Source organism: Salinicola socius (assembly GCF_001937195.1).
In the GTDB taxonomy this organism is placed as follows: domain Bacteria; phylum Pseudomonadota; class Gammaproteobacteria; order Pseudomonadales; family Halomonadaceae; genus Salinicola; species Salinicola socius.
Genome location: NZ_MSDO01000002.1, coordinates 1 through 55297 on the forward strand (window position 1 = coordinate 1; position 55297 = coordinate 55297).

The 55297-nt window shown below is 62.2% G+C and carries 57 protein-coding genes and 2 pseudogenes (1 of these 59 cut by a window edge); 40 read left to right on the forward strand and 19 right to left on the reverse strand.

The genetic code is table 11. The features are described 5' to 3' along the window. From BTW07_RS20125 to BTW07_RS01700, 4 genes are all read left to right on the forward strand, one after another. On the forward strand, nucleotides 1-1270 hold a 1270-nt coding region (locus BTW07_RS20125), incomplete at its 5' end, for a DUF2345 domain-containing protein (protein ID WP_244158290.1). Nucleotide 1271: 1 nt separating this feature from the next. Then, nucleotides 1272-1991, forward strand: a complete 720-nt coding sequence (locus BTW07_RS01690) for an ankyrin repeat domain-containing protein (protein ID WP_075568434.1) — start codon at nucleotides 1272-1274, stop codon at nucleotides 1989-1991. Between the two features lie 215 nt (nucleotides 1992-2206). Continuing rightward, the gene (locus tag BTW07_RS01695; protein ID WP_075568435.1) at nucleotides 2207-2836 is read left to right on the forward strand and encodes a Tox-REase-5 domain-containing protein; all 630 of its coding nucleotides are present in this window, start codon (nucleotides 2207-2209) and stop codon (nucleotides 2834-2836) included. Nucleotides 2837-2860: 24 nt separating this feature from the next. Beyond that, nucleotides 2861-3577 carry an Imm52 family immunity protein gene (locus BTW07_RS01700; protein WP_075568436.1) on the forward strand — a complete coding sequence of 239 codons (717 nt, stop codon included), beginning with the start codon at nucleotides 2861-2863 and terminating at the stop codon, nucleotides 3575-3577. A 127-nt stretch (nucleotides 3578-3704) separates the two neighbouring features. Here the strand turns inward: BTW07_RS01700 and BTW07_RS01705 are convergent, their stop codons facing one another. The 4 genes from BTW07_RS01705 to BTW07_RS01720 all read right to left on the reverse strand — a co-directional run bounded on the left by BTW07_RS01705 (nucleotide 3705) and on the right by BTW07_RS01720 (nucleotide 8193). Continuing rightward, nucleotides 3705-5195, reverse strand: coding sequence for a sodium:solute symporter family protein (locus BTW07_RS01705; protein ID WP_075568437.1), 1491 nt, complete (start codon nucleotides 5193-5195; stop codon nucleotides 3705-3707). 203 nt (nucleotides 5196-5398) lie between these two features. Beyond that, on the reverse strand, nucleotides 5399-5791 hold the full coding sequence (locus BTW07_RS01710; protein ID WP_075568438.1) for a RidA family protein: 393 nt from the start codon (nucleotides 5789-5791) through the stop codon (nucleotides 5399-5401). Between the two features lie 52 nt (nucleotides 5792-5843). Further along, the gene (locus BTW07_RS01715; protein WP_075568439.1) at nucleotides 5844-7313 is read right to left on the reverse strand and encodes an N-acyl-D-amino-acid deacylase family protein; all 1470 of its coding nucleotides are present in this window, start codon (nucleotides 7311-7313) and stop codon (nucleotides 5844-5846) included. A 16-nt stretch (nucleotides 7314-7329) separates the two neighbouring features. Further along, nucleotides 7330-8193, reverse strand: a complete 864-nt coding sequence (locus BTW07_RS01720) for a MurR/RpiR family transcriptional regulator (RefSeq protein WP_075568440.1) — start codon at nucleotides 8191-8193, stop codon at nucleotides 7330-7332. A 172-nt stretch (nucleotides 8194-8365) separates the two neighbouring features. On the opposite strand from BTW07_RS01720, the gene BTW07_RS01725 reads away from it, so the two are divergent. From BTW07_RS01725 to BTW07_RS01750, 8 genes and pseudogenes are all read left to right on the forward strand, one after another. Further along, nucleotides 8366-9610 (forward strand): amino acid deaminase, encoded by a 1245-nt coding sequence (locus tag BTW07_RS01725; protein WP_244158291.1) that lies wholly within the window; start codon nucleotides 8366-8368, stop codon nucleotides 9608-9610. Between the two features lie 485 nt (nucleotides 9611-10095). Then, nucleotides 10096-10248 (forward strand): annotated as a pseudogene (locus BTW07_RS20130) (group II intron maturase-specific domain-containing protein); the annotation flags it as partial. 130 nt (nucleotides 10249-10378) lie between these two features. Continuing rightward, a pseudogene (locus BTW07_RS20135) lies at nucleotides 10379-10726 on the forward strand (hypothetical protein); the annotation flags it as partial. Nucleotides 10727-10986: 260 nt separating this feature from the next. Next, on the forward strand, nucleotides 10987-11118 hold the full coding sequence (locus BTW07_RS20140; protein WP_244158300.1) for a hypothetical protein: 132 nt from the start codon (nucleotides 10987-10989) through the stop codon (nucleotides 11116-11118). Between the two features lie 355 nt (nucleotides 11119-11473). Continuing rightward, nucleotides 11474-12823, forward strand: a complete 1350-nt coding sequence (locus BTW07_RS01740) for an ammonium transporter (RefSeq protein WP_075568442.1) — start codon at nucleotides 11474-11476, stop codon at nucleotides 12821-12823. A gap of 86 nt (nucleotides 12824-12909) precedes the next feature. Next, nucleotides 12910-13083 (forward strand): hypothetical protein, encoded by a 174-nt coding sequence (locus BTW07_RS19965; protein ID WP_167369270.1) that lies wholly within the window; start codon nucleotides 12910-12912, stop codon nucleotides 13081-13083. A gap of 375 nt (nucleotides 13084-13458) precedes the next feature. Next, nucleotides 13459-13749 carry a cupin domain-containing protein gene (locus tag BTW07_RS20145; protein WP_244158292.1) on the forward strand — a complete coding sequence of 97 codons (291 nt, stop codon included), beginning with the start codon at nucleotides 13459-13461 and terminating at the stop codon, nucleotides 13747-13749. A 225-nt stretch (nucleotides 13750-13974) separates the two neighbouring features. Next, nucleotides 13975-14772, forward strand: a complete 798-nt coding sequence (locus tag BTW07_RS01750) for a DUF481 domain-containing protein (RefSeq protein ID WP_158025847.1) — start codon at nucleotides 13975-13977, stop codon at nucleotides 14770-14772. 134 nt (nucleotides 14773-14906) lie between these two features. Here the strand turns inward: BTW07_RS01750 and BTW07_RS01755 are convergent, their stop codons facing one another. Then, complete coding sequence (locus BTW07_RS01755; protein WP_075568443.1) at nucleotides 14907-15704, reverse strand: SDR family NAD(P)-dependent oxidoreductase; 798 nt, start codon at nucleotides 15702-15704, stop codon at nucleotides 14907-14909. 241 nt (nucleotides 15705-15945) lie between these two features. On the opposite strand from BTW07_RS01755, the gene BTW07_RS01760 reads away from it, so the two are divergent. Beyond that, entirely contained in the window at nucleotides 15946-18030 is a 2085-nt protein-coding gene (locus BTW07_RS01760; protein WP_075568444.1) for a TonB-dependent receptor family protein, read from the forward strand. 86 nt (nucleotides 18031-18116) lie between these two features. Next, nucleotides 18117-18296 (forward strand): hypothetical protein, encoded by a 180-nt coding sequence (locus BTW07_RS01765; protein WP_075568445.1) that lies wholly within the window; start codon nucleotides 18117-18119, stop codon nucleotides 18294-18296. Between the two features lie 79 nt (nucleotides 18297-18375). On the opposite strand, the gene serA is transcribed toward BTW07_RS01765, so the two are convergent. Next, nucleotides 18376-19626: a phosphoglycerate dehydrogenase gene (gene serA, locus BTW07_RS01770; RefSeq protein ID WP_075568446.1), complete on the reverse strand. Its 1251-nt coding sequence runs from the start codon at nucleotides 19624-19626 to the stop codon at nucleotides 18376-18378. A 426-nt stretch (nucleotides 19627-20052) separates the two neighbouring features. Here serA and BTW07_RS01775 point away from each other — a divergent pair, with 426 nt between their 5' ends. The 5 genes from BTW07_RS01775 (at nucleotide 20053) to BTW07_RS01795 (ending at nucleotide 24767) form a co-directional block, all read left to right on the forward strand. Next, nucleotides 20053-20361: an exodeoxyribonuclease VII small subunit gene (locus BTW07_RS01775; protein WP_075568644.1), complete on the forward strand. Its 309-nt coding sequence runs from the start codon at nucleotides 20053-20055 to the stop codon at nucleotides 20359-20361. Continuing rightward, nucleotides 20351-21241 (forward strand): (2E,6E)-farnesyl diphosphate synthase, encoded by an 891-nt coding sequence (gene ispA, locus BTW07_RS01780; RefSeq protein ID WP_075568447.1) that lies wholly within the window; start codon nucleotides 20351-20353, stop codon nucleotides 21239-21241. Before BTW07_RS01775 ends, ispA begins: the two co-directional genes overlap by 11 nt. A 17-nt stretch (nucleotides 21242-21258) precedes the next feature. After that, nucleotides 21259-23283, forward strand: a complete 2025-nt coding sequence (locus BTW07_RS01785) for a 1-deoxy-D-xylulose-5-phosphate synthase (RefSeq protein ID WP_208605358.1) — start codon at nucleotides 21259-21261, stop codon at nucleotides 23281-23283. Nucleotides 23284-23293: 10 nt separating this feature from the next. Beyond that, nucleotides 23294-24067 carry a co-chaperone DjlA gene (gene djlA, locus BTW07_RS01790; protein ID WP_075568449.1) on the forward strand — a complete coding sequence of 258 codons (774 nt, stop codon included), beginning with the start codon at nucleotides 23294-23296 and terminating at the stop codon, nucleotides 24065-24067. Nucleotides 24068-24167: 100 nt separating this feature from the next. Next, complete coding sequence (locus BTW07_RS01795; RefSeq protein ID WP_075568450.1) at nucleotides 24168-24767, forward strand: class I SAM-dependent methyltransferase; 600 nt, start codon at nucleotides 24168-24170, stop codon at nucleotides 24765-24767. Here BTW07_RS01795 and BTW07_RS01800 read toward each other — a convergent pair whose 3' ends face one another. Then, a complete protein-coding gene (locus BTW07_RS01800) occupies nucleotides 24768-25352 on the reverse strand; it encodes a TetR/AcrR family transcriptional regulator (protein WP_075568451.1) in 585 nt (194 codons plus the stop codon). It lies immediately after the preceding gene. 104 nt (nucleotides 25353-25456) lie between these two features. Between BTW07_RS01800 and BTW07_RS01805 the strand changes: the two genes are divergently transcribed. The 3 genes from BTW07_RS01805 (at nucleotide 25457) to BTW07_RS01815 (ending at nucleotide 26740) form a co-directional block, all read left to right on the forward strand. After that, nucleotides 25457-25774: a DMT family transporter gene (locus BTW07_RS01805; protein ID WP_083941408.1), complete on the forward strand. Its 318-nt coding sequence runs from the start codon at nucleotides 25457-25459 to the stop codon at nucleotides 25772-25774. After that, nucleotides 25774-26103: a DMT family transporter gene (locus tag BTW07_RS01810; protein ID WP_075568452.1), complete on the forward strand. Its 330-nt coding sequence runs from the start codon at nucleotides 25774-25776 to the stop codon at nucleotides 26101-26103. The genes BTW07_RS01805 and BTW07_RS01810 overlap by 1 nt, the downstream gene beginning before the upstream one ends. Nucleotides 26104-26233: 130 nt before the next feature. Beyond that, entirely contained in the window at nucleotides 26234-26740 is a 507-nt protein-coding gene (locus BTW07_RS01815) for a DUF421 domain-containing protein (protein ID WP_075568453.1), read from the forward strand. A 37-nt stretch (nucleotides 26741-26777) separates the two neighbouring features. Here the strand turns inward: BTW07_RS01815 and BTW07_RS01820 are convergent, their stop codons facing one another. The 3 genes from BTW07_RS01820 to ribA form a co-directional block, all read right to left on the reverse strand. Continuing rightward, a complete protein-coding gene (locus BTW07_RS01820) occupies nucleotides 26778-28637 on the reverse strand; it encodes an ABC transporter ATP-binding protein (protein WP_110661478.1) in 1860 nt (619 codons plus the stop codon). Nucleotides 28638-28786: 149 nt separating this feature from the next. Continuing rightward, the gene (gene trhA, locus BTW07_RS01825; RefSeq protein WP_075568455.1) at nucleotides 28787-29500 is read right to left on the reverse strand and encodes a PAQR family membrane homeostasis protein TrhA; all 714 of its coding nucleotides are present in this window, start codon (nucleotides 29498-29500) and stop codon (nucleotides 28787-28789) included. Nucleotides 29501-29646: 146 nt separating this feature from the next. Next, on the reverse strand, nucleotides 29647-30282 hold the full coding sequence (gene ribA / locus BTW07_RS01830) for a GTP cyclohydrolase II (protein ID WP_075568456.1): 636 nt from the start codon (nucleotides 30280-30282) through the stop codon (nucleotides 29647-29649). Between the two features lie 145 nt (nucleotides 30283-30427). Here ribA and hemE point away from each other — a divergent pair, with 145 nt between their 5' ends. The 9 genes from hemE (at nucleotide 30428) to BTW07_RS01875 (ending at nucleotide 38018) form a co-directional block, all read left to right on the forward strand. After that, a complete protein-coding gene (gene hemE, locus BTW07_RS01835) occupies nucleotides 30428-31543 on the forward strand; it encodes a uroporphyrinogen decarboxylase (protein WP_075568457.1) in 1116 nt (371 codons plus the stop codon). Continuing rightward, on the forward strand, nucleotides 31515-32039 hold the full coding sequence (locus BTW07_RS01840; RefSeq protein ID WP_075568458.1) for a thiol-disulfide oxidoreductase DCC family protein: 525 nt from the start codon (nucleotides 31515-31517) through the stop codon (nucleotides 32037-32039). The genes hemE and BTW07_RS01840 overlap by 29 nt, the downstream gene beginning before the upstream one ends. Before the next feature lie 94 nt (nucleotides 32040-32133). Then, the gene (locus BTW07_RS01845; protein WP_232823758.1) at nucleotides 32134-32469 is read left to right on the forward strand and encodes a VanZ family protein; all 336 of its coding nucleotides are present in this window, start codon (nucleotides 32134-32136) and stop codon (nucleotides 32467-32469) included. Between the two features lie 289 nt (nucleotides 32470-32758). Then, nucleotides 32759-33787, forward strand: a complete 1029-nt coding sequence (locus BTW07_RS01850) for an amino acid ABC transporter substrate-binding protein (RefSeq protein ID WP_075568460.1) — start codon at nucleotides 32759-32761, stop codon at nucleotides 33785-33787. A gap of 85 nt (nucleotides 33788-33872) precedes the next feature. Then, entirely contained in the window at nucleotides 33873-35063 is a 1191-nt protein-coding gene (locus tag BTW07_RS01855) for an amino acid ABC transporter permease (RefSeq protein WP_075568461.1), read from the forward strand. Between the two features lies 1 nt (nucleotide 35064). Next, nucleotides 35065-36177: an amino acid ABC transporter permease gene (locus tag BTW07_RS01860; RefSeq protein WP_083941410.1), complete on the forward strand. Its 1113-nt coding sequence runs from the start codon at nucleotides 35065-35067 to the stop codon at nucleotides 36175-36177. A 115-nt stretch (nucleotides 36178-36292) separates the two neighbouring features. Further along, on the forward strand, nucleotides 36293-37021 hold the full coding sequence (locus tag BTW07_RS01865; RefSeq protein WP_075568647.1) for an amino acid ABC transporter ATP-binding protein: 729 nt from the start codon (nucleotides 36293-36295) through the stop codon (nucleotides 37019-37021). A 25-nt stretch (nucleotides 37022-37046) separates the two neighbouring features. Next, nucleotides 37047-37436, forward strand: a complete 390-nt coding sequence (locus BTW07_RS01870; RefSeq protein WP_075568462.1) for a RidA family protein — start codon at nucleotides 37047-37049, stop codon at nucleotides 37434-37436. Nucleotides 37437-37601: 165 nt separating this feature from the next. Then, complete coding sequence (locus tag BTW07_RS01875) at nucleotides 37602-38018, forward strand: host attachment protein (RefSeq protein ID WP_075568463.1); 417 nt, start codon at nucleotides 37602-37604, stop codon at nucleotides 38016-38018. Nucleotides 38019-38046: 28 nt separating this feature from the next. Here the strand turns inward: BTW07_RS01875 and BTW07_RS01880 are convergent, their stop codons facing one another. Continuing rightward, nucleotides 38047-38973: a LysR family transcriptional regulator gene (locus BTW07_RS01880; protein ID WP_075568464.1), complete on the reverse strand. Its 927-nt coding sequence runs from the start codon at nucleotides 38971-38973 to the stop codon at nucleotides 38047-38049. A gap of 152 nt (nucleotides 38974-39125) precedes the next feature. Here BTW07_RS01880 and BTW07_RS01885 point away from each other — a divergent pair, with 152 nt between their 5' ends. Beyond that, the gene (locus BTW07_RS01885; RefSeq protein ID WP_075568465.1) at nucleotides 39126-39902 is read left to right on the forward strand and encodes a ferredoxin--NADP reductase; all 777 of its coding nucleotides are present in this window, start codon (nucleotides 39126-39128) and stop codon (nucleotides 39900-39902) included. A 249-nt stretch (nucleotides 39903-40151) separates the two neighbouring features. Here BTW07_RS01885 and glnK read toward each other — a convergent pair whose 3' ends face one another. From glnK to BTW07_RS01900, 3 genes are all read right to left on the reverse strand, one after another. Then, entirely contained in the window at nucleotides 40152-40490 is a 339-nt protein-coding gene (gene glnK / locus BTW07_RS01890; protein WP_075568466.1) for a P-II family nitrogen regulator, read from the reverse strand. Nucleotides 40491-40659: 169 nt separating this feature from the next. After that, nucleotides 40660-41910 (reverse strand): ammonium transporter, encoded by a 1251-nt coding sequence (locus BTW07_RS01895; protein WP_075568467.1) that lies wholly within the window; start codon nucleotides 41908-41910, stop codon nucleotides 40660-40662. 25 nt (nucleotides 41911-41935) lie between these two features. After that, complete coding sequence (locus BTW07_RS01900; protein ID WP_071231037.1) at nucleotides 41936-42274, reverse strand: P-II family nitrogen regulator; 339 nt, start codon at nucleotides 42272-42274, stop codon at nucleotides 41936-41938. A gap of 280 nt (nucleotides 42275-42554) precedes the next feature. Between BTW07_RS01900 and BTW07_RS01905 the strand changes: the two genes are divergently transcribed. Both BTW07_RS01905 and BTW07_RS01910 read left to right on the forward strand, forming a co-directional pair. Continuing rightward, nucleotides 42555-42881, forward strand: coding sequence for an accessory factor UbiK family protein (locus tag BTW07_RS01905; RefSeq protein ID WP_075568468.1), 327 nt, complete (start codon nucleotides 42555-42557; stop codon nucleotides 42879-42881). A 139-nt stretch (nucleotides 42882-43020) separates the two neighbouring features. Beyond that, entirely contained in the window at nucleotides 43021-44541 is a 1521-nt protein-coding gene (locus BTW07_RS01910; protein WP_075568469.1) for a YifB family Mg chelatase-like AAA ATPase, read from the forward strand. 16 nt (nucleotides 44542-44557) lie between these two features. On the opposite strand, the gene BTW07_RS01915 is transcribed toward BTW07_RS01910, so the two are convergent. The 3 genes from BTW07_RS01915 to BTW07_RS01925 form a co-directional block, all read right to left on the reverse strand. Further along, nucleotides 44558-45670, reverse strand: coding sequence for an aminotransferase class I/II-fold pyridoxal phosphate-dependent enzyme (locus tag BTW07_RS01915; RefSeq protein WP_075568470.1), 1113 nt, complete (start codon nucleotides 45668-45670; stop codon nucleotides 44558-44560). Between the two features lie 76 nt (nucleotides 45671-45746). Continuing rightward, nucleotides 45747-46256 (reverse strand): hypothetical protein, encoded by a 510-nt coding sequence (locus BTW07_RS01920; protein WP_075568471.1) that lies wholly within the window; start codon nucleotides 46254-46256, stop codon nucleotides 45747-45749. Beyond that, on the reverse strand, nucleotides 46253-47254 hold the full coding sequence (locus BTW07_RS01925; protein WP_075568472.1) for an alpha/beta hydrolase: 1002 nt from the start codon (nucleotides 47252-47254) through the stop codon (nucleotides 46253-46255). Before BTW07_RS01925 ends, BTW07_RS01920 begins: the two co-directional genes overlap by 4 nt. 253 nt (nucleotides 47255-47507) lie before the next feature. Between BTW07_RS01925 and BTW07_RS01930 the strand changes: the two genes are divergently transcribed. Next, complete coding sequence (locus BTW07_RS01930; protein ID WP_075568648.1) at nucleotides 47508-49700, forward strand: malate synthase G; 2193 nt, start codon at nucleotides 47508-47510, stop codon at nucleotides 49698-49700. A gap of 201 nt (nucleotides 49701-49901) precedes the next feature. Next, a complete protein-coding gene (locus BTW07_RS01935; protein WP_075568473.1) occupies nucleotides 49902-50318 on the forward strand; it encodes a PaaI family thioesterase in 417 nt (138 codons plus the stop codon). Between the two features lie 166 nt (nucleotides 50319-50484). Here BTW07_RS01935 and BTW07_RS01940 read toward each other — a convergent pair whose 3' ends face one another. Next, nucleotides 50485-50877, reverse strand: coding sequence for a DUF423 domain-containing protein (locus BTW07_RS01940; RefSeq protein ID WP_075568474.1), 393 nt, complete (start codon nucleotides 50875-50877; stop codon nucleotides 50485-50487). A 162-nt stretch (nucleotides 50878-51039) separates the two neighbouring features. On the opposite strand from BTW07_RS01940, the gene BTW07_RS01945 reads away from it, so the two are divergent. The 4 genes from BTW07_RS01945 (at nucleotide 51040) to trmB (ending at nucleotide 54499) form a co-directional block, all read left to right on the forward strand. Then, nucleotides 51040-52518 carry an alanine/glycine:cation symporter family protein gene (locus tag BTW07_RS01945; protein ID WP_075568475.1) on the forward strand — a complete coding sequence of 493 codons (1479 nt, stop codon included), beginning with the start codon at nucleotides 51040-51042 and terminating at the stop codon, nucleotides 52516-52518. An 85-nt stretch (nucleotides 52519-52603) separates the two neighbouring features. After that, nucleotides 52604-52804 (forward strand): sulfur carrier protein ThiS, encoded by a 201-nt coding sequence (thiS, locus tag BTW07_RS01950; protein WP_075568476.1) that lies wholly within the window; start codon nucleotides 52604-52606, stop codon nucleotides 52802-52804. 31 nt (nucleotides 52805-52835) lie between these two features. Further along, nucleotides 52836-53633 carry a thiazole synthase gene (locus BTW07_RS01955; RefSeq protein ID WP_075568477.1) on the forward strand — a complete coding sequence of 266 codons (798 nt, stop codon included), beginning with the start codon at nucleotides 52836-52838 and terminating at the stop codon, nucleotides 53631-53633. Between the two features lie 140 nt (nucleotides 53634-53773). Beyond that, entirely contained in the window at nucleotides 53774-54499 is a 726-nt protein-coding gene (gene trmB, locus BTW07_RS01960; protein ID WP_075568478.1) for a tRNA (guanosine(46)-N7)-methyltransferase TrmB, read from the forward strand. 38 nt (nucleotides 54500-54537) lie between these two features. Here trmB and BTW07_RS01965 read toward each other — a convergent pair whose 3' ends face one another. Beyond that, nucleotides 54538-55297: the 3' portion of a DMT family transporter gene (locus tag BTW07_RS01965; protein ID WP_075568479.1), read on the reverse strand. 149 nt of this gene lie beyond the right edge of the window; the window shows 760 of its 909 coding nt (coding positions 150-909); its start codon lies off the right edge, out of view — the gene reads right to left on this strand; its stop codon occupies nucleotides 54538-54540.

Consider the following 55297-nt stretch of genomic DNA (forward strand, 5'->3'; position numbering starts at 1 on the left):
CTCCGACAGCGGCGGCCGGGGCGAAGCGGCGCGGATGAAAGCCCCCTGGCTGCACATGGCCTCGCCCGCCGGCATCACCCTGAGCACCCCGGAATCGACCCACCTGGCCCAGGGCCGCTCGCTGAGTATCTCCAGCGGCGAAGACGTCAACATCGCCACCGGCAAGCGCCTGGTCGCCTCGATCTCCGAGAAGCTCTCGCTGTTCGTGCAGAAGGCGGGCATCAAGCTGTTCGCGGCGCGGGGCAAGGTGGAGATGCAAGCGCAGGATGGCGAGATGGCCTTTACCGCGGAGAAAGGCGTCAAGGTGACTTCGACCGAGGGCCGCATCGAAATTCAGGCCGAGAACGGCATCCTGCTGCAGAGCGGCGGCGGCTATATCTTCATCGAAGGCGGCAACATCGAAGTCCACTGCCCGGGTGCCGCGGATATCAAGGGGGCGCAGCACAACTTCGGCGGACCGAAAAGCATGCCCATGGCAGCATCCAAAATGGCGTCTCCAAAAGATTTGGCTACATTTTCAGAACAGGTAAGAGGAATCGATCCTAAACCAATAGACCAAGTCTTGGCACAAATTGCGGATGTGGTCTATCGGCATGAGCCTGTATCTCAGTGGCGTCCTCTCTCGGAAGATGATCTTTTGGCCGATGGCATACGTCCAGACTTACTGGAAGATGAGAGCACTGGGTTCCAGTCGTCAATATATACGGATGGAGATGGAAATTACGTTCTTGCGTTTGCCGGAACGGACTTCAGTGACTGGGGAGGCGACTGGAGACAGGGAAACCTTCCTCAGGGCGCTGGCATGGCAGCTCCTCAATACGTACAAGCCAGGCAGTTATCAGAAATAGCCAAGACAGCTTATGGGGAAAACTTGGTTATCACGGGCCACTCCTTAGGCGGTGGGCTTGCTTCAGCATCTGCCATCACTACGGACACTCCCGCGGTTACCTTCAACGCTGCAGGAATCCATAAGAACACAATCTCTAACCTACCCATCAGTTTCGACGAGGCAAGCCGCATTGCCAACGATGGCTTAATCCGAAGATATAATACGTCTGGCGAAATATTGACATGGGAGCAAGAAGAAGCCTTAGTCGACAGATGGCTACTGCCAGATGCATTAGGCAGAAAAATAACGCTGCCTGACCCTACTCCACTTTCAGGCTGGGAAAAGCATGACCCCATATCAGTAATGGGCAATAGAATATCGGACCATTCCATGAACTCCGCCTTGGAATCATTTTCAAGAACACCCCCTTGGAGCGAGTAAAATGCGTCAGCTCTATTTCAAATATGCCATACTGGCACTTTTCATGGCCTCGGGTTGCACACCTTCGGATAGCGCGGAGAAAGGCGAAATGTTCACTGGAAAAATGGCCAAAGAGTTGGCGCAATCAATCAGCTCCGGCGATGAGAAAAGAACGAAAAAACTCATATCGGAAGGTGCCGAAGTTAACGCAATCGATCAAAAAGGAAGGACGCTTCTTTGGCTCGCCATGGCATCAAATAATCTAGACGATTTCAAAATACTTATTAAAAACGGCGCTGATCCAACGATTCCAAGCTCAAGCGGTGAAACTGTCATTCACACCGCAGCGCGACTGGATACGACCAATTATCTCAAGGAGCTCATTGAGCATGGCGCTCCTGTCGACATCGAAAACAAAGGTGGAGCAACACCGCTTTTCAACGCGGTGGGAAATCCAGCAAAAAACTTTGAACTGCTAATCGATAATGGTGCCAATATAAACCACCAGGACATCGTTGGAGACACCCCTCTTTTCTTCGCCGCCGCCGCAGACGATTATGATCGAATCATGAAGCTTCTACAGCTCGGCGCCAATCCAAAGCAAAAAAATAAAAGAGGTACGACTTTCCAAGCCCCTCTTGCAACAGGACCAAAAGAGGACTCGTACACCGAGGAGAGCCAAGAAAAGCGAGAGAAAATAAGGCAATGGCTCAAAAGCCAAGACATTCAGGTAGAGTTCTAGGGTGTAGAAACTATCTATTTAGTGGCAAGCAGATTGAGAAAGCACAAGTACGACATCGTCTTGGCGTGCTGCCTTGACGATGTGTCATCACGGATGGGCTAGCTCAATCCCCTTTGAGCCCCCGTTATTCCGGGGAGTTAGCAGTCGCCCGACCTGCTCGTCCAGGATCTGCTAGCGTTGATCGAGAAGCCGGCAAGGAAGTCCTGACCACGGCGATGGACTACAATCTTGCGATCACGCGAGAGGCGCTCACCGCGGTCGGTGTACTGAACGACACGGCCTCAAAAAGCGACAGCGACACTCGTTCGCGACCGGTCGCGGGTGAGGTCAGCGATACCGACACCAACGAAGACTGCAACGACTGCGAGCCCCGAAAAAGGGGAAGCACGTTCGTCGCAGGCCGGCGATTCGAGACGGGGGACGGGCGTTGGCCCGAATACCAGCTGAAGATCGCCAATATGGGCGGCGGACCGACCTTTGCTATCGTGGGGCCCAACCGGATCGAGGAGTGGCGATTCAGCGGCGTCGATTTCGATGGATTCTGGTCAGCCAGTTGCACGTTGGTCGAGGCCAAGTATGGCTATCGGCAGTTTCTGGAGCAGGATCTGGATGGGGGGTGGGGGCCGCGAGAAATTGTCAATAGCCGTGGACAGCGGTTGGATTTCATGTCGAAGACGTTTGACAAATTTACAAGCCAGGCTGATCGACAGCACAAAACAATAGAAAGCAATATGCCTCCTGCCAGCCTGATTTGGTATTTTTCGGATGAAGTGGTTCGAAACTATGTCAGGCGAGCTTTTGAACTGAGAGGGGTTCCGGCCCCCTGCATTCACGAGCCTTTTTAAACAGGAATGAGCGAGTAGAGCATTATGAGCTACAAGGGAATGACGCTGCGCTTTTTCATAGAACCACCAGAGAAAGTGATGGCGGCGGAAGATGTCTATGATCAATGGATCAGCATGCTTGATGCGATCAGCCAGGAAGACCCGGTGTTCAGCCATTGGCGCTATGCCTATGGTGAGCAAGGTATATCTATTGACGTCCATGAAAAAACTCGGGTCGTCAAGGATGCCATCAAGTCGGTGAGAGAGTTTGAACGCGGTTATAACGGAATGGGCTTGATGTCATTTGCATGTCGAGGCAACTTTAGCGTCGAGGAAAGGAAATATCACTACACTGAGAATGGCTTTTCTTGGGGCGGAAATCGTCGAGGAATTTTTTCGCTGCGAAATACTCGACTCAAACAGACCGCCTGGCCGAATTACTGGCAGGTCTTTGCCAATTGCCTGCGACAATTGGCCAACGTAATTCCGCCCCGCTGGGCTAATGCTGCTCCATTCGCCTATTACGACTTGGCAGCATTCCCACATCGCGAGTGGGTCGGCTGGATGGCACTGGTGCCGGACGTCGACTTGAGCAACGAGATGCCCTTCGTCGCCCTGGCCGAGTATCTACCCGATATCGGCACCCTGATCGTGACCACCAAAGAGCCGTTCGACCCCGAGAATGAAGAGCATATAAAACTAGCCCGGGCGACCGAGGTGTTTCTGGCCGATAGAGGGCTGTTGCCAGAACGAGGAATTTGATCGGTTTTTAGGCGAGCAACCCCCTCTGCCCTGTCCGAGGGCGTCCAAACCCCTTGGTTTCGTAGACATCTTCAGGCCTTATGCTGAAGGCGCCATGCAGTTGGCGTGGCGCCTCTACCGACTCCTTTCAGACGGATTTGCTTCCGAGCGCGCTGGCCGGATCTTCATCCAGCTCCATGCGCTCGCGTTCGTCGTCGATGATCTTGAGCGCCTGCTCCGGAGTCACTTTGGAGGCCGGCGTGACCAGGCTGACGACGACGCCAACGACCAGCGCGACCAGTACCGCCGGAATGCTGGGGTTGCCCCAGAAGGCCGTCCAGCTGTCCACGTTGATCACTGCCAGCGACGTCGCTGACGCGGCGATCAGGGTGGCGATGGCGCCCTGCCAGTTGTAGCGCGGCCAGAAACGCCCCAGTACGCCACACACGAACATGCCGGCCATGACGGTCGCGATCATGCTGGTGATATAGCTGATCACGTTGTTGGAGGTCAGCGCGAACAGCAGCGCCAGGCCGATGGTAGCGACCAGCGCCAGCCGCGACAGCCCGACGACCTTGCGGGCCGACGGGGTGTGACCGGTGAACAGCACGTAGACATCGCGCAGCAGAATGGAAACGCCAGCGATGGCATCCGAACTCGCGCTGGACATGGTCGCCGACAGCCCCGCGACCAGCAGCAGCAGGCCGAGCCACAGCGGCAGGATCTCGGTGGCCAGGAACGGGAAGGCGAAGTTGCTGTTGTCGAGACCGGGATTCAGCGCATGGGTCGCCATGCCGATGATCGCCGGAATGATCGAGAAGAACAGATAGAGAACGCCGGTGATGATGAACGACTTGCGCACCGAGCCGACCGAATTGCCGGAGTAGATCCGCTGGCGGTAGGAGGGCGTTGCCAGCACGCCGACGGCGATGACGGCGGCAAGGGAGATGGCCGGTACTACCCCGATCTTGTCGACACCCAGGAAGCTGGTGGAGGCGATGTCCATGTTGGTGCCGAGACCGGAGAAGCCGCCGACCTCGACCAGCGCGATGATCGCCATCGCAATGAAGCCGACGAACAGGATCACTGCCTGCACGGTATCGGTCCAGATCACCGCCATGTAGCCGCCGATCACGCAGTAGATGCCGAAGCCCAGCGCCACCAGAATGCGAGCGGTGGTCAGATCGATACCCGCCATCCACGACAGATAGAGCCCGCCGCCGAGGATATGCGCGCCCAGCCAGCCGATACAGGCGATATAGATCAGCACGGCGACGATATTGCGCACCCAACGGTTGGCGCCGACGTAGTAGGAAAGCTCTTCGCTCATGGTCATGAAGCGGAAGCGGCGTACCGGCGCGAACCACAACGCCAGCAGGATCACGCCGATGGAACCGCCGATACCGTAGAGCGCGCCGGCCCAGCCGTTGGCGTAGCCAAAACCGACGGCGCCCATGCTGGAACCGGTACCGACCATGGTTGCCACCGTGGTGCCGATGGTCAGAAAGATCGGGACGCTACGCCCGCCGAGCAGGAAATCGTCGCCGCTGCCGCGGCTGTTGCGAGAGACCCACCACCCGAACGCGATCATGATGATCACGTAGGCGATGAAGGTCCCGAGGAAAACGTGACTGTTCATAACGACCTCTTATAATTGTCGTTCCGGTCGTTGCCGCGACCGGAGCAGTGTGGAATGTCATGGTCCATGGGGTTTTTCACTGCGGTCGCGCCCTTGCCGGGGGCGCGGCCACCTTTCTTTCTCACGCCTTTTCCGGCGTCTGCTTCTTTTCTGCGAGAGTGTCAGTGAATCGGCGCTACATCGAAGCGCTGCAAGCTTCGAAACTAGGCGCGATCGGCTCGATAGCACTTGATGTCCACTTCCACCTTGCAGTCGACGACGAGATCCTGAACGCTGCAGATCCGCGCTGGCGGGTGATCGCCGAACACTTCCTTGAACACCTTGTTGAACGAGCTGAAATAGCGCGCGTCGGTGAGCACGGCAGTGACATGGACCACGTCTTCCACGCCGTAGCCGGCTTCGTCGGCGATCTTCAGGCAGTTGGCGAAGGCCAGCCGCGACTGCTCGACGATGCTGCCTTCGACGACTTCGCCGTCGGTCATCGGGGTCTGGCCGGAGACGAACAGCCAGCCGGCCGCTTCGGTGGCGCGGGCGAAGGGCAGTTTCTGGCCACCGGTGCCGACGCCGCCTTCGACGCCATAACGTTTGATGCTCATACGATTGTCTCCTGGGTTGTCTCGATGATCGGATGGGTAACGCGAGTGAAAATCATGAGGTCGTACGGGAAGGCCGGGCCGACAGCCGGACCTGACGCCGCAGCAGTCGTCCGGCCCGGCGTTCGCTGGCCTCGCCCTGGCGATAGCTGACCACGCCGTTGACGACGACCAGCTCGATGCCGCCGGCCCTGGCGATCGGCGCGGTATAGGTCGCGGTGTCTTCGAGCGTGTCGAGATCGAACAGCACCAGATCGGCGAAGGCGCCGACGCGGATCTCGCCACGGTCGGTGAGACCAAAGTTGGCGGCGGACAGGCCGGTCATCTTGCGCACCGCCTCGGTCAGCGGCAGCAGTTTCAGGTCGCGGCTGTAGTGGGCGAGTACCCGCGGGAACGCGCCCCACAGCCGCGGGTGCGGATGCGGATCGTTGGGCAGGCCGTCGGAGCCGACCATCGACAACGGATGCGACAGCACCTGGCGCATGTCCGCCTCGCTCATGTTGTGATAGACCGCGCCGGCAGGCTGCAGACGCCGGGCCGCGTCCATCAGCGACAGCTCCCACTGTTCGGCGATCGCCTTCAGCGGCTGGCGAGCCATCTCCGGATGCGGGTCGGACCAGGTGATGAAAATGTCGATCTCGTCGGTGACCTGACCCAGATCCAGCGTCGAGGAGCCGGCGGTGTAGGGGTAACAGTCGCAGTGCACGCCGTGGGAAAGCGCGGCGTCGTCGAGCTTGGCCAGCGCCTTGGGCGCGTTGCCCCAGTTGCCGGCACCGGCGCACTTGAGATGCGAGATCACCAGCGGTGCCTGACCGTGCCTGGCGGTGGCGAAGGCCTCGTCCATCGCCTCGGGGAGGCCCGCGAACTCATCGCGCAGATGCGTAGTATAGACGCCGCCGGCGCGGCCGACAGCCTCGACCAGCGTATTCATCTCGGCCGTGGGCGCGTAATAGGCGTTGCGGTAGGCGAGTCCGGAACTCATCCCCACGGCGCCCTCGGCCAGCGCAATTTCCAGCTGTTCGCGCATGGCGGCAATTTCATCGTCGCTGGCGGCCCGGTCGAAGCGATCCATGACCTGGCTACGCAGGCTGGTATGACCGATCAGCGCCGCCACGTTGACGCTGGGTCGCGCCTGCTCGATCGCCTCGGCGTAGGCGGCGAAAGTCGGGTAGCGGAAATCCTCCGCGCGGCCGAGCAGGTTCATCGGGTCCGGCACCTCGTCGGCCAGCTTCACCGGGCTGGCGCTGATGCCGCAGTTGCCGACCACCACGGTGGTGACGCCCTGGGACAGCTTGGGCAGCATTTGGGGAGTGCGGATGACGTTGGTGTCGTCATGGGTGTGCACGTCGATGAAGCCGGGGGTGAGAATCAGTCCCTCGGCATCGATGACTTTTTCCGCCTCCTCGTCGTCCAGATCACCGATGGCGACGATCCGGTCGCCGTCGATCGCGATGTCGGCGGTGAAAGGCTCGCGTCCGCTGCCGTCGATGATGCTGGCGCGGCGAATCAACAAATCGTGAGGCATGGAGGCTCCCGGGTTCTCAATCCCCCAGCGGCTGGCGATTGTCGCCGCCGCGGTGGGCATCGAGGGTGATCTTGAGTCGTCGCAGCTTGTCGCGAGTGCGCGCGCGATGGCGTAGCGCCAGTCCAAGCGCCAGCATGTCGATGGCGGCCATCATGGCGTAGCGCGACGACGACGGAAAATAGATGTAGTCGGTCTCTCGAGCCGCCAACGGCAACGTGATAGTGGCGACCTTGGCCAGCGGCGAACCGGCCGCGGTGATGGCCAGTACCCGAGCACCGTACTGGCGTGCCAGCTCGGCGGCATCATTGATCTCCGGCGTGTAGCCGGTGACCGAAAGCGCCACCACGACGTCGTCGGGCTCCAGGGTCGAGGCGACCATGCGCGGCAAGAGCGCTTGCGGATAGGCGCTGATTGCATAACCGAGACGAACCAGCCGGAACTGCATCTCCTGCGCCATCACCGTCGAGCCGCCGCCAGCGCCGAACACCAGAATCTGGCGGGCGTCGTCGAGCATCGCCACCGCGCCCTCGACGTCCGCCTGCTCCATCAGCGTGCGATTGAGCGCCAGGGTCTGGGCGGCAGTGTCGTAGATCACCCCCAGGCCGTCGTCCTCGCTGGCTTCCTGGATGAAACGGCGACCGGCAGCCAGCGCCCGGGTCAGGCGCGTCTTCAGATCGCGCACGTTGCGGCACTCCACCGCGCGGGCGAAGCGGGTCACCGTGGCATCGCTGACCTCGGCGCGCCTGGCAATCTCGCCGATGCTCGCCTCGGCGACGAAGTCGATATCGTCGAAGATCAGATTGGCGACCTTCTTCTCCGCCTCCCGCAGACTGGGCAGGCAAGCGGTGATATGCGACAGGATGTCGATTTCCTGGGTCACGGAGGGCTCGATATTCGATGAATGGTTTGGCAATGTTAATAACTAACATATTTTTATTTTATGTGTTAGTAAATACCTAATTTGTCCGGTCCGATGACGAACTCGGCCAATGTCCTTATCCCCATGTATCGATACCGACATCACAATGACAATTTTCGATAGGAGAACACCCATGAAACCCTCCATGTCCTCTACTGCCAATGTCCCGGAAAAAGGCACGCCGCTTTCGACCCCCGCCAATCTGCTGACGGACGTCCCGTTGCCGGCGGCGGCGATCTTCGAGGCGCCGCTGGCGCACAATCTGGCCTGGATGCAACGGTTCGCGGACGACCATGGCGCCAAGCTCGCGCCTCACGGCAAGACCACCATGGCACCCAAGCTGTTCAAACGTCAGATCGAAGCGGGGGCCTGGGGTATCACCCTGGCGACGGCGGTGCAGACGGTGGCGGCGCATGCTCACGGCGTCGACCGGGTGCTGATGGTCAATCAGTTGGTCGGACGGCCGAACATGGCGCTGATCGCCGATGCCATCGCCGCCGGGCTGGAGTACTACTGCGTGATCGACGGGATCGAGAACGTTCGCGACCTGGGGGCATTCTTTGCCGCACGAGGTCTCACGCTCCATGTGCTGATCGAGTTGGGTATCGACGGCGGCCGCTGCGGCTGCCGTACTGCCTCGCAGGTCGACGCCCTGGTAGCCGCCATCGCCGAGCAGCCGGCACTGGCGCTGGTGGGTATCGAAGGGTACGAAGGCATGATTGGCGGCGGTGACGAGGTCGCGGCCGTACGCGCCTACGGTGAGCGGCTGGTCGACACCGTTCGCACGTTGCAGGCCAGCGGTTTGCTCAAACGTCAGGCGCCGATCGTTACCGCTTCCGGTTCCAAATGGTTCGACCTGATCGCCGAGGCGTTTGACCTAGCAGAACTGCGCGAACACTACACGCCGGTGCTGCGACCGGGCTGCTACGTGGTGCACGATCACAAGCTCTATGCCGGCGCGATGGACCAGATCAAGGCCCGCGACCCGAACCTCGAGGGCGCGTTGCAGCCTGCACTCGAGGTGTTCGCTCACGTGCAGTCGCTGCCGGAGCCGGGGCTGGCGATCATCGCCCTGGGCAAGCGCGATATCGGCCACGAGCCGGACCTGCCGTTGCCGCTAAGGCTTTATCCCGCAAGCGCCACCTCCGGTGCGGCTTCGAGCGCGCCTGTCGCGGCCGTGGATGTCAGTGCCTGGCGAACGACACACATCATGGATCAGCACGTCTTTCTGCAGATTCCCGAGAACGCCGAGATCGCCGTTGGCGACGTGATTGCCTTTGGCACATCGCACCCCTGCCTGACGTTCGACAAGTGGCGGCGGATGCTGCTTGTGGACGACACGCTGGACGTTCGAGACGTCCTCGAAACCCACTTCTGATGGCGTAGACGTGCGGGTTGTTAAAAAAGTGGAAATGGTTTCCATAAATATTGACGTTCGGCCGCTGCTCGCTTAACTTGGCGATCTCGAGCAGGCGGCAACGGACAGGTTCCGTTGTCGCCTGCCGACAGTTTCCAGGATGAGGCGCGCGACGAATCTCGCGGTTCATCCCCCGAGCGCTCTTCCGTCGGGATGAGACCTAACGAATCATTGACGGAAGTTGTTGTGGCGAGCCATTTGGCTCGCCTTTTTTTTGTGCGCGCCAGGCATGGCGCGCAGCGCCTTGATTGGCGCTGTTCCAGGGGGTGGTGCCTCAGGATGACTTGGGGGTGAAAGTCCCCTGCACGCCTGGCGAGGGGAAGTGCTGGTCAATCGCGCCAAGAGCGCGGTGGACCGGCCGTGGCGCCGTGGGTATCTGGATTATCCCGCTGACCCGACACAAACTGCCGAAGCTGACGCAGGCCAAGGCCAGCTTGCAGCGCCTGATGCAGCGTGCCCGTGAAGTCCTGAAACGCGGAAGAGGGCGCCGCATACGGCGAGTCATCGAAGAACTGACGCCGATCCTGCGGGGCTGGGCCAGCTACTTCAGCCACGTCGATGTGAGGCGCCCCTTGGAAGCCCTGGATCAATGTATACGCCGCCGATTGCGCAGCGTGATGTGGCGGCAGTGGAAACGTCCAAGCACTCGGCGGCGTCAGCTTCTGGCGCTGGGTCGGGACGATCAACGCGCCTGGAAATCAGCGGGGAATGGACGAGGGGCCTGGTGGAATGCGGGTGCCCTGCATCTGCGCCACGCTTTACCTAACCGCTGGTTCGCACAGCCGCGAACTGCTCGCCCAGTTGGTGTGGAACGCAGAGACTCAGACCGCCGTGAAGCAATGGAACTGGTTCCATTTCATGGTCGGGCGCCTCGGTGGGCCGGACGGCATGCCGCTAATGGTGTCGCGCACGGGCTATACCGGCGAACTGGGCTTCGAGGTCTGGTGTCATCCGGATCATGCCGAGCGCTTCTGGGACGCCATCTGGGAGGCCGGTCAGCAATACGGTCTGGCACCTATCGGCCTGGACGCGCTCGATATGCTACGCATCGAAGCGGGCCTGATCTTCGCCGGCCACGAGTTCTGTCCCGAGACCAACCCTTTCGAGGCGGGCATCGGCTTCACCGTACCGCTGAAGTCTAAGGAAGAAGACTTCGTCGGCCGCGAGGCCTTGGCCCGGCAGACACCTGAAAGTCGCCATAAGCTGATGGGGCTGGTGATCGACAGCACGGAGCGGGTGGAACATGGCGATCAGGTCCTTCAGGGGCGCTTTCCGGCCGGGGTGGTGACGAGCGCTACCCAATCCCGCTGCTCAAGCAATCGATCGCGCTGTGCCGACTGGCTCCCGATTTCGCTACCCCGGGACACCGGCTGGAGGTCGGCAAACTCGACGGGCACCAGCAACGTCTGGTGGCAGAAGTGGTGAGCCTGCCTTTTTACGATAAGGAGCGCAGACGTGTGCGCAGTTGAACCTGCGATAAAGAGGGGGCTCCATGATAGTGCAATTGGCAAGCAGGACGCATCACCATTACGCGCTGGGCTCGAAGGCATCGAGCTCTCTTCAGATTCATATATAAAAATCTTATTTAGATATAATGGTTTTATCTCTAAAAACAAAAAGTTGTATCTTTATCACTCAAAGGCTTAGGAGGGGGCGACTTGGCACATAAGTTGCTTTTGTTTTGAAGAGAGAATTTTTCTCAACAGGCAACACAATAATGACATCGAGGCTTTATCGGAGTCGTGGATAAATCGGCAGTCACTAATGCAGTGATTCCCGAAAGCCGGGAACACATCTGAGAAGCTTGAAAACAAGGACAACAACATGAAGGCAGATGATCTTCAAGGCATTTTCGAGATGCACCAGGCCATGAACATAGAAGTCTTTTACTGGTGGTGCACGGCCATTATGTTCATGATTCATGCTGGATTCTTGGCCTATGAAATGGGCGCGTCACGTACGAAGAATGCCTTGAGTTCTGGTATGAAAAATATCCTTACCCTAGCCGCAATCATCCCCGCCTTCTATTTCGTCGGTTGGTGGATTTACAACGCCTTCCCCAACGGCCTGATACCCATCGATGCCGCGGCTGCTCTGCCTTGGAGCCCGAGCATGCGCCCTGATGTGGACGACATGGGCACCGGCGTCTTCTTCGCAGCGTTCGCGCTGTTCGGCGCCACTACCGGGTCGATCCTCTCCGGTGCGGTTATCGAGCGTATTCGCCTGAGCGCCTTCCTGATCCTTGCGGTGGTACTGGGCGCCGGCGTGTGGATTCTGGCCGGGGCCTGGGGCTGGCATCCGGACGGCTGGATGCTGGCCAAGCTCGGCTATCATGATGTTGGCGCAGCGGGCGTCGTGCATGCGGTAGCCGGCTTCTTCGCCCTCGGCGTGCTCCTCAACCTGGGCGCGCGGATTGGCAAGTACAAGGATGGCAAGCCCCAGGACATTCCACCGCACAACTTGCCGATGACCCTGATCGGCCTGATGATGATCATCGTTGGCTTTTTCGGCTTCATCGGTGGCTGTATCATCTTCAACACCGGAGAAACCGGCTGGACCACCATCTACGGCACCCGCACCAACCTCTCTGCCTTCGCTTTCAATACCCTAATGGGCTTCGGTGGCGGCGTGATTGGCGCCTACCTGTCGTCTCGCGATCCCTTCTGGACTATATCCGGCGCCTTGGGCGGCATTATCACGGTCGGGGCCGGCCTGGACCTTTACTATCCTGGCCTTGCCTTCGCCCTGGCGGCCAGTGGAGGCGCCCTGATGCCGAAGATCGGCGGCTTCCTCGAAAAACGTGGTCTGGACGATGCCGTCGGTGCGTTCGCGGTACACGGCTTCTGCGGTTTCTACAGCGTAGTTCTGGTCGGCATCTTCGCTGCCGGCTTCCCGAACGTAGGCGAAGGCGTACCTGACGTCTCCTTTAGTGGCCAATTGCTAGGTGCCGTCGTCATGGCGCTGACTGGCTTCATTCCGGGTTGGGGTATTTCCTACGTTCTCAAGAAGTGCAACTCGCTGCGCGTGCCGGCACATGTCGAAGTGCTGGGGCTCGATCTGGTCGAGATTCCGGCCAAGCCCTATCCGGAAACCGCCCCCTCCAGCACGTCGGCCTCCTCGCTGGCGAGCACCAGCAAGCCAGAGGGAACGACCGCACAAGCAACCCTGCGCTAGAGCCAGGAAATGAGTTGATACCGCGTACTATCTCGAACCATCCAAGAAACCACCGGTGCCCGCCAGGGCATCATAGGAGAGCGAAAATGAACCCGAGCATCGATTTGCAAAGCGCCATGAACTACCTGCTTTTCTCCAGCAACCCGATCGCCATCGACGCCAGCCTGATAGTAGAGCTAGGGCTTTGTTTACTGTTGAGTGCTAGCATTATGAAGCATGAAAATGCTTCTTTTAAAAAGCACGAATCCATACAGCGCTAATTCTTGGATTCAGCCAATAAACGTAATACCTCCGGTTTTTAGTGCATCTGAATATTCGCCAGAAACCCCTGGGCGAGTATTCGATAATCCAAATTTTCTGGGACGACTATCGAGCTGTTCTATCGCTCGCCAAAGCTTGGTATCGATAACTCTTCGAAAATCGATGCCGTATCACCTACTCGGCATGCCATTTCCAGTGTGCTCAGGCATTTAGCCATCGAATTCAGGAGCGTGTCGTTGGCCAGTGCGCTGCGCATTACGTTCAGGTAAGTCGAGAACGCCCAAATATCCACCAGCCTGGACACGCTCAGCCGCCTCTGGCCGATCTCCAAGCTGTTCAGCGATTTCGACCTCGTGGGCCGTGGTGCCCAGCACGTGAAGGCCGGTAAAGGCATGGAGGTGGTGCGTACCGGCACCGTGGTTGGTCATACGTACCATCTCCTCAGCTATCGCCAGGGTCCCAAGAAGCGCTACGAACCCTTCCTGATCACGATGGATGATGCCAGCGAGGTCTTCCCGAACTTCAGCCATGCCGGGCATGAGTTCATCTACCTCCTCGAGGGGCAGCTGCTCTATCGCCATGGCGAACGCTTCTACGAGATGGGCCCGGGGGGACAGCCTGGCATTCGACGCGGCCGTGCCGCACGGGCCGGAACAGCTGATTGAAGTGCCCATCAAGCTACTCTCCATCATGCACTACGATGGTGACGAGGAAGCCTGACGCCGCAACCTTCTCCTTCTTACACGCTAACTGCGATGAACTATTTTTTATGTTGCCGTGGCAAGCCTGGCCTCACATCGGTTGTGTCCCGTAGCGGGGGTAGGTTAAATAAAAAGGCTGACGTCGATTCGACATTCGGCGCGTTTCGACTGCCACAAGAGGCCTACAGTGTGAATCATCAAGGACGGAAACCCGCCCAGGGAAAGTCAGGGCGTCTGAAAGCGATCATGGCCGTTGGCCTGGGCGCGGCGAGTCTCATCTGTGCCGGCATGGCCCAGGCCCAGCTCGAGGAGCTGGATGTCATGAAGAATCCGGCCACGGCGGAAAAGCCCTTCGAGGGCACGGCCGAGCTTGGCTATCACAAGATCAGCGGCAACAGTAATAGCGAGAGCCTGCTGGCGGGGGCGGACATGACCTGGTTCAACGCGCCCTGGTCCTACAATCTGCAGCTGAACGCGAGGAGCGCCAGCGACGATGACGAGACCTCTGCGGAGGAGTATCTGGTTGCCGGGCGCACGCGTTACAACCTCTCCACCTACAACTATCTGTTCGGACTGGCACGCTGGGACAAGGATCGGTTCTCGGGTTACGACTCCCAGTCGACCCTGGTGGGCGGCTACGGGCGCCAGCTGCTCATCGGCCCGCCGCAGTCGCTGACCGTGGAAGTGGGCCCGGGTGTACGCCACGACGAGTATGAAGATGGCGGCCATGACAACGTCGGCCTGGTCTACGCTGGCCTGGACTACGACTGGCAGTTCTCCGATACCTCGAATTTCTCTCAATCGTTGGCGACCGAAGCCTCGGAGAAGAACCTCATCGGCCGCTCGGAAACGGCCTTGACGGTAGCGATGAATGACACGCTGTCGCTCAAGCTCGCCTACGAGGTCGAGTTCAACGACAACCCACCGCCTGGCGCCTCCAGCCAGACGGATACCACCACCGGGGTGTCGCTGGTCTACAACCTGTGATTCGTCGCAGCGTATGAGCCAGGCACTCTCGTCAGACGAGTGATCAACCAGGCGAGTGATCAACCAGATACGTGAAACGGAAACGGGGCCTTGGCCCCGTTTTTGTTCGATTCATCGCGACGGTACGATTCGGCTCAATTCTGGACCGAGATGACGGAGCCACCGTCGACACGAACATTGCTGCCGTTGACGAACGAGGCGTGCTGCGACACCAGCATGGCGATGACGAAAGCCACTTCCCTGGCCTCCCCGCGGCGTTTGGCGACGATCCCGGGGCGCTCCTCCTCCAGAAAACTCTCGATCGCTTCCTCCAAGGAACAGCCGAGCTGCTCGGCGCGCTGTTTCATCATGCCATCCGTCATCGGCGAGGCGATGAAAGCCGGCGCGACGGTGTTGCAGAGCACGCCATGGGCGGCTTCCTTGTAGGAGAGGTTCTTGATGAACGTGCTGAGCGAGGCCTTGGCGGTGTTGTAGACCGCTTCTTCCCAGTAGGGCTGAACGGTGTTCTCCGACGTGAGGCAGATGAAGCGACCCCAGCCACGATCGCGCATCGCGGGAATGGTCGCTCTTGCCACTCGCACCGCCGAGAAAAAGTCGATCTGCCAGGCGTGTTCGTAATCGTCGTCGCTCAGCTCCAGCGGGTCACCCTTGGCGCCAGTGACGCCTGCGGTATGAACGACGATATCGATCACGCCGAAGCGCTCGATCCCCTGTCGAACCAGCGCATCGACATCCGCCTGATCGGTGACATCGGCGGCAATGCAGAGCGGATCGCCATCGATCTCGACGGCCGCGCGGGAGAGGGCGTCCGCGTCGAGATCGCTGAGAATCAGATTGACGCCTTCGGCGGACAGGCACTGGGCGGTGGCCAGACCGATGCCACCCTGGGCGCCGGTGATCAGTGCGGTTTTACCGCGAATTGCCAAATCCATGGCCAAGCTCCTTGCTTGATGGGAGATTGCTGCGAAGGTATCAAGTGACAATGCCTCCAGCATGGTCAAGGTCGCGGTTTATCGCCAATCGTCGCCATCGATGGTTTGTCTTGCGGCGGGGCTATCGAGCGGCAAGAATGGCGCCCGATCGTGGCTGCCGCACGCGCCGAAGCCAGCCACGAGCCTCACCGAGTCAGAAACCGCTGGCAAAGCGGTGACACCATCATTTGCAGGGAACGCCATGAAATTCCGCCATCTTCCAACGGTGTTGTGCCTGGGCGTCGCCGCGCCGGGTGCCGTGCTGGCACAATCGGCCTCGACGCCGTCATCTCCGACGCCCCTGCCCTCGAGTTCATCGGCACAAGCGCAGCCGGTCATCGAAGTCACGGCGCCGCGGCTCGCTCGCGAGCTTTATGCCACCCCGGCCGCCGTCTCGGTGATCGAGCGCGACGAGATCCAGCAGGGCCAGCAGCGGGTTCGGCTGGACGAGTCGCTGGTCACGGTTCCCGGCGTGTTCATCCAGAACCGCGATAACTTCGCTCAAGGACAGCGGGTTTCCATCCGCGGGTTCGGGGCGCGGGCGCCGTTCGGTGTGCGCGGGATCACGGTGATCGTCGATGGTATCCCCTACACCTTGCCGGATGGTCAGGCCCAGCTCGACGCCATCGATCTCGACGGCGCCGAGCGCATCGAGGTGATCCGCGGGCCGGCGGCGGTGCAGTACGGCAACGCCGCCGGTGGCGTGATCAGCGTGACCACCGCCGATGGCAGCGATGATCCCGGCAGCCATATTCGTGTGGAAGGCGGCAGTGACGGCTACCAGAAGTACGCGGTCAGCAACGGTGGCGTGAACGGCCCGTGGTCGCATCACGTCAGCGTGTCGGCGCTCAACGTCGATGGTTATCGAGACCACAGTTCGACCGAGAAATATCTGCTCAACGCCAAGCTGCGGCGTGAACTCGGCAGTGATCGCGCGCTGACGGCGATCGTCAATCTGCTCGACAACCCGCGTTCGGAAGATCCGGGTGGCCTGACCCGCGCACAGGTCCACGAAGATCGCGATCAGGCGGGTGCGTTTACCGAGGAGTACGACACCGGCCAGAGCGTCGATCAGCAGGTGCTGGGGTTGCAGTACCAGGATCTGTCGGCAGGGCCGGGCGAGTTCTACCTCAAGGGGTTCTACCTCCAGCGCGATTTCGAACAGCAGTTGCCTTATCCCGGTGACAGCCTGATCGATTACGACCGCGACTATTACGGCGCCAGCGCCGAATATCATCAGACGCTGAGCCTGGGCGACATGCCGTTGCGTTACGTGGCCGGGCTCGATCTGGCGCGGCAGGAAGACGACCGGGGTCGCCAGAACGTCGAATTCGATGGCACGGTGACCGGCAAGGTCGCCGACGAAACCCAGACGGCCACCTCGGTCGGCACTTTCCTGCAGGGGGACCTCGATCTCACCGAGCGCTGGACGTTGTCGCTGGGCGGGCGCTACGACCGGGTCGATCTCGATATCGACGACGACTATCTCAGTGACGGCGACAACAGCGGCGACCGCGTGTTCCACGAGTGGAGCGGCTCGGCCGGGTTGAGCTATCGCTATCGTCGCGACCACCAGGTCTACGTCAATACCGGAACCGCCTACGAGACGCCGACCTTCTCCGAGTTCGCCAATCCGGCGGGTATCGGCGGCTTCAATCCGGATATCGAACCGCAGAAGTCCTGGAATCGCGAGATCGGCCTGCGCGGCAACTTCGACAATGGTCTCGATTACGACGTGGCGCTGTTCTCGGTGCGGGTGCGCGACGAACTGGTGCCCTACGAGGGAGAGGATGGACGCACCTTCTACGAGAATGCCGGTGACAGCGACCGTGACGGGCTCGAAGTCGCGCTGGGCTGGCAGTTCGATCCGAGCTGGCGAATCGACAGCGCGCTGACCCTGGCCAAGTACGAGTTCGATAGCTACGACGGTGAAGCGGGCGACTACAGCGGCAATCGCATCCCCGGCCTGCCGGAACAGACCTGGGTCAATCGTCTGATCTGGCAGGGGCTGGATCAGCGCTTTGCCGCGCTCGAAACGCAATACGTCGGCGACATGGTGGCCGACAACGCGGGCGACGTCGAAGTCGGCGACTACTGGCTGATCAACCTGCGCGGGGGAGACGGCTGGCGTCTGGGTGGCGATACCGTACTCAAGCTCTACGGCGGTATTCGCAACCTGTTCGATATCGAGCACTACGCCAACGTGCGGATCAATGCCAACAACGACCGCTATTTCGAGCCGGCACCGGGCAGAACGGTCTATGCTGGTATCGGTATCGACTTCTGAGGCGCGGGCATTCGACGCGTCGACAGGGCAAACATGAGAGCGGCGACCGAGTATCGCCGCCATCAACGATGATTCAAGGAACCGCCATGCGTATTCTCATTCCATTCGTCGGGGCCCTGGTCCTGCTCTCCCTGATCGGTGGCTGCACGTTCAACCGCTACAACGATGGGCAGCGCGAGGTAAAGCCGGGCGTGCCTCAGGAAGGGCCGACCAGCAACCCGGCGGATGCATCGCGCGGACAGAATGGTTCCGGCGAGCTGCCGTAACGGTCGCCATCCGTTCTGACTGGATGCAAAAAGCCGCCCGTGGGCGGCTTTTGGGTTGACGGTGCATCGAGGCATCCTGTCAGGCCTGATAGTCGCTCTCGGAGTAGAGCACGCGCAGACGCAGCGTGTGGTCGACCTGCTTGAGCGCTTCCAGCGCCTGCTTGCCGTAGGCCTTGTCGACGTCGATGACGACGTAACCGACCTTGTCGTTGGTCTGCAGGAACTGGCCGGCGATGTTGATGCCATTTTCGGACAACACCCGGTTGATCTCGAACAGCACGCCGGGCACGTTTTCGTGGATGTGCAGCAGGCGGTGCTTGTCCGGATGAGACGGCAGCGCCACTTCGGGGAAGTTGACCGAGGTGATGGTGGTGCCGTTGTCGGAGTAGGTCACCAGCTTCTCGGCGACTTCGATACCGATGTTCTGCTGCGCTTCCAGCGTGGAGCCGCCGATGTGCGGGGTCAGGATCACGTTCTCGAGCCCGCGCAGCGGCGAGGTGAACTCTTCGTCGGCGCCCTTGGGTTCGACCGGGAAGACGTCGATCGCCGCGCCCAGCAGCTTGCCGCTCTTGAGCGACTCGGCCAGGGCCTCGATATCGACGACCGAACCGCGAGAAGCGTTGATCAGAATGCCGCCCTGCTTCATCAGCAAGATCTGCTCGGCGCCGATCATCCAGCGCGTCGAGGGGAGGTCCGGCACGTGGAGGCTGACCACGTCGGCGCGCGCCAGCAGTTCCTCAAGGCTGCCCACCTGACGCGCATTCCCCATCGCCAGCTTGGTCACCACGTCGTAGTAGAGCACGTCGAGGCCGAGCGATTCGGCGAGTACCGAGAGCTGGGCGCCGATGCTGCCGTAGCCGACGATCCCCAGCGTCTTGCCGCGGGTCTCGTGAGAATTCCTGGCGGATTTCAGCCAGCCGCCCTGGTGCGCGCGGGCGTTCTTCTCGGGAATGCCGCGCAGTAGCATGACCGTCTCGGCGAGCACCAGCTCCGCGACCGAACGGGTATTGGAGTAGGGCGCGTTGAACACCGGAATGGCACGCTTCAGTGCCGCATCGAGGTCGACCTGATTGGTGCCGATACAGAAACAGCCGACCGCGGTCAGTTTTTCGGCCGCGTCGAAGACCCGCTCGGTAAGCTGGGTTCGGGAGCGAATGCCGATGAAGTGCACGTCGCGGATCTTGTCGATCAGATCCTCTTCGGTCAGCGACGTGGAGAGCGTCTCGATGCTGGTGTAACCCGCGTTCAGCAGCGTGTCCACGGCGGACTGGTGGATACCCTCGAGCAGGAGGATCTTGATCTTGCTCTTGTCCAGAGACGTCTTGGCCATTGGTGGATCAACCCTTCTTCATCGGCTTGTGGCGACGGTGGCATCAAAGCGGCGTCGCGGTCATGGGGAAGACCTGGCGGGGCTGTAGCAGGAGCCTCCGCTTCAGCGGCGCCAGCGGGCGCACAGCTTAACACAGGCGCTGTGTGGCGGGATGAAAATGACGCGTCTTCAACCTGAAGCGAATGCATCCGCCTTGCGCCTCTCCTCGCGCATGCAGCTATCCAGAACCGGGTTCGTACGGTCCCACAGCAGAACAGGGGCTCGGATTTGCCGCCAAGGGCAGACGACCCCCGGGGGCAGCGGTGTATACTGAGGAGCCGTTTCCGAACTGGCGCGGCGGCGTTTCGGCGCTCGCGCCTCGAAGAACGCGCTCGGCGCCATTGCGGCGTTTGCGAGCGATGACATGAGAGTCCCATGCCCGACAAGATGGCTGACAAGGAAGTTCCCCAGGACGTCTCGACGGACGTTTCCCAGAACGTTGCTCAGGATTTTGCCGCCACGCTGGACCAGCTCGAGACGCTGGTAGCCCAGCTCGAGTCCGGTGAATTGTCGCTGGAAGCCTCGTTGACGGCGTTCGAGCGCGGCATTCGGCTGACGCGGGATGCCCAGCATCGGCTCGATAGCGCAGAACTCAAGGTGCAGGCGTTGCTCGAACAGGGCGACGGATCGCTGCAGGCCGCGCCGTTCGAGGCCCGCGAACCGTTCGACGGCCGGGAGCCGAACGATGGGCGTTGAGATGCCTCTTGCCGAGGGACGGATCGATGCCGCGCGCGCGCGAAGCGAGCAGGTGCTGGCCGAGTGGCTCGATCGTCGGGATGGAGTCTGCGCGCCCCTCGACGATGCCATTCGCTACAGCGTGCTGGGTACCGGCAAGCGGCTGCGTCCGGTGCTGGTCTATCTGGCCGGACGGGCGCTCGGCGCCGAAGAGCGCGCGCTGGATGCGCCTGCGGCGGCCATCGAGATGATCCACGCCTATTCGCTGGTCCATGATGATCTGCCGGCAATGGATGATGACGACCTGCGCCGCGGCCGGCCGACGGTGCATCGCGCCTTCGACGAGCCGCTGGCGATTCTGGCCGGCGATGCGCTGCAGACGCTGGCGTTCGAGGTGCTGGCGTCCCGCCCCCATCCACGTCTGGGTGCGCTGATCGCCACGCTCGCTCAGGCGGCGGGCCGGGATGGCATGGCGGCGGGGCAGGCGATCGATCTGGGTGCCGTCGGCGCGTCGATGGATCTCGCGATGTTGCAGGCGATGCATCAGCACAAGACCGGGGCATTGATTCGCGCCGCGGTGCGGATGGGCGCGCTGGTGGCGGTCGACGAGACCGACCCGCGGGTCGCGGCACTGGATCGTTACGCCGCCGCGATGGGTCTGGCGTTCCAGATCCACGACGACGTACTCGACGTCACCGGCGATACCCAGACGCTGGGCAAGATCTCCGGCGCCGATGCACGTCGTGAAAAACCTACCTATCCCGCCCTGCTCGGTGTCGAGCAGGCGAAAGATCGCGCCCGCGAGCTGCTGAACGAAGCGCTCGAATCTCTCGAGCCGCTGGGCGAGGCCGGCCAACCGCTGGCGGCGCTGGCTCGATTCATGATCGATCGCGATCACTGACCGGTAACGACATGTCCATGAAGCTGTTCGATGAAATTCCCACGCAGCGGCCCCTGACGCCGCTGCTCGATACGCTCGAGTCGCCGGCGGCATTGCGTGACATGTCGCTGTCGCAGCAACGCCAGGTGGCCGACGAACTGCGCGCCTACCTGCTTTACAGCGTGGGCTGCAGCGGCGGCCATTTCGGCGCCGGGCTCGGCGTGGTCGAATTGACCGTGGCGCTGCACCGGGCGCTGGAAACCCCGCACGACCGATTGCTGTGGGACGTTGGCCATCAGGCCTACCCGCACAAGATTCTGACCGGCCGGCGCGAAGCGCTGTCGAGCATTCGCCAGTACGGCGGCCTGGCGGCGTTCCCGCGGCGCGAGGAATCGCCATACGACACCTTCGGCGTCGGCCACTCGAGCACATCGATTTCGGCGGCGCTGGGCATGGCGCTGAGCGCCCGGACCAAGGGCGAGAAACGCCGTGTCTGCGCGGTGATCGGCGACGGCGCGCTGACGGCGGGCATGGCGTTCGAGGCGCTGGCCCACGCCGGGCACGTCGACGCCAACCTGCTGGTCGTGCTCAACGACAACGAGATGTCGATCTCGGAAAACGTCGGCGGGATGGCGAGCTACCTGACACGCATTCTGACCAGCAAGCCATATGCCGCCATGCGCGAGAACGGCAAGCGCGTGCTGTCGCACCTGCCCGGTGCGCTGGAGTTCGCCCGGCGCACGGAGGAGCACGTCAAGGGCATGATCGGCCCTGCAACGCTGTTCGAGGAGATGGGCTTCAACTATCTCGGGCCGATCGACGGTCACGACCTGGCGGCGCTGAATCAGGCGCTGGAGACCGTACGCGATCTCGATGGCCCCCAGTTTCTCCATGTCCGCACCCGCAAGGGGCGCGGTTTTCGACCGGCGGAAGCCGACCCGATCGGCTTCCACGCCATCACCAAGTTGGAGAAGACGCCGCCGAGGCCACCGGCGATGGATGCGACCACGCCGCCGTCGAGCGCACTGGGCGCGCCACTGACATCCGACCCCGGCCCGAAGTCGCGCAGCGAAGACATGTCGCGCCCGAAGCCGCGCAGCGAAGACATGTCGCGCCCGAAGCCGCGCAAGTACTGCAACGTCTTCGGCGACTGGCTGTGCGACATGGCGGCCGCGGATCCAAGGCTGATCGGGATTACCCCCGCGATGCGCGAAGGCTCCGATCTGATTCGCTTTTCGCAGCTCTATCCCGAGCGCTATTTTGATGTGGCGATCGCCGAGCAGCACGCGGTGACGCTGGCGGCCGGCATGGCCTGCGAAGCGATGAAGCCGGTGGTGGCGATCTACTCGACCTTCCTGCAGCGCGGCTACGATCAGCTCGTCCACGATATCGCCGTCCAGCATCTCGATGTCACCTTCGCCATCGATCGCGCCGGTCTCGTTGGCGAAGATGGGCCGACGCACCACGGTGCGCTGGATCTCTCCTTTCTGCGCTGCATACCCGGCATGCTCATTCTGGCGCCGGCGGACGAGGCCGAGTGCCGGGCGATGCTCTCCACCGCCTACGATCACGACGGCCCGGCGGCGGTGCGTTATCCGCGCGGTACCGGGCCGGGCAGCGAGATCCCCACGGATCTGGTCGCGCGGATTCCCGTCGGCAAGGCCGAATTACGTCGTGAAGCGACCGCACAGCAGGACGCGCGCATCGCGCTACTGGCCTTCGGCAGCCTCAATACGCCGGCGAGCGACGTGGCCGAGCGCCTGAATGCGACGCACCTCAACATGCGCTCGGTGAAGCCGCTGGATCGTGAAGCGATTCTGAAGGCGGCCAGGGACCACGACCTGCTGGTGACGCTCGAAGAGAACGTGGTGGCCGGCGGTGCCGGTAGCGGCGTCGTCGAGCTGCTGGCGGCGGAAGGTGTCCAGGTTCAGGTGCTCAATCTGGGCATTCCCGACACTTTCGTCGAGCATGGCAAGCCGGCCGAACTACTGCGCGATTGCGGTCTGGATGCCGATGGCATCGAAGCAGCCATTCGCCTCCGACTCCACACGAACAACGACTGATAGGACCCTCATGTCAATTGCCATTCTGATCGGTGCCGTCATCGGCTATCTCTTCGGCAAGCTGCCGGGACTCTTGATCGGCGCTGCCATCGGCTGGTGGATCAGCCGAAAGCTTCGCAGCACCCTGGTGGGGCGCGTCGTCAATATCCAGCACCAGTTCCTGGAATCCACGTTCGCGGTGATGGGCTGTGTCTGCAAGGTCGACGGCCATATTACCGAGGACGAGATCCGGACGGCGGAGATGCTGTTCGACCGCCTCAATCTGAGCGGAGAGATGCGTGAACGTGCCAAGGCCGCATTCAACCGCGGCAAGGCACCGGAATTCGATCTCGACGCGGAGGTCGAAACGATCCGCCGCGTTACCGGCGGCCAGCGGGCGCTGCTGCAGGTGTTCCTGCAGGTGCAGCTGGCGGCGATCGCTGCTGACGGAGAAATGCATCCTGCCGAGCATGAGGTGCTGCTTCGCGTGGCGCGTGGGCTTGGCTTCTCCGAGGCCGAGATCCAGCAGATCGAGGCGATGCTGCGTGGCGGTGCCCATCAAGGCGCCGGCGGAGCGAGCAGCGGGCAGTCGCTGGAAGACGCCTATCGTGTGCTCGGCATTTCCGAGGATGCCTCCGATGCCGAGCTCAAGCGCGCCTATCGCAAGCTGATGAGCGAGAATCATCCTGACAAGCTGGCCGGCAAGGGGCTGCCGGAGAGCATGCGCGAGATGGCCAAGGAGCGCACCAGCGAGATCAGCAACGCCTACGACCTGATCAAGAAAACGCGAGATCAGCGCGGCTGAAGACATCATGAGAGGGCTGCGGTCGCTATTGTCTCGCGGCAGTTAACACGCTTAGATAGAGGTTCGAACGCCGAGACTGCCACGACAGGGACGTGAGTGCATGCCAGCGAAGGCCGATCTCTACCGTACTGCCGCCCGAGTGCTGGGCACGATCGACAAGCGTGGTTGGGTGCTGCGTTATCGCTACGGCGACCGGCGGCTGCTCGAGGATGTGGTGCTGCCCACGCTCGATCGGGATCCGGCGGTGGAGAACCTGCTGCTGGTGGGCTGTGCCTGGTACACCCGGCACTATCCGCAACTGTTGCCGCGCAAGCGGGTCACGACCATGGAGATCGATCCGGCCAAGGCAGCGTTCGGCGGCGATCCGCACATCGTCGCCGACATGACCGATATTGCCGAGCATCTGGCCCCGGAAAGCCTGGATGCGGTGATCTGCAACGGCGTGCTGGGCTGGGGACTCGACGAACCCGATGCCGTGGAATCGGCGTTCGCGGGGGCGGCGGCGTGCCTGCGGCCGGGCGGGCTTTTCCTGCTGGGCTGGAACGACATTCCGCCACGCAATGGCTGTCCGCCGGATACGATCGCCGCCCTCGACGGATTGGAAATCGCTGATATTCCCGGCCTCGAGACTCACTCCCTGATTGCGCTCGAACGCAACCAGCACTGCTATCAGGCTTACCGCAAGCCCCAGGCAGTCTGATCAATCCGCCGTCACCCCCCGCCAGAATACCGACCAGACGCCCTCGAACCGGCGCTCGAGCTCCTGCCTTTCATACATGAAGGTCTCCGAAAGCAGTCCGTCGACGATGCAGTAGAAGGCGGCGATGAAATGGTCGTCGGTCAGGGTCGCGCGCAGGGCGCCGGCTCGGCGTCCGGACTGGATGAAGGCGATCAGGCGGCGATCGATCCGGGACTCGCCCTGGTCGATGATCGCCTCGGCTTCGGTGACGAGTTCCTGCGGCGGAAACAGCAGGAAGCGCTTGTAGAACACGCCCTGATGCTCGCGGTAGGCGAAGGTCGCGCACTGTTGCAGCAGATGGCGCAGCCGCTGCTCGAACGGGGCCTGGGCCATCCTGGCCAGGCTGGCATCGATCAGGGCGATCATGTCGTCGTCGGCATCGCGGGACAGCTCCAGGAACAGCGCCGCCTTGCTGTCGAAATGGTTGTAGATCGAGGGCTTCTTGATGCCGGCGGCGGTCGCGATCTGTGCCAGCGTCGTGCCTTCGTAGCCATGGCGGGCGAACAGCGACAGGCCGATCTGCTTGAGGCGATCTCGAGTGTTCAAGAGGTCATCTTCCCGTGAAGTTGAGGGCATGGCTTGCCAAGCTTGCCAGGCCGAAATAGACTAACGACCGTTAGTTAGTCATTTTTTATCGAACGGATCAAGTCATGATGCGACCGCAATGGGGGATTCTGCCGCTCGCCGGTCTGGCCGAGGTTGGCTGGGCAGCCGGTCTGAAGCATGCCGAGAGCTTTACCGACTGGCTGCTGACGATCGTGCTGGCGATCACCAGCCTGTGGCTCGCCTCCCGCGCGGTGCGTTACCTGCCGACCAGCACCGTTTACACGATATTCGTCGGGCTGGGCGCGGCGGGTACGGCGATGGCCGACTGGATCTTCTTCGGGGTGCCGTTTCACTGGCCGGTACTGGCGTTCATCGCGCTGCTGCTGGTCGGCGTGATCGGATTACAGCAGGTGAACGACTGATGGAACCGACGACGTTTCACTGGATGGCGCTACTGGCATCGGGCTGCTTCGAAATCGTCGGCGTGACCGGCTTCGATCGGCTCAATCGTGGCCGGCGGCGAAGCGGTTTGCTGCTCCTGGCCGGCGGCTTCGGCTGCTCGCTCGGCCTGCTGTCCATCGCCATGCGCTCGATCGACATGGGCGTGGCCTACGCCATCTTCACCGGCATCGGCACGCTCGGCAGCACGCTGATGGGCATGCTGTTCTGGCATGAATCGCGACGCCCGTTGCGACTGGCGTTCGTGGCGACGATCGTTGCCGCCGTGGTAGGACTCAAGCTGGTGAGCTGAGAACGCGTGTCGGCGGTGTCGATCGAAAGGACGACGTTGACAGCCGTCCGGGCAAGGGGCGCTGGCTGCATCTCTCCCCGGCACCTACGCTGACAGCTTCTTTGTCCACTGCTTGATCAGGAGGCTATCCATGCATCCGATCGTCCACACGATCGTCGTCGGGATCATCAGTTATCTGGTTCTGATCGCCATCATCCGCCTCTCCGGCAAGCGCACGCTGTCGAAGTGGAACGCCTTCGACTTCGTGGTCACCATCGCGCTGGGGTCGACGCTATCGACGGCGCTGGTCTCGCCGAAGGTTTCGTTGGCTCAAAGCATCACGGCGTTTCTGGTCATCGTGGTGATGCAGTTCGTGATCACGTTTTCCTCGGTGCGCTCTCGTGCCGTCAAGAATCTGATCAAGTCGCAACCAACGCTGCTGCTGTTTCAGGGCCAGTTCCGCCAGGAGGCGATGGCCCAGGAGCGTGTCGTCGAGGCCGAGGTACGTGCGGCGATTCGCGAAAATGGCATCGCCGACGTCGAGCGCGTGCACGCGGTGGTGCTGGAGACCGACGGCACGTTCAGTGTCATTCCCGATGCCGGCGGCAGCGATTCGGCGCTGCAGGGGGTGGCCGGGCTCTCGTCGAGACGAGTGTGACGTTGACGGGGCAGCCGGCCGGTCTCCGTGTTGCCGTTCAGCTCGCCTCGTGCGATGAGGCCGAGGCGGGTTCCGCTTCCAGAAAACCGCCGGATTGGCGTCGCCACAGACGGGCATAAAGGCCGTTGTGACGAATCAGTTCGGCATGGCTCCCCGCTTCGACGATGCGGCCGCGCTCCATGACGACGAGCCGGTCCATGGCGGCAATGGTGGAGAGGCGGTGGGCAATGGCGATCACCGTCTTGCCCTGCATCAGCCAGTCGAGATTCTCCTGGATCGCCGCCTCGACGTCGGAATCCAGCGCCGAGGTCGCTTCGTCGAGAATCAGGATCGGCGCATCCTTGAGCATGACGCGGGCGATGGCGATGCGCTGGCGCTGGCCGCCGGAGAGCTTGACGCCACGCTCCCCGACATGGGCATCGAAGCCTTCCCGGCCGTGAACGTCTCGCAGGGACTCGATGAAATCCGAAACGTGGGCCTGCTTCGCCGCCTGCCATGCCATGTCGTCGGTGGCGTCCGGGCGGCCGTAGAGCAGGTTGTCGCGCACCGAGCGATGCAGCAGCGAAGTATCCTGCGTCACCATGCCGATCTGTGCGCGCAGGCTCTCCTGAGTCACTTCCGAGATATCCTGCCCGTCGATGCGAATCGCCCCATTTTCCAGGTCGTAGAATCGCAGCAGCAGATTGACCAGCGTCGACTTGCCCGCGCCCGAAGGCCCGATCAGGCCGATCTTCTCGCCGGGCCGGATCGTCAGCGACAGATCGTCGATGACGCCGCCACCCTTGCCGTAGTGAAAGCGGATACGGTCGAAGACGATCTCGCCGCGATCGATGTCTAACGGCTGCGCCTCGGATTCATCCTCGATCTGGTGTGGCAGCGACAGTGTCGCCATGCCGTCCTGCACGGTGCCGATGTTCTCGAATAGCCCCGACACTTCCCACATGATCCACTGCGACATGCCCCATAGCCGCATCACCAGACCCAGCGCCACCGCGACGGCGCCCACGCTGACGGCCTCCGCCAGCCACAGCTGGATCGACAGCCAGCCGATGCTGAACAACAGCAGCGCGTTGAGCAGGTAGAGTAACCCGTAGAGGCCTGTGACCAGCCGCATCTGGCGGTGCACGGTGACCAGGAAACCGTCCATGCTCTCCTTGGCGAACTTGGCCTCGCGGCTGGCATGCGAGAACAGTTTGACGGTCTGGATGTTGCTGTAGCTGTCGACGATGCGACCGGTCATGCGTGAACGGGCGTCGGCCTGGGATTTCGACACCCGGCCCATGATAGGCACGAAGATCTTCAGCAAAATGAGATAGCCGGCAAGCCACGCCACCAGCGGAATCGCCAGGCGCCAATCGGCGTTGCCCACCAGGATCAGCGTCCCCAGGAAGTAGACGCTGACGTAGTTGAGCACGTCGAACAGCTTGATCACGCACTCGCGCACGGCCAGCGAGGTCTGCATCACCTTGGTCGCGATGCGCCCGGCGAACTCGTCCTGATAGAAATGCATCGACTGCCGCAGCAGATAGCGATGGGCCATCCAGCGAATGCGCATGGGAAAGTTGCCCATCAGCGTCTGCTGGCTGAACAGCGAGTGCAGCCAGACCAGGCTAGGCAGCAAAATCAGCACGATGAAAGCCATGCCGGCCAGTTTCCAGCCCTGATTGGCCAGGAACGTCTCGCGATCCTGCGCCGCCAGCCAGTCGACGATGTTGCCGAGAAAACCGAACATCCATACCTCGATGCCGGCAATCAGCGCCATCAGCACCGTGGCCGCCATCAGATAGGGCCAGGCGCCACGGGTGTAATGCAGACAGAAAGCGATCAACGTGTCCGGCGGGCGCTGCGGCTCCTGCGGCGGGAAGGGGTCGAGACGGTTTTCGAACCAGCGAAACATGGCAATCCTTGAGGAAGGGGCGTGACGAACTGGCCAGCGCTCATCGAGCGTCGCTGCCAGCCAGTACCGATCATAGGGCTCGTGGGGGCTTTGGCAATCCGCTCGCCGCCATCATTGGTCCTTCCTGTCCGTTCTTCCCAGAGTTGGCGTCAGGCCTGGAACGGCAGCACGGCGGTATAGACCGCGAAGAAATGGCAGACGCTGCCGCCGATCACGAACAGGTGCCAGATGGCGTGATGGAAGGGAATGGCACGGATGGCGTAGAAGATCACGCCCACGGTGTAGATGATACCGCCGGCGACCAGCAGGGCAATACCGCGATCGGGAAGGCGATCGGCCAGACTGCCGGAGGCGATCAGAATCAGCCAGCCCATGATCAGATAGATGAAGACGCGCAGCACGCCGAAACGGTGCGGCCAGGCCAGACGAAGCGCAATTCCCCCCAATGCCAGGCTCCAGATGATCGCGAACAGCGCCCAGCCGGTGGGGCCGCGTAGATTGACCAGCAGGAATGGGGTGTAGGTGCCGGCGATCAGCAGATAGATGGCGCAGTGATCGAAAGCCTGGAAGACGCGCTTCAAACGTCGGCTGCGGAAACCGTGGTAGAGCGTCGAGGCGGTATAAAGCAGCAGCAGGCAGCAACCGTAGAGCGAGATGCTGACGATCTTCCAGGGGTCGACGTGGGCGGCGATGCTGGCGAGCACGATCAGCACGATCATGCCGACGAGACTCAGGGCGGCGCCGATGCCGTGGCTGATGCTGTGCAGCCACTCCTCGAGATGCGAGAACTCGGCCCCCGGCTCAGTGGCTGTCGTTCGAGCGGCTCGTGGTGCAGCCGGTTGGTGTGATGAGAGTTTGGACATGTTTTTCGAAACCCCAGGCAATGAAGGCGGCAGGAGTTGAAAGCTGTCGTTGAGACTGATTTGCGCGCTTGGCGTTCAGTATCCGGTTCCATGATGACGCCGATATGACGTCGGCGACAGCCCACGAAGGCGTGGAGCGAGTCAATTCAGGCGTCGCGTTCGATATCCACACTGCTGGCAGGCGTGAAATCGTCCAGATCCATCATGTGATCGAGCTTGCCGACCTTGGTGGTCAGGTAATGCTCGTTGAACGGATTGCGGCCGGTGGTGATCGGCAGGCGCTCGTGGATCTCCACCCCATCCTGGCTCAGGGCCTCGACCTTACGCGGATTGTTGGTCATCAGTCGCAGCGACTGGATGCCCAGATGCGCGAGCATCGGCACGCAGATATCGTAGCGGCGCTGATCGGCGCCGAATCCCAGTCGCTCGTTGGCCTCGACGGTATCGGCTCCGTCGTCCTGAAGAGCATAGGCACGGATCTTGTTGAGCAGACCGATGCCGCGACCTTCCTGACGCAGATAGAGCAGCGCGCCACGTCCTTCATCGGCGATTCGCTTGAGCGCTTCCTGGAGTTGGTAGCCGCAGTCGCAGCGCATCGAGAACAGGGCATCACCGGTCAGGCATTCCGAATGCACGCGGGCCAGGACCGGCGCCGGCGTGGTGACGTCGCCGAGGGTCAGCACGACGTGTTCCTTGCCGCTGGACTCTTCCTGGAAGCCGTGCAGCATGAACGTCGCCCAAGGGGTGGGCAGTTGCGATGCGGCGATGAAGCGGATCGTCACGATGACCTCGCGATATGGGAAACGCTCGAAGGCTTCGGCATCGAATGCCTGGACCAGAGCGCCGATAATTAAAGGGGCAGCATTATAACAGGCCCGCCGGCCGATCCGTTACAATGAGAGCAAATCTCGAACGTAAAAGGCTGTCATGACTTTCTCCAAGGATACCCAGCCGCAGACGCTTTCCCAGGATCTCCCGCCGCAGGCGCTGCATAACGATCGCCTGTTGCGGGCGCTGGCTCGTCAACCGCTCGATCGCACGCCGGTCTGGATGATGCGACAGGCGGGCCGCTACCTGCCGGAGTATCGTCAGACTCGCGCCCACGCGGGGAGCTTCATGGATCTGTGCCGCAATGCCGAGCTGGCCTGCGAGGTGACGCTGCAGCCGCTGGAGCGCTACCCGCTGGACGCCGCGATCCTGTTCTCGGACATCCTCACCATTCCGGATGCCATGGGCCTCGGGCTCTACTTCGAGACCGGCGAGGGCCCCAAGTTCCGCAAGACGGTGCGCTCCGCCGGGGACGTTGCCGCGCTGACGGCGCCGGACGCCGAGCGCGATCTCGATTACGTCATGAACGCGGTCGCCACGATCCGTCGCGAGCTCAACGGCCGCGTGCCGCTGATCGGCTTCTCCGGCAGCCCGTGGACGCTGGCGACCTATATGGTCGAAGGCGGCTCGAGCAAGGATTTCCGTCACCTCAAAGCGATGCTCTACGGCGATCCGGAGACGCTGCACAGTCTGCTCGATCTGTTGGCGACTGCGGTCACCGACTATCTCAACGCCCAGATCCGTGCCGGCGCTCAGGTCGTGCAGATCTTCGATACCTGGGGCGGGGCCCTCTCCACGCCAGCCTATCGCGAGTTTTCGCTGGCCTACATGCAGCGCATCGTCAGCGGCCTGATTCGCGAGCACGTCGGTCGTCGCGTACCGGTGATCCTGTTCACCAAGAACGGCGGGCAGTGGCTCGAGTCGATCGCCGACAGCGGCTGCGACGCCGTGGGCCTGGACTGGACCACGGAACTGAGCGACGCTCGGCGTCGCGTCGGGGGGCGGGTAGCGCTGCAGGGCAATCTCGATCCCAACGTGCTGTTCGCGCCGCCGTCGCGGATTCGTGAAGAGGTAGCGCGCATTCTCGAAAGCTTCGGGCCGGGCGAGGGACATGTCTTCAACCTGGGCCACGGCATCAGCCAGTTCACCGATCCGGACCACGTCACCGCGTTCATGGACGCCCTGCATGAACTCAGTCCCGCCTACCATCGCTGAGCCTGGCAGCAGAGAGCCAGTCAGCCGAGCGCCTGCCGGTACAGAGTTCGGGGATGGCCTGCTGCTGTTCGACGCCGGCTGCCCGTTCTGCCGGCGTTCGGTGCGCTGGCTGCTGGCGCACGAACGCGACGGCAGCCAGCTGCGCATTGCCGGGCTGTCGAGTGCGGTATCCCGCCGGATCGGGGCGCATTACCAGATCGATTTCGCCGCTACCGACAGCATCTGGTATGTCGCCGACGGCGAGCTCAGCCGCAACAGCGATGCCGCCTGGCGTCTCGCCGCCCGACTGCAGGGAAAGTGGCAGCATCTCGGCGCGCTGCGGCGGGTGCCGCGGCCCCTGCGCGAGAGCGGCTACCGTTTCATCGGCGATCACCGGCACCGGCTGGCATTCGTCGGTGGCGAGCGTCTTGAAGGTCATGCGCGCTGGCTCGAGACGCTGACGCCCGAATTCTGTCGACGCTGCGGACTGCCGCCGCAACTGGCCGACGTACAGTGAACTTCGACCGGCGACGCAGGGATCGAGGGCTCGACAAGCCGGCATTCAGGGACGGACGACGATGCCGATGAGCGCGTGGCAAAAAAGATGCGCGATGCTGACGCTGATCTGGGTCGCGGGTATCGCCTGGGGCAGCTTGAGCCCGGCTTCCGATCTGCCGCAGCACCTGCCATGGGACAAGCTCAACCATTTCATCGCCTACGCCGGTCTGGCAGCGGGCCTGCGTCTCACCGGTCGCCGGTGGATGGTCGCCTGGGGGGTGGCCGTCATCGTCAGTATCGTCATCGAAGTGCTGCAGATCTGGGTGCCGGGGCGCCACGGTGGCGACTGGGGCGACATTCTGGCGAATGCCTTGGGTGCCGGCGTGGGTCTGGTGGGGCTTTTCCTGATCGGAAAGTGGATACGCTACCGGAATGGCACTCAACAATAGTCGAAGAGATCGCCCCGCCAGTTGATGGCAATGCCGTTTGAACGCCCTTCGATATCGAGCACCTTTTTGGTGCGCTTGTGTTATTTAGGCACTGTTTTGAAACAATTTGTTGTTGTTCCGACGGATTCCAAACCCGACAGAGGTCGCAAGGCCGGTCGACGATAGCGCTAGAGTAGCGTTGAAACAGGGTTTTACGCGCGGCAGCGCGAAAGTGGAACGAACTTTGCTAATTTCATCTGGGCATGTCGCGACATGCACTCAAATGATAACGCGAGGGAGTTGATTCCATATGCGCTACAAGAATAAAAGCCTGATTGTCATGCCAGCCGCCATGCTAGCCGCGGTTGCCGTCACCCATGTTCAGGCTGCCACTCTGGATGATGTCAAAAGCAGCGGCGAGTTCACCTGTGGCGTCAGCACGGGCCTTACCGGTTTCTCCTCACCCGACGAGAATGGCAAGTGGACCGGTATCGACGTCGAAGTCTGCCGTGCCGTTGCCGCGGCCGTTCTGGGCGATCCGGAAAAGGTCGTCTTCTCTCCGCTCACCGCCAAGGAGCGTTTCACCGCCCTGCAGTCCGGCGAGGTCGATCTGCTCTCCCGCAACACGACCTGGACCGCCACGCGTGACAACTCCCTGGGTCTGAACTTCGCTGGCGTCAACTTCTACGACGGTCAGGGCTTCCTGGTACGCAAGGACCTGGGCGTCAAGAGTGCGACAGAGCTTGATGGGGCGTCGATCTGTGTCCAGGCCGGCACCACCACCGAGCTGAACATGGCCGACTACTTCAAGGCGCATGACATGCAGTTCCAGCAGGTCGCCTTCGATACCTCGGACCAGACCGCTCAGGGTTTCGATAGTGGCCGCTGTGACGTACTGACGTCCGACTCCTCGCAGCTGGCCGCGCTGCGTCTGCAGCTGGCGGATCCCGACGGCGTTGTCATTCTGCCCGAGCGCATTTCCAAGGAACCGCTGGGTCCGGTCGTGCGCCAGGGTGACGATCAGTGGTTCGATATCGTCAAGTGGAGCCTGTTCGCCATGCTCAATGCCGAAGAACTCGGCGTGACCAGCGAAAATGTCGACCAGATGCGCGATAACCCGCCAAATCCGGACGTGGCTCGCCTGCTGGGCAAGGATGGTAACTTCGGCGAGCAGATGGGCATCAGCAACGACTGGGCCTACAACATCGTCAAGATGGTCGGCAACTACGGCGAAGTCTTCGAACGTACCGTCGGTATGGACTCGCCGATGGAGCTCGAGCGCGGCATCAACGCGCTGTGGAACGAGGGCGGCATCCAGTATGCCCCGCCGGTTCGCTAAGCGTTAAATCGTCCTCTCGACACCGCGTCCCTTCGGTCTGAGCGCCGGGACGCGGTGCCTCTCAACGCTCGAGTAGAGACAACTCATGTTGCGTCCATCCACTACCCTGCCGCGTCGGGGGCGGGGGCCCTTGTGGCGGAATCCCGCCATTCGCGCCCTGATCGTCCAGGCCGTGCTGTTTCTGGTCCTGGCGGCCTTCGTCGGTTATCTGGTTCACAATACGCTGCTCAACCTCGAGGCCCGCGGTATCCATACCGGTTTTGGCTTTCTCGAAGGTCGGGCTGGCTTTGCGATTCCGCAGACGCTGATCGAGTACACCAGCGATAGCACCTACGGCAAGACGTTCGTCATCGGACTGCTCAACACGCTGCTGGTGTCGGCGCTGGGGATCGTGGCGGCCACCATCATCGGTTTCATGGTCGGCATCGCCCGGCTGTCGCCCAACTGGTTGTTGGCGCGCCTGGCCACGATCTATGTCGAGGCCTTCCGTAACATCCCGCTGCTGGTCCAGATCCTGTTCTGGTATTACGCCGTGCTGCGGGCACTGCCATCGCCGCGACAGAGCCTGTCGTTGTTCGATGCCTTTTTCTTCAACGTTCGCGGCATGGTGATGCCCGATCCGCAGCCGCTGGATGGCTTCGCCGCCACGCCGTGGGCGTTATTGATCGCCGTGGTCGGTGCCATCCTGTTCGGACTGTTCGCCAAGCGACGTCAGGCAAGAACCGGGCAGGCGCTGCCGGTCTACTGGATCGGCGCGGCTCTCGTCATCGGCCTGCCATTGATCGTCTTCCTTCTCACCGGGTCGCCACTCGAGTGGACGTTGCCGGAACTGACCGGGTTCAACTTCCGCGGCGGGATCAATATTCTGCCGGAGCTGTTGGCACTGTGGTTGGCGCTGTCGATCTATACCGCCGCTTTCATTGCCGAGATCGTGCGCTCGGGCATTCTGTCGGTCTCTCACGGTCAGACGGAAGCGGCACGCTCGCTGAGCCTGCCGGAGGCCATTACCCTGCGCAAGATCGTCATCCCCCAGGCGATGCGGGTCATCGTGCCGCAGATGACCAGCCAGTATCTCAACCTGATCAAGAACTCATCGCTGGCCACCGCCATCGGCTACCCGGATCTGGTCGCCGTCTTTGCCGGCACCACGCTCAACCAGACGGGGCAGGCGATCGAGATCATCGCCATGACCATGGCGGTCTACCTGGTCATCAGTCTGACGGTGTCGTTCCTGATGAATCTCTACAATGCCCGCACGCTGCTGAAGGAGCGTTGAGATGACGACTGACTCTACCTTCCGCACCGAGATGATCGACGCGCGCGAGGCGCCCGACCAGAGCCGAGGCGTGATCGGCTGGTTTCGGGCCAATCTGTTCAACGGTCCGATCAACAGCATCGTCTCGATCGTGGTCATCGTGTTACTGGCGCGATTGGTCTGGCCATTCCTTGAGTGGGCGATCATCGATGCCGACTGGATCGGTACCACGCGTGATGCCTGTACCGGTGATGGCGCCTGCTGGGTTTTTATCTCGGCCCGGTTCGAATCCATCATCTACGGCTTCTACCCCGAGGCCGCGCGTTGGCGGGTCGACATCGTGTTTGCGCTGCTGGCGATTCTGGTCGCCTGGCTGGCGGTGCCGAAGATGTCGCGCAAGAAGTGGGTGGCGCTGTTCACGTTGACCGGCTTCCCGATCATTGCCTTTTTCCTGCTGGTGGGCGGCTCGTTCGGACTCGAGTACGTACCGACTCGCGCCTGGGGCGGGCTGATGCTGACGCTGACGATCGCGGTGGTGGGCATCGTCGGATCGCTGCCGCTGGGTATCATCCTGGCGCTGGGACGGCGCTCGAAGATGCCCTTCGTCAAAGGGATCTGCGTGATCTTCATCGAGTTCTGGCGAGGGGTCCCGCTGATCACGGTGCTGTTCATGGCGTCGGTGATGCTGCCGCTGTTCGTGCCGGGAGAGCTGGATTTCGACAAGCTGCTGCGTGCGCTGATCGGCATCATGTTCTTCTGGAGCGCGTACATGGCGGAGGTCATTCGTAGTGGCCTGCAGGCGATCGGCAAGGGGCAGAACGAGGCCGGACAGGCGCTGGGACTAAGCTACTGGCAGCGAACGGGGCTGATCATTCTGCCGCAGGCGCTGAAAATGGTCATCCCGGGCATCGTCAATACCTTCATCGCGCTGTTCAAGGACACCTCGCTGGTACTGATCATCGGCCTGTTCGACCTGCTGGCGATCATCCGTGCCGGACTGACCGACTCGAACTGGCTCGGTTTCTCCACCGAAGGCTACGTGTTCGCGGCGGCGGTCTACTGGATCTTCTGTTTCAGCATGTCTCGCTACAGCCAGTACATCGAGCGCCGTCTCAATACCGGACATAAACGGTGAGGGCGGCGAGCGTGTCTGCGCCTGCGTCCTCACATAACAAGATCGTCATCAGGAAATCATTGCCATGAGCGAAGCGACAGCGTCTCGGACCACCGCGCCCGGCAGCGACGGACCGATGATCGAAATCGATCATCTCAACAAGTGGTACGGCAGCTTTCATGTGCTGCGCGACATCAACCTGACCGTGACCAAGGGGGAGCGCATCGTCATCTGCGGACCGTCAGGTTCGGGAAAATCGACGATGATTCGTTGCATCAATCATCTGGAGGAGCATCAGCAGGGTTCGATCGTGGTCAACGGCGTGCCGATGACCAATGACGTCAAGCGGATCGAACAGATTCGCCGCAACGTCGGCATGGTCTTCCAGCACTTCAATCTGTTTCCGCACCTGAGCGTGCTGGAGAACTGCTGCCTGTCCCAGATCTGGGTGCAGAAGAAGCCCCGTGCCGAGGCCGAGAAGACCGCCATGGAGTATCTCGAGCGCGTCCAGATCGCCGATCAGGCGCTGAAGTATCCCGGCCAGCTCTCGGGTGGCCAGCAGCAGCGCGTGGCGATCGCCCGGGCGCTCTGCATGCGCCCCGAGGTGATGCTGTTCGACGAGCCGACGTCAGCGCTCGATCCTGAGATGATCAAGGAAGTGCTCGACGTCATGATCGAGCTGGCACATGAAGGCATGACCATGCTCTGCGTCACCCACGAGATGGGCTTCGCCAAGACCGTCGCCGACCGGGTGATCTTCATGGACCAGGGGCAGATCATCGAGGAAGCGCCGCCGCACGAGTTCTTCAACAACCCGCGTTCCGAACGCACCCAACTGTTCCTGAGCCAGATTCTGGGACATTGACCTCGTGATGGAGAGAGCCACGGACATGGGTATCGAAAAACTCTTCGTCGAGGGCGCACCGCAGCCGATCGCGCCATTCTCCCACGCCTGCAAGGTCGGCAATCTGGTTTTTATCACCGGCCAGATGCCGACCGTGCCGGAGACCAACGAGATGCTGCTGGGAACCTTCACCGAGCAGACACATCGGGTGATGCAGAACCTGGCGATCGTGCTCGAGGCCGTTGGCAGCAGCTTCGAACACGTCGTCCAGAGCCGGGTCTTCATTACCAACATGGGCCACTTCGAAGAAGTGAACGGCGTCTATGCCAGCTACTTCCAGAACCCGCTGCCCACGCGGACCTGTATCGGCGTCACCGGCCTGGCTGGCGGGGCCGATGTCGAGGTGGACATGATTGCCTGGATTCCACCGGCATAGCGTTCGCGTCGAAAGGCCGGATGACATCGCCAGCGCCCCGCCAGCCAGCGGGGTGCTGTCGTTTCGGCGCCGTCGTTTCCATGCTGCCGACCGGGTAGGGGTTGAGCGACGCGCGAATCTCTACCACGCTTGGTGAGTACCATCCACGGACTTGGAGAATCGATCATGGACAAGACATTTGTCGTCGCCGCCGATGCCTCACGCGCGCGCATCTTCGCTCGAGAAGCGCGGACGCTGCGGGAGATCGAGACGTTGACGCATCCGGAGTCCCGGCTGCATACCGGCGATCTGCGCACCGGCGGCAAGGGCGAGGCGACCTCGGGCGCCAGCCAGCGTCAGACCGGCAACGAGAACGCCACCTCCGAAAAGCAGGCGATGGTCTTCGCCAAGGAAGTCGCGGGCTATCTGCGTGATGCGAGGACCCAGGGCAAGGCCGACAAGTTCGTACTGATTGCGGCGCCGCAGTTTCTGGGCCAGTTGCGAGAAAAGCTCGACAAGCCGACGCTCGACTGCGTGATTCAGACGCTGGATAAGGACCTCTCGAAGGCCAGCGAGGAAGAGATCGCCGGCAAGCTCGATTGACCGTTGACCCGTGCCGGCGATCGTCTTCTCAGGGGATCGTCGGCAGATCGATTTCATCGCTGCGCTGAATACCGGCGGTCATCTCGCGGCACAGGCGCAGAAACTCCCGCATGCCGGTGGTCAGATACTTCTGGCGGTGCCAGATGAAAGCGAATCGGCGCGTCAGATCCAGTTCGGGCGTCGCGATTGGTACCAGGCTGCCGCGGCGGAAGGCATCTCTCAGTGCCAGACGCGATACGCAGCCAATGCCGAGACCAGACTCCACGGCGCGCTTGATCCCTTCGGTATGTTCCAGCTCCAGCAGGATGTTGAAGCGGCCCCGTCGGTGGCGCATGGCATGTTCCAGTGTCCTGCGCGTGCCGGAACCCACCTCTCGCATGATCCACGCCTCGCGCAGCAGTCGCTCGACATCGGCGCTACGCGCTTCGGCCAGCGGGTGACGAGGGGAGCAGAACACGGTGAGATCGTCTTCGATCCAGGGTTGAATGACGATATCGTCATGCTGGCAGTCGCCCTCGATCAGACCCAGATCCAGCTCATGCAGCGCGATGCGTTCGACGATCGAGGCGGTATTGCGAACCTGCAGCCTGACCCGGCTTTCCGGATAGCGCTGCATGAAGTCGCTGATCAGCAGCGTTGCCAGATAATTGCCGATCGTCAGCGTCGCTCCGACTTCCAGCGAGCTGATACCGCTCTGGCCCTGCAGCAGCTCTTCGATCTCCTCCCCGCGATCCAGCAAGGCGACCGCCTTGGGCAGTAGCTGAAAACCCAGCGCATTCAGTTTGAGGCGTTTGCCGAGTCGATCCAGCAACTGGCAGTCGAACTGACGCTCCAGTTCCGCCAGCGCGGTGCTCGTTGCCGACTGCGACATCGACAGCGTCTGAGCGGCGCGGGAAACGCTCTGATGCTGGGCGATCGCCACGAAAACCTCGAGTTGACGCAGGGTATAGCGCATGTCCTGGATCCGTTATCGATTTTGTGGATATAGAATATCCAAATAATCCACTTAACAGAATACTGGCAGTTTCTTATAGTTCGGTCATCTACTTGGCATCTCATCTATGCCTTTTCGCTATTATCGGTCGCAGTCATCGTCAGGAGTCGGTCATGAGCAAGTTTGCCCTGGAAGAGGTCTTGAGCGTTCACCACTGGAACGACACGCTGTTCAGCTTCCGGACCACGCGCGAACGCAGTTTGCGCTTCAAGAACGGGCAGTTCGTCATGATCGGCCTGGAAGTCGACGGCAAGCCGCTGGTGCGCGCTTATTCCGTCGCCAGCCCCAACTATGAAGATCACCTCGAGTTCTTCAGCATCAAGGTACAGGATGGTCCGCTGACGTCGCGTCTGCAGCACCTCAAGGTGGGCGATCAGATCATGGTCAGCCGCAAGCCGACCGGTACGCTGGTCTGCGACGATCTGCTGCCGGGACGCAACCTGTACATGCTTTCCACCGGCACCGGGCTGGCCCCTTTCATGAGCCTGATTCAGGATCCCGAAGCCTATGAGCGCTTCGAGAAGATCGTGCTGATTCACGGCGTGCGGTCGGTCAGCGAGCTGGCCTACGCCGACTTCATCTCCAAGGAGCTGCCGGCGCACGAGTACCTGGGCGACGAGATTCGCGAGAAGCTGGTCTATTACCCGACGGTGACGCGCGAAGCGTTTCACACCATGGGTCGCCTGACCGACCATATCCGCAGCGGCAAGCTGTTCGAGGACACGGGCTTGCCGCCGCTGGATCCGAAGCAGGATCGGGCCATGATCTGCGGCAGCCCGGCGATGCTCGAGGAGACCAGCGGGCTGCTCGACGAGCTGGGGTTTGCCATTTCGCCGCGAATGGGCGAGCCGGGTGACTATGTCATCGAGCGGGCTTTTGTTGAAAAATAAGGTCGAGAAGTGATCCGACTCGCCGAGCGCGTGATGACGTAAGCTCGAAGCGGAAATAAAAACCGCCTCCCCGGCAGGACCGTGGAGGCGGTTTTTTTTGGGGCTGATTTCGAGCGCAAGTTTGAGTTTGAAAAGTCGGCGAGCGAATGGTCAGACAAGGCAAAAATCAGCGCAAAAGCGGAGTTTACAAGATGTAAATGAGCATTTTAAGCTGATTTTTAGCGCCGTATGACCGAGCGCAGCCAGTTTTCAGACCGCGTCCTTGCCGGTCTCGCCGGTACGGATACGAATCACCTGCTCCAGCGGCGAGACGAAGATCTTGCCGTCGCCGATCTTGCCGGTGTTGGCCACCTTGGTGATGGCATCGATCACCTGATCGCTCATGCCGTCGTCGACGGCGACCTCGAGCTTGATCTTGGGAAGGAAGTCGACCACGTACTCGGCGCCACGATAGAGCTCGGTGTGACCTTTCTGGCGACCGAAACCCTTGACCTCGGTCACGGTGACACCCTGCACGCCGATCTCGGATAGAGATTCACGCACGTCGTCCAGCTTGAACGGTTTGATAATGGCGGTAACCAGTTTCATGGAAGTTCTCCTCGCGTGCGATGGACGGATAATGTGCGCTCAAGTCCTTGAGTCGCCGTCATGAATGCCGGACGACCGTTAGTTTAAGCATACACCGCCGATCGCGGGAATTAAAAAAGGCCCCCCGAAGGGGGCCAGGGGAGCACGCCAGCTCACTCGGTGTATCGGCTTACTTCTTGCCGACGTTGAATTCAGGATAGGCTTCCATACCGCATTCCGCGATGTCGACGCCTTCATATTCTTCTTCTTCGGAGACTCGGATACCCATGACGGCCTTGATGATGCCCCAGACGATCAGGCTGGCAATGAAGGTCCAGGCGAAGATCGTCGCGATACCCAGCAACTGGGCGCCGAAGGTGGCATCACCGTTGGAGAAGGGTACCGCGACCAGCCCCCAGATGCCGACCACGCCATGAACCGAGATGGCACCGACCGGATCATCGATCTTGACCTTGTCGAGCGTCACGATGGCGACGACCACCAGCAGGCCACCGACCGCACCGATCAGCGTGGCGGTGAGCGCGGTCGGCGCCAGCGGCTCGGCAGTGATGGCAACCAGGCCCGCCAGGGCGCCGTTCAATGCCATGGTCAGGTCCGCCTTGCGGAACCAGAGCTTGGCCAGAATGATCGCGGCGATGACGCCACCGGCCGCGGCCGCGTTGGTGTTGACGAAAACCTGCGCCACGGCGTTGGCTTCACCGATATTGGAAACCATCAGCTCGGAGCCACCGTTGAAACCGAACCAGCCCAGCCACAGGATGAAGGTGCCGAGCGTTGCCAGCGGCAGGTTGGAGCCAGGAATCGCGTAGATAGCACCGTTCTTGCCGTACTTGCCCTTGCGCGCGCCCAGCAGCAGAACCCCGGCGAAAGCGGCTGTCGCGCCACACAGGTGGACGACACCGGACCCGGCGAAATCCTGGAAACCGGCTGCGTCGAGGAAACCGCCGCCCCACTTCCAGTAGCCCTGGATCGGATAGATGAAGCCGGTCATGACGACGGCGAAGAGCATGAACGCCCAGAGCTTCATGCGTTCGGCGACGGCACCGGAGACGATCGACATGGCCGTGGCAACGAAGACGACCTGGAAAAAGAAGTCCGAACGCGCGGAGTAGTAGACGTCGCCGCCGCTGGACATCACGTCGTCGACGCTGTTTTCCGCACCGATCAGAAAGCCGAGGCTCGGGAAGAAGCCACCGCTCTCGCTGGAGTACATGATGTGATAGCCGACCAGCAGATACATGGTACAGGCAATGGCGTAGAGAACGACGTTCTTGGTCAGAATCTCGGTGGTGTTCTTGGCGCGAACCAGGCCCGCCTCGAGCATGGCAAAACCGGCCGCCATCCACATCACCAGGGCACCAGTCACCAGAAAGTAGAAGGTGTCGAGTGCGTAGGAAAGTTGAACCACTTGATCATTCATTCTTTTGTCTCCTCGTTCCGCGCCGTTAAACGGCGTCGGCCCCGCGTTCCCCGGTTCGAATCCGGATCACATCTTCGAGTGGCGTGACGAACAGCTTGCCGTCGCCGATCTTGCCGCTGTTGGCGGCATTGCGGATCGAATCCAGCACGCCATCGACACGATCGTCTTCGACAGCGACTTCGACCTTCACCTTCGGCAGGAAATCGACGACGTATTCCGCGCCGCGATAAAGCTCGGTATGGCCTTTCTGACGACCAAACCCTTTCACTTCTGTGACGGTGATGCCCTGCACGCCGTTATCGGCCAGTGCCTCGCGCACATCGTCGAGCTTGAAGGGTTTAATGATGGCGGTGATGAGTTTCATCCCATGTCTCTCCCGTAGTCGGCTAGCGCCTACAGGTTACACGCAGGACACATGCCACCCGGCATCGACGACATTGAAATCAATGACTTGAAGTCGTTTTTGTCGTCGCTACGCTCTGGCGCGTAACGGTGATGCCCGATAATCGCACCAATAAGAGGCGCCTGGGTTTTCGGTGTGCACCGTTTGTGCGCAGGCGAGAAAGCGTGACTTTGCGTATGCTGAATGGCTAGCCATCACGGCGATGATCATCAACGCAGCAGGGCACCAAGGAGAGAACGTCATGTCGGCACAGGATCGGTTCGAACGCTTGACCAGGCAGTTGGGCGACAAGTTGCATGGCGCGTCTCAAGCGCCGGGCGATATTCAGCGCAACATGCAGGGCGTGTTGCGTGGCGCGATGGAACGCATGGAAATCGTGTCTCGAGAGGACTTCGACATCATGATGGAAGTGCTTCAGCGCACTCGTGAGCGGGTCGAGGCATTGGAGGAGCAGGTCGCGGCACTGGAGAACACGCTCCAGAGCGAGCAGGCATCCCAGCCCAGGGTCCAGCCCCACGTGCCGCCCATCGACGATGTGGATGGCAGCGCTCACGGGAAGAAATCCTGAGCGAGGTGACGACGGTTCGGAGCGTTACCCATGATTGCAATAATGCGTAACATTATGTAGTCGTGTAGGCTGGATGGCATGCCGCTCCGGCATGCCTCTGGCCTGTGGCACCCGCCCAGGTGTGGACCGGGGAGACGACATGACCCTTGCCATCGTGCGCGCTCGCGCCAGCCTCGGACTCGAGGCACCGGAAGTCCTGATCGAGGTACATCTCAGTAACGGCCTGCCCGGGCTGACGCTGGTCGGACTGCCGGAGGCCGCGGTCAAGGAGAGCCGCGAGCGCGTTCGAAGCGCGCTCATCAATGCCGGATTCGAATTCCCTTCTCGCCGCATCACGCTCAATCTGGCGCCCGCCGACCTGCCCAAGGATGGCGGGCGTTTCGACCTCCCCATTGCCCTGGGCATTCTGATGGCCTCCGGTCAGGTGCCGGTCGAAGCGGCCGAAAAGCTCGAGATCGTCGGCGAACTGGCACTGGACGGCGCGCTGCGCCCGGTGACCGGCGTACTGCCCACGGCACTGGCGGCGCGACGCGCAGGTCGCGGTCTCATCGTCCCGCTTGCCAATGCCGACGAGGCCGCGCTGGCCGATGGCGTCGAGGTGTTCGCGGCGGGGCATATTCTCGAAGTGGTGGGTCATTTACTGGGTCGCGAGAAGCTCCCTGCGCACCAGTTTGGGGCGCCGGTTCAGGCGCGGGTTCCGCAGCCCGACATGGCAGACGTCAAAGGGCAGCATCAGGCGCGCCGAGCGCTGGAAGTCGCGGCGGCGGGCGGTCACAACCTGCTGCTGGCAGGTCCGCCGGGCACCGGCAAGACCATGCTGGCGAGCCGGCTGGCCGGCATTCTGCCGCCCCTGACACAGGACGAATCGCTCGAGGTCGCCGCCGTGCGCTCGGTCTGCGGGCTGCCGATCATGGAACGCTGGGGGCAGCGACCGTTTCGCAACCCGCATCACACCTCGAGCAGTGTCGCGCTGGTCGGTGGAGGGTCGCGACCGAGACCCGGCGAGATATCGCTGGCGCATCAGGGCGTGCTGTTTCTGGACGAACTCCCGGAGTTCGATCGTCACGTGCTGGAAGTGCTGCGCGAGCCGATGGAGTCGGCGCAGATTCTGATCTCCCGGGCCAATCATCAGCGCCGCTTTCCGGCCCGTTTCCAGCTTGTCGCGGCGATGAATCCTTGCCCGTGTGGCCATCTCGGCGACCCGCGCCAGCGCTGCCACTGCAGCCCGGCGCAGATCCAGCGCTACCAGTCACGGCTGTCCGGGCCGCTGCTGGACCGGATCGATCTCCAGGTCGAAGTGCCGGCACTCCCCGCCACCCAACTGACCGACCAGACGCCCGGCGAATCTTCCGCCAGCGTGATGGAGCGTGTCCTGGCCGCCCGCCGGCGCCAGCAGGCGCGAGGCTCGCTCAACGCCCACCTGCCGGGGCCCGAGCTGGAAGCGGCGTGCGCCTTGTCGCCGGACGAGCGCCAGTGGTTCGCAAGCGTTCTGGACCGTCTCAACCTTTCCGCACGGGCCTATCACCGCGTACTGCGGGTGGCCTTGACCCTAGCCGACCTCAGCGGTGAAACGCGTGTCGGCAAGGCGCAACTGATGGAGGCGATCGGCTATCGCCAGCTGGATCGCATGTTGAAAGCCAACGATCCCATGCGGGCCTGAGTCCTGAAGGCGTTGCTCAATTCGCTTCCTGCAGCGCCAGGGCCAACGTCTCGAGTCTTCCCGGTACCAGCGCGTCATCGAGCGCGCTGATGCGCAGCACGTGCCCCAGCGCGGGATGGGCGGGGCGGTGGATCAGCGTGCCTTCCGCCAGCAGCTGCCGGTGGATCTCGCTCGCGCGTTCGGCGGTTTCCATTCTCAGACTGACGAAATTGGTCGTGCTGGGCAGCACCTCGGCGCCACGCTCCTGCAACCATTGGCTCAGCGCTTCGCGTCGCTTGACCACCGCTGCCACGTGCTCGCGGGTTTCGTCGGGATGCCGGAGCACGGTCTCTGCGGCCGCCAGCGCCAGCGACGAGACGGCGTAGTGAATCCTCACCTTCAACAGCATGGCTTGGGTTTCTGGCAAGGCGATGGCGTAACCCACACGCAGCCCTGCCAGTCCATGAGCCTTGGAGAAGGTGCGTAGCCGAATCACGCCGGGCCAGACGGCATTGGCTTCGGACGCGTCCGCATCGTCACGAAAATCGTGGTAGGCCTCGTCCAGCACCAGGGTGCAGTCGTCGGGAAGGTGCTCGCGCAGTGCACGCACGTCGGCATCGCTGTGGAGATGGCCGGCGGGGTTGTCGGGGTTGGCCAGATAGACCACCCGAGCCCGTTCGCGCTTGGCCGCGGCTGCCAGCCCGCCGAGGTCCGGGGCCAGATAACCCGGGCCGCTGGCGTACTCGACTTCGATCTGGCGACAGCCGTGTCCGTGCACGAAGTAGCTCCAGGTCGGGTAGGTGCCGGCGCTGGTGATGACCGTGTCCCCCGGCTCGCACAGCGCACGCAGCGTCAGCGCCATCAGGCTGTCCGCGCCCGCATCTACCAGCAGTGTCTCCATCGGCAGCCCCAGGCCTTCGGCGAGCAGCTCGCGAATCCGCCACGCCTCGGCGTCGCCGTAGGTACGGGCGAGGTCGGCGATGTCGCTTCCGAATCGCGCCGCCAGCGCCCGATGGGGCATATCCAACCCTTCATTGGAACCGATGCGATGGGGCAGCGCGTGGCCCAGACGGCGTTCCAGCGCCTGTAAGCCGGGGAAGGGATTGTGGGGGCCGTGCTGGTTTTCGAGATGGGGAGCAAAGCGTGACATGGGCTTCTCAGTCGTGACGTTGAGCGATAGCGGATGGTGGAAACGATAAAAGGGGCAGCGACGTTCACTGGCGAGTTCACGGTGCCGAGAGGGCATCGTCCGATGGCAGGGCGTCAAGATCCACCGCGCCGCTGGCCTGCCAGTGCCAGTGAGTACCCTCGTCCCCCGGGCGGGATAGATCGAACTGCAGCCGATAGGGCTGCAGGATACGGTCGCTCAAGTGCAGCGGCGGGGTCTCGGCGCTGAGCCGGGCTTGCAGCAGCCACTGCTGGCTGGCGCTTTGCGACATCGAGACGGGCGCCCAGTCCAGCACGTGCGGTGCGTTCTCCTGGCTCAGCAGCCCCCGGGCCAGCGCTTCATTGAGCGCCTCGGGGGTAATCGGCAGTGACGCATCCACCTGCGCTGGGCGCATCAGGACAGTGACCGCCGAGGCGTTCTCGGAAGACCAGGGCGGCGTCTCGAGCAGGCCTCGGGCCGCGTTATCCGCCAACCCGCGCAGCGCTTCGCGAGCGTCCGGCGGCGACTGGCTGAGGCCAGCGCAGCCGGCCAGCGTCATGACCAGGATGCTGACGAGCAGAAACTTCATGGCTTTGGCTTTGGAACGGGAACTGGTGGGTGCGTCGCCGCGAAGCGTGTCAGAAAGTCATCGAGCGCTTCGAAAAGCAGACGTCGGATCGGCTCCGCCTCGTTGACCAGGTGGTGGCGGGCATCGGGGTGCCGCACCACCTGGGCGCGCGGAAACTTGCGCCGCAGTGCCTTGAGATTCCAGCTCCAGTCGACGGTCAGGTCCTGCTCGCCCTGCAGGATCAGCACCGGCAGCTCGCTGGGCGGACGCTTCAGCAGCGTCGGCATCCAGCGGCGCATTGCGGTGACCCAGGTCAGTGCCAGATGATCGTCCTGCAGCGGGTCGTGCAGACGTAAAAAATCGGCGAAGTCGAGATTGGTGGTATTGGCGCGATACTTTCGGGGAATGGTATCCACGAACGGACTGGCGATACGGTGGAGCCAGCGCGACTGATTCCAGCCCCACGGGCGGACCAGCGGCGCCAGCATTACCAGCCCTTGCCACGGCGCCTGATCGCCGCGCGCCAGGGCATCGGTGGCGACGATCGAGGCGCCCGTGCTTTGGCCGATCGCCAGCCACGGGCCCGGCGCGAGATTCAGGTCGGCGATCTGGCGTTCGATGCTATTGAAGCACTTCACGTAATCGGTGAAATCATCGATGGTGGCACGAGCACCGCTGGAGAGTCCGTGGCCGGGCAGATCCCACATCACGACCTGCCAGCCGAGCGCCAGCAGTCGTTCGAGCAGATGGCCGTAGAGCCCGAGATGATCGAAGTAGCCGTGAACCACGAAGATCGTCCCGCGGGGGGCGGGTGGGACCCACACCTGAGTCCACAGTTCGAAGGTTCGGCCTGCCTCGCCTTCGGCCTGCAGGAAACCGGCATGAAGCTGGAGCTCGGGATGGGCTTCCAGCAGTGCCGACAACCGGTAGTGATCGAGATAGCCGGCCAGTGGCGAATCGGTGGGCGTTTCGATATGGCGGACGGTGCCAACCGTCTTGAGTGGCGAAAAGTCGAGCATGCGTGTGTCTCCTGGTCCGCCTATGCTACTCGCCGTGCGCCGCCGAAACCATGGCATGAAGCGGGCGATGGCAGGCCGTCGAGACAGCGCCGACGGCGGCTGACGAAGGTCGAAGAAGACAATGCCCGACTGGCTGATTATGATGTCGTACAGTATGTGGAAATATTTTCCATAAATAATCTTGGGCCCGATGACGTCGCAGGATGACGAGACGATGACTGTGGCCTCAGTGACCGCCGATCTGGAGACGAACATGACATCCGCTACGACAAAACGTACCACTCATCACCGATTACAGGTAGCGAACGAGCTCGATCGCTTCATCGTCGATGAAGTCATGCCCGGCACCGGCATCGAGGCCGACGCGTTCTGGGCCGGTTTCGATGCGCTGGTTCATGACCTGGCGCCTCGCAATCGGGAACTGCTGGCCGAGCGCGATCGCCTTCAGGCCAAGCTCGATGAATGGCACCAGGCCAATCCGGGTGAAATCAAGGACATGGCGGGCTATCGCGCCTTCCTCGAGGAGATCGGCTATCTGGTCGACGCGCCGGCCAAGGTGCAGGCCTCCACGGCCAATGTCGATGCCGAGATCGCGCGTCAGGCCGGGCCGCAGCTGGTGGTGCCGGTTAACAACGCGCGCTACGCGCTGAACGCCGCCAACGCCCGCTGGGGCAGTCTCTACGACGCGCTCTACGGCACCGACGTGATCAGCGAGGCCGATGGCGCCGAGAAGGGTGGCGACTACAACCCCAAGCGCGGCGCCAAGGTGATCGCCTATGCCCGCAACGTGCTCGACATGGCCGCGCCGCTGGCGACCGGGACGCATCGGGATGCCGTTGGCTACGTCGTTCGTGACAATCGACTGTCGGTAAAACTCGAGGGCGGGCGCGATACCGGGCTGAAGAACCCGGGCCATTTCGTCGGCTTCCAGGGCGAGGCCGCCTCGCCCGATGCCATCCTGCTCTCCAATCATGGCCTGCATCTCGAAATCCAGATCGATGCCGAGCATCCGATCGGCAGGACCGACCCGGCCCACGTCAAGGATCTGCTGGTCGAAGCGGCGATCACCACGATCATGGATTGCGAAGACTCGATTGCCGCCGTCGATGCCGAGGACAAGACGCTGGTCTATCGCAACTGGCTCGGTCTGATGAAAGGCGATCTCGAGGAGCGCTTCGACAAGGGCGGCAAGACCGTGACCCGGCGTCTCAATCCGGATCGGGATTACACCCTGCCGGATGGCGGCTCGCTGACGCTGCCGGGCCGCTCGCTGATGTTCGTGCGTAACGTCGGTCATCTGATGACGACGCCGGCCATTCTCGATGGCGACGGCAACGAGATTCCCGAGGGCATTCTGGACGCGGTGATGACCTCGCTGATCGGTCTGCATGATCTGAAACGGAAGGCGGAGACCTCGCTGGGCAATTCGCGCGCCGGGTCGCTGTATATCGTCAAACCCAAGATGCACGGCCCGCAGGAAGTGGCCTTTGCCGACGAGCTGTTCGGGCGCGTCGAACAGCTGCTCGGGCTGCCGGCGGACACGCTGAAGATGGGCATCATGGATGAGGAGCGGCGGACCTCGGTCAACCTCAAGGCCTGCATCGAAGCGGCCTCGTCGCGGGTCGCGTTCATCAATACCGGCTTTCTCGATCGCACCGGCGACGAGATGCATACGGCCATGAATGCGGGGCCGATGCTGCGCAAGGGTGACATGAAAGGCAGCCAGTGGATCGCTGCCTACGAACGCAGCAACGTCCAGATCGGGCTGGCCTGTGGACTGCGCGGGCGGGCCCAGATCGGCAAGGGCATGTGGGCGATGCCGGATCTGATGGCGGCGATGCTCGAGCAGAAGGTGGGCCATCCCAAGGCCGGCGCCAATACCGCCTGGGTGCCGTCGCCGACCGCCGCGGTGCTGCACGCGCTGCACTATCATCAGATCGATGTCGGCGCGGTCCAGCGCGAACTGGAAGATCAAGGGGAAACGGATCTGCTCGACGATCTGCTGACCGTGCCGGTCGATCCCAAGGCGGCCTGGCGAGCCGACGAAATCCAGCAGGAACTCGACAACAACTGCCAAGGCATTCTCGGCTACGTGGTGCGCTGGGTCGAGCACGGGGTCGGTTGCTCCAAGGTGCCGGATATCCACAACGTCGGGCTGATGGAAGATCGCGCCACGCTGCGTATCTCCAGCCAGCACATCGCCAACTGGCTGCACCACGGGATCGTGGACGAAGCGCAGGTGCGCGAAACCCTCGAGCGCATGGCCAAGGTGGTCGACGAGCAGAATGCCGGCGATTCCGGCTACACGCCGATGACCTCGCGGCTGGATGATTCCACTGCGTTTCAGGCCGCGTCGGATCTGATCTTCAAGGGCCGCGAACAGCCCTCCGGCTACACCGAGCCGCTGCTGCATCACTGGCGCGCCGTGGACAAGGCGAAGCACTGAGCTACGAGTTACGAGCTACGTAAAAGCGCCAGCGACATTGTCGCTGGCGCTTTTCTTTGTAGACTGCGGGCGCAGACTGGTTTTCGCGGCTCGCCGTTTTGCCTCTGTGACTCGATGATGGCTTGCGCTATCTTGACGGCTGCGTTGTTTTTCCCCCGAATCGAGTGCCGTCCATCGAACGTGACGTCCTGGGAGAGTCCGATGACCGTAATGACCGCCGCCGAAATCGAGGATTTTCTCGACGACGTCTTTCCCCAGCGTCAGGGCACCATCGAGGCCGTCGATCACCTGCGAGCGACCATGAGTCTGGCGATCGAGGACGAGCACCTGCGTCCCGGCGCCTGTGTCTCCGGACCGTCGATGGTGAATCTGGCCGATGTCTGTCTCTACGTGGCGATTCTGGCTCAGATCGGGCCGGAGGCGATGGCGGTGACCAGCAGTCTCAACTGCCATTTTCTGCGTCGCGCCCGCGGCGACCGGGATCTCATCGCCAACGCACGCATCATCAAGCTCGGCCAGCGGCTTGCGGTGGGCGAGGTCCAGCTGTTCTCCACCGGCGACGACGAGCCCGTCGCGCTGGTGACGGCAACCTACGTGCTGCCGGATCGGGACGACTGATCGCTGGCGCCATTGCCAGCGTCATTCGCACAGTCCTTGGCGCAGTCCTTGGCGCGGTCCTTCGCATAGCCTTATCAAGCGTTTCCCGCACCGATCCGCTGCGCTATTTTGCGATCGGTTTCTCGTCTCTCTTTCCCCGACTGTTTCCCCGGACTATTTCCCCGGACTATTCCCCGGGGTATGCCGAGCGTTGATGCCAGGCGCTCCAGGCCAGTGCCAGCCAGCCCGCCATCAGCAGCAGCCCGCCGACCGGCGTGACGATACCCAGGGGGCGCACGCCACTGAGGATCAGGCCGTAGAGCGATCCGCTGAACAGTACCATCCCCGTGAACCAGAGCCCGACGGCCAGCATCTGCCCCCGCAGAGGACGCTGTCCGTGCCAGGCGAGCACGGCCATGACGGCCAGCGTGTGCCAGGCCTGATAACGCACGGCGGTATGGAAGACTTCAAGATCGCGCGGCGACAGGATGCCGGCCAGCGCGTGAGCACCGAAGGCGCCGGCCGCCACGAGAATGAATCCGCTCAGTGCGGCGAAAATCCAGGCCCACTTTGGGTGCATGTTACGACTCCTTGATGGCGACTATGCTTGCTTGAAGGCGGCTATGCTTGATAGAGGCGTCAGTCGCGGAATTGACGCCTGCTAGTCTAGCGCGTAAAAAACCGCCTCGGCAGCCGCCTGCCAGCGCTTGCGACGTCATCGTCCTCCATAAGGATCTCCGAAATGGAATTCATCAACACGCTTCACGACGCGATCTATGCGGTCATGACCCCGCTCAGTGATTTTGTCTGGACCTATATCCTGCTCTACCTGCTGCTGGGTGCCGGGATTCTGTTCACCGTTCTCACGGGCTTCATGCAGTTCCGGTTGTTCGGCCACATGGCCCGTGTCACCTTTCACAGCCGCGGTTCCGGCACCGGCGTCAGCGGCTTTCAGGCTTTCGCGACATCATTGGCGGCACGGGTTGGCACCGGCAACCTGGCAGGTGTGGCGATCGCTCTGTGGGTCGGCGGCCCCGGGGCGATCTTCTGGATGTGGATGACAGCACTGGTCGGCTTTGCCACATCGTTCGTCGAATCGACCCTGGCCCAGACCTACAAGAAGCGTAACGAGGATGGCGTCTTTCGCGGCGGTCCGGCGTACTACATCGAACGGGCCCTGGGCCAGCGCTGGATGAGCGTGCTGTTCGCGATCTTCCTGCTGATCGCTTACGGTCTGGCTTTCAACGGCGCCCAGTCCAATACCATTGCGCAGGGCCTGTCCCAGGCGTTCTCGATCCCCAACTGGATGACCGGTGTGGCGCTGGTGATCATCACGGCGCTGGTGATCTACGGGGGCCTCAAGTCCGTTGCGCGCACGGCCGAGAAGATCGTGCCGATCATGGCCATCGGTTACTTCCTGGTGGCGCTTTATGTCCTGGTGGTGAACATCGGTGAAGTGCCCGCGATGCTGGAGCTGATCATCAAGAGCGCCTTCGGCTATGGTCCGGCGGTCGGTGGTGCGGTGGGTTATACCATCAAGATCGCGATGGAGAACGGCATCAAGCGCGGCCTGTTCTCCAACGAAGCAGGCATGGGCTCGGCGCCCAATGCGGCCGCCCAGGCGGACGTCAAGCACCCGGCGGCGCAGGGGCTGGTGCAATCCTTCGGCGTGTTCATCGATACGCTGGTGATCTGCAGCTGCACCGCGGTGGTGATTCTGCTTTCGGGCGTCTACGAACGTCTGATGAGCACCTCGCCGGGGCAGGATATCGTCGGCATCCAGCTGACTCAGGACGCGATGGTCGACCACCTCGGCAGCTTCGGCGAGATTTTCATCGCGATCGCCATCTTCCTGTTCGCGTTCACCTCGATCATTGCCAACTTCTCCTACTCTCAGATCAATATCGAGTACCTGTTCAAACGTCATTGCAAAATGGCGGTCTCGGTGCTGCGCATTGCGGTGTTGGCGATGGTGATGATCGGTTCCGTCGCCCAATTGCAGTTCGTGTGGGATTTCGCCGATCTCGCCATGGGGCTGATGGCCACCACCAACCTCATTGCGATTCTGCTGCTGTGCCCGATCGCGCTGCGTGTGCTCAAGGATTACGAGCGTCAGCGCAAGGAAGGGGTGCATGAGCCGACCTTCGACCCCCAGAAGGTGCTGAAGCGTCCCGAGCAGGTCGACGCCGATGTGTGGCCGGCGCGCGAAAGCACCGTCTGACTCGTACGATGCCTGACCAGGATGCCTGATTCTTCGTGAGGCGCTACAATGCGCCTCCTCGAGATCCGCTTCAGGGAGAGCCGTCATGCAGATTCAGCTCAACGGTGAGCCCAGTCAGCTCGATGGCGAGCAGACGTTGGCCCAACTGGTCGATTCGCTTGGCTTGGCGGGACGGCGTATCGCCATCGAGGTCAACGAAGAGATCGTGCCACGCAGCCTGCATGCGCAGACGCGCCTGAGTGACGGCGATAGCGTGGAGATCGTGCACGCTATCGGCGGCGGCTGATTTCCGTCCGATTCATGACCAGGAGCCATCCATGTCTCAGCTGATCCAGGACACCCCGTTGATCGTGGCGGGACGTCGCTTTGCCTCCCGCCTGCTGGTCGGCACCGGCAAGTATCGCGACTTCGACGAGACCGCTTCGGCGATCGCGGCCAGCGGTGCCGACGTGGTGACCTTCGCGGTTCGCCGCACCAATCTCGGCCAGAATCCGGGCGAGCCCAATCTGCTCGACGCCGTTCCACCGTCGCGCTACACGCTGCTGCCCAATACTGCCGGCTGCTACACCGCCAGGGATGCCGTGCGAACCTGCAAGCTCGCGCGCGAGCTGCTTGACGGCCACAACCTGGTCAAGCTGGAAGTGCTGGGCGACGACAAGACGCTCTATCCCAACGTGGTCGAGACGCTGGCCGCAGCGGAAACCCTGGTCAACGATGGCTTCGACGTCATGGTCTACACCAGTGACGATCCGATCGTGGCCAAGGAGCTGGAAAAGCGCGGCTGCTGTGCGGTGATGCCGCTGGGGTCGCTGATCGGCTCGGGCAACGGCCTGCTCAATCCGGCCACGCTGGCGATCATTCTCGAACAGGCCGAGGTGCCGGTACTGGTCGATGCGGGGATCGGCACGGCGTCCGATGCGGCGCTGGCGATGGAGATGGGCTGCGATGGCGTGCTGATGAACTCCGCCATCGCTCACGCCCGGCACCCGGTGATGATGGCCAACGCCATGCGCAAGGCGATCGAGGCCGGGCGCGAGGCCTTTCTCGCCGAGCGCATGCCGCGTCGCCAGAGCGCCAGCCCTTCCTCGCCGTTCGCCGGGCGGATCAACGGCTGAGCCTACGCGAACGACCTGGCCCGCGATCGAGGCGTTCTTCGATCGACCGGTCCTTCGATTGATCTATCTCTGGATCGAACCGTATAGGGCCACCGCAACCGGTGGCCTTTTCCACTTTCCTAGCCTGTTGACGCCTCTGCATGACTGACAAGACGACGCCCGATAACGAATCCTCCGCCGACGCCCCCGTGCGGCGTGGCATCAAGAGTTACGTACTGCGCGCAGGGCGCATGACAGCGGCGCAGGAGCGCGGGCTGAAAGACGTCTGGCCCCGGTGGGGGCTGACGCTGGCCGATGGCCGCCAGGACCTCGAGCAACTGTTCGGCCGCAAGGCGCCCTGCGTGGTAGAGATCGGTTTCGGTATGGGCCAGTCGCTGGTCGAGCAGGCCGAGATGCATCCCGAGACGGACTTCATCGGCATCGAGGTTCACGCGCCCGGCGTGGGCAAGCTGCTCGACGAGGCGGACAAGCGCGGGCTCACCAATCTGCGGGTCTACCGTGAAGACGCGCTGGCCGTGCTGGCGGATTGCCTGCCGGAAGCGAGCATCGATACGCTGCAGCTGTTCTTCCCCGATCCGTGGCCCAAGAAGAAGCATCACAAGCGGCGGATCGTGCAGTTGCCGTTCGTCGAACTGGTGCGCTCCCGGCTCGAGCCGGGTGGCAAGCTGCACATGGCCACCGACTGGCAGGCCTACGCCGAATTCATGGCGGAGGTGATGGCCGAGGCGCCGGGTTTCGTCAACACCGCGCCGGCCGAGACCGCCCCTTTCATCGCACGCCCCGACTTTCGCCCGTTGACCAAGTTCGAGCAGCGCGGCGAGCGCCTGGGTCACGGCGTCTGGGATCTCATCTACCGGCGCGATTGATCGGCTGGCGCCATGCGCGATATCTCCTCAATGCGTCTTCAATGTGCCCAGTCGCCAATGTGGCGAAAGCGTTGCTGGGCGATCAGCGCGATCGCAACGCCCAGTAACGCCAACGCCATGCCCCCCAGCTGTAGCGTGTCGATGCGTTCATCGAACATCCATGCGGTCCACAGTAACGTGACCGGCGGGGTGAGGTAGATCGCGCTCGAGACGGCCGTCACGCCAACCCGGCGCAGGCAGGCAGTGAGAAATCCATAGCCGCCGAAGCTCGACAGCACGACCAGCCAGCCCATCGTCTGCCAGGTGATCAGTTCGCTGCCCGGGGGGGCCAGCTGTCCGTCGCTGAACGCTGCGGTCAGAAAGACCAGGCTTGCCGCGCCGAGCTGCGCCGTCAGCGTGGCCGGCATGCCGAGACCCGACGGGCGCCGGGTGGCGAGCAAGCTGCCGAGGGTCACGCTGATCACCGACAGCAGCGGTAGCGCATAGGCCCAGCCGCTGGCGCTACCCGCACCTTGCCAGTCGCCGGCCACGCACAGCGCGACGCCGCTTGCCGCGATCGCCATGCCGATCCAGCTCGCGATCGGCATCTGCTCGCGGAGCCACAGCGTTGCCAGCAGTGCGGCCAACAGCGGCTGCTGCGCCGTGATCAATGCGGTGGAGCCGGCGCTGACGCCTTCCCCGACGGCCAGCATCACGAACAGCAGATAGCCGCCCATGGTGAGCGCGCCGACGCTCATCTCGCGCAGCCAGCCCGACAGCGTCACCGAGCGCTGGTGGCTCAGAGCCCACCACAGCGCG

Excerpts from the sequence above, each read along its gene's own strand:
- BTW07_RS01690 (WP_075568434.1), top strand. The coding sequence starts at position 1,272 with ATGCGTCAGCTCTATTTCAAATATGCCATACTGGCACTTTTCATGGCC.
- BTW07_RS01695 (WP_075568435.1), top strand. The coding sequence starts at position 2,207 with ATGGACTACAATCTTGCGATCACGCGAGAGGCGCTCACCGCGGTCGGT.
- BTW07_RS01700 (WP_075568436.1), top strand. The coding sequence starts at position 2,861 with ATGAGCTACAAGGGAATGACGCTGCGCTTTTTCATAGAACCACCAGAG.
- BTW07_RS01705 (WP_075568437.1), bottom strand. The coding sequence starts at position 5,195 with ATGAACAGTCACGTTTTCCTCGGGACCTTCATCGCCTACGTGATCATC.
- BTW07_RS01710 (WP_075568438.1), bottom strand. The coding sequence starts at position 5,791 with ATGAGCATCAAACGTTATGGCGTCGAAGGCGGCGTCGGCACCGGTGGC.
- BTW07_RS01715 (WP_075568439.1), bottom strand. The coding sequence starts at position 7,313 with ATGCCTCACGATTTGTTGATTCGCCGCGCCAGCATCATCGACGGCAGC.
- BTW07_RS01725 (WP_244158291.1), top strand. The coding sequence starts at position 8,366 with ATGAAACCCTCCATGTCCTCTACTGCCAATGTCCCGGAAAAAGGCACG.
- BTW07_RS01740 (WP_075568442.1), top strand. The coding sequence starts at position 11,474 with ATGAAGGCAGATGATCTTCAAGGCATTTTCGAGATGCACCAGGCCATG.
- BTW07_RS19965 (WP_167369270.1), top strand. The coding sequence starts at position 12,910 with ATGAACCCGAGCATCGATTTGCAAAGCGCCATGAACTACCTGCTTTTC.
- BTW07_RS01755 (WP_075568443.1), bottom strand. The coding sequence starts at position 15,704 with ATGGATTTGGCAATTCGCGGTAAAACCGCACTGATCACCGGCGCCCAG.
- BTW07_RS01760 (WP_075568444.1), top strand. The coding sequence starts at position 15,946 with ATGAAATTCCGCCATCTTCCAACGGTGTTGTGCCTGGGCGTCGCCGCG.
- BTW07_RS01765 (WP_075568445.1), top strand. The coding sequence starts at position 18,117 with ATGCGTATTCTCATTCCATTCGTCGGGGCCCTGGTCCTGCTCTCCCTG.
- serA (WP_075568446.1), bottom strand. The coding sequence starts at position 19,626 with ATGGCCAAGACGTCTCTGGACAAGAGCAAGATCAAGATCCTCCTGCTC.
- BTW07_RS01775 (WP_075568644.1), top strand. The coding sequence starts at position 20,053 with ATGGCTGACAAGGAAGTTCCCCAGGACGTCTCGACGGACGTTTCCCAG.
- ispA (WP_075568447.1), top strand. The coding sequence starts at position 20,351 with ATGGGCGTTGAGATGCCTCTTGCCGAGGGACGGATCGATGCCGCGCGC.
- BTW07_RS01785 (WP_208605358.1), top strand. The coding sequence starts at position 21,259 with ATGAAGCTGTTCGATGAAATTCCCACGCAGCGGCCCCTGACGCCGCTG.
- djlA (WP_075568449.1), top strand. The coding sequence starts at position 23,294 with ATGTCAATTGCCATTCTGATCGGTGCCGTCATCGGCTATCTCTTCGGC.
- BTW07_RS01795 (WP_075568450.1), top strand. The coding sequence starts at position 24,168 with ATGCCAGCGAAGGCCGATCTCTACCGTACTGCCGCCCGAGTGCTGGGC.
- BTW07_RS01805 (WP_083941408.1), top strand. The coding sequence starts at position 25,457 with ATGATGCGACCGCAATGGGGGATTCTGCCGCTCGCCGGTCTGGCCGAG.
- BTW07_RS01810 (WP_075568452.1), top strand. The coding sequence starts at position 25,774 with ATGGAACCGACGACGTTTCACTGGATGGCGCTACTGGCATCGGGCTGC.
- BTW07_RS01815 (WP_075568453.1), top strand. The coding sequence starts at position 26,234 with ATGCATCCGATCGTCCACACGATCGTCGTCGGGATCATCAGTTATCTG.
- BTW07_RS01820 (WP_110661478.1), bottom strand. The coding sequence starts at position 28,637 with ATGTTTCGCTGGTTCGAAAACCGTCTCGACCCCTTCCCGCCGCAGGAG.
- trhA (WP_075568455.1), bottom strand. The coding sequence starts at position 29,500 with ATGTCCAAACTCTCATCACACCAACCGGCTGCACCACGAGCCGCTCGA.
- hemE (WP_075568457.1), top strand. The coding sequence starts at position 30,428 with ATGACTTTCTCCAAGGATACCCAGCCGCAGACGCTTTCCCAGGATCTC.
- BTW07_RS01840 (WP_075568458.1), top strand. The coding sequence starts at position 31,515 with ATGAACTCAGTCCCGCCTACCATCGCTGAGCCTGGCAGCAGAGAGCCA.
- BTW07_RS01845 (WP_232823758.1), top strand. The coding sequence starts at position 32,134 with ATGCTGACGCTGATCTGGGTCGCGGGTATCGCCTGGGGCAGCTTGAGC.
- BTW07_RS01850 (WP_075568460.1), top strand. The coding sequence starts at position 32,759 with ATGCGCTACAAGAATAAAAGCCTGATTGTCATGCCAGCCGCCATGCTA.
- BTW07_RS01855 (WP_075568461.1), top strand. The coding sequence starts at position 33,873 with ATGTTGCGTCCATCCACTACCCTGCCGCGTCGGGGGCGGGGGCCCTTG.
- BTW07_RS01860 (WP_083941410.1), top strand. The coding sequence starts at position 35,065 with ATGACGACTGACTCTACCTTCCGCACCGAGATGATCGACGCGCGCGAG.
- BTW07_RS01865 (WP_075568647.1), top strand. The coding sequence starts at position 36,293 with ATGATCGAAATCGATCATCTCAACAAGTGGTACGGCAGCTTTCATGTG.
- BTW07_RS01870 (WP_075568462.1), top strand. The coding sequence starts at position 37,047 with ATGGGTATCGAAAAACTCTTCGTCGAGGGCGCACCGCAGCCGATCGCG.
- BTW07_RS01875 (WP_075568463.1), top strand. The coding sequence starts at position 37,602 with ATGGACAAGACATTTGTCGTCGCCGCCGATGCCTCACGCGCGCGCATC.
- BTW07_RS01880 (WP_075568464.1), bottom strand. The coding sequence starts at position 38,973 with ATGCGCTATACCCTGCGTCAACTCGAGGTTTTCGTGGCGATCGCCCAG.
- BTW07_RS01885 (WP_075568465.1), top strand. The coding sequence starts at position 39,126 with ATGAGCAAGTTTGCCCTGGAAGAGGTCTTGAGCGTTCACCACTGGAAC.
- glnK (WP_075568466.1), bottom strand. The coding sequence starts at position 40,490 with ATGAAACTGGTTACCGCCATTATCAAACCGTTCAAGCTGGACGACGTG.
- BTW07_RS01895 (WP_075568467.1), bottom strand. The coding sequence starts at position 41,910 with ATGAATGATCAAGTGGTTCAACTTTCCTACGCACTCGACACCTTCTAC.
- BTW07_RS01900 (WP_071231037.1), bottom strand. The coding sequence starts at position 42,274 with ATGAAACTCATCACCGCCATCATTAAACCCTTCAAGCTCGACGATGTG.
- BTW07_RS01905 (WP_075568468.1), top strand. The coding sequence starts at position 42,555 with ATGTCGGCACAGGATCGGTTCGAACGCTTGACCAGGCAGTTGGGCGAC.
- BTW07_RS01910 (WP_075568469.1), top strand. The coding sequence starts at position 43,021 with ATGACCCTTGCCATCGTGCGCGCTCGCGCCAGCCTCGGACTCGAGGCA.
- BTW07_RS01915 (WP_075568470.1), bottom strand. The coding sequence starts at position 45,670 with ATGTCACGCTTTGCTCCCCATCTCGAAAACCAGCACGGCCCCCACAAT.
- BTW07_RS01920 (WP_075568471.1), bottom strand. The coding sequence starts at position 46,256 with ATGAAGTTTCTGCTCGTCAGCATCCTGGTCATGACGCTGGCCGGCTGC.
- BTW07_RS01925 (WP_075568472.1), bottom strand. The coding sequence starts at position 47,254 with ATGCTCGACTTTTCGCCACTCAAGACGGTTGGCACCGTCCGCCATATC.
- BTW07_RS01930 (WP_075568648.1), top strand. The coding sequence starts at position 47,508 with ATGACATCCGCTACGACAAAACGTACCACTCATCACCGATTACAGGTA.
- BTW07_RS01935 (WP_075568473.1), top strand. The coding sequence starts at position 49,902 with ATGACCGTAATGACCGCCGCCGAAATCGAGGATTTTCTCGACGACGTC.
- BTW07_RS01940 (WP_075568474.1), bottom strand. The coding sequence starts at position 50,877 with ATGCACCCAAAGTGGGCCTGGATTTTCGCCGCACTGAGCGGATTCATT.
- BTW07_RS01945 (WP_075568475.1), top strand. The coding sequence starts at position 51,040 with ATGGAATTCATCAACACGCTTCACGACGCGATCTATGCGGTCATGACC.
- thiS (WP_075568476.1), top strand. The coding sequence starts at position 52,604 with ATGCAGATTCAGCTCAACGGTGAGCCCAGTCAGCTCGATGGCGAGCAG.
- BTW07_RS01955 (WP_075568477.1), top strand. The coding sequence starts at position 52,836 with ATGTCTCAGCTGATCCAGGACACCCCGTTGATCGTGGCGGGACGTCGC.
- trmB (WP_075568478.1), top strand. The coding sequence starts at position 53,774 with ATGACTGACAAGACGACGCCCGATAACGAATCCTCCGCCGACGCCCCC.